The sequence below is a fragment of the Nostoc sp. S13 genome, from assembly GCF_029379315.1.
Classification (GTDB): domain Bacteria; phylum Cyanobacteriota; class Cyanobacteriia; order Cyanobacteriales; family Nostocaceae; genus Nostoc.
In genome coordinates this window covers 1-57,671 of record NZ_JAQYWQ010000011.1, presented here as the reverse complement: position 1 = coordinate 57,671, position 57,671 = coordinate 1, and the positions used below count along the sequence as shown (strand labels likewise).

Annotated in this window: 39 protein-coding genes and 3 pseudogenes (1 of these 42 running past the window's edge); 28 read left to right on the top strand and 14 right to left on the bottom strand. The window is 42.0% G+C overall.

The features are described from left to right. Together PUQ00_RS06130 and PUQ00_RS06125 are read left to right on the top strand one after the other, a co-directional pair. Window positions 1-740 carry the 3' portion of a TrkA family potassium uptake protein gene (locus PUQ00_RS06130; RefSeq protein WP_300414201.1) on the top strand. It extends 277 nt beyond the left edge of the window, so 740 of the gene's 1,017 nt are visible here — the last part of the coding sequence; its start codon lies off the left edge, out of view; the stop codon is at window positions 738-740. A gap of 89 nt (window positions 741-829) precedes the next feature. Beyond that, a complete protein-coding gene (locus PUQ00_RS06125; protein WP_300414198.1) occupies window positions 830-1,861 on the top strand; it encodes a leucine-rich repeat domain-containing protein in 1,032 nt (343 codons plus the stop codon). Window positions 1,862-2,007: 146 nt separating this feature from the next. Here PUQ00_RS06125 and PUQ00_RS06120 read toward each other — a convergent pair whose 3' ends face one another. The 5 genes from PUQ00_RS06120 to rsmH all read right to left on the bottom strand — a co-directional run bounded on the left by PUQ00_RS06120 (window position 2,008) and on the right by rsmH (window position 6,405). After that, window positions 2,008-2,565, bottom strand: a complete 558-nt coding sequence (locus PUQ00_RS06120; protein WP_300414195.1) for a methylmalonic aciduria and homocystinuria type D protein — start codon at window positions 2,563-2,565, stop codon at window positions 2,008-2,010. 635 nt (window positions 2,566-3,200) lie between these two features. After that, a complete protein-coding gene (locus tag PUQ00_RS06115; RefSeq protein WP_229498956.1) occupies window positions 3,201-3,407 on the bottom strand; it encodes a glycogen debranching protein in 207 nt (68 codons plus the stop codon). A gap of 405 nt (window positions 3,408-3,812) precedes the next feature. Next, window positions 3,813-4,217, bottom strand: coding sequence for a hypothetical protein (locus tag PUQ00_RS06105; protein ID WP_300414193.1), 405 nt, complete (start codon window positions 4,215-4,217; stop codon window positions 3,813-3,815). Window positions 4,218-4,429: 212 nt separating this feature from the next. Then, complete coding sequence (locus PUQ00_RS06100; RefSeq protein ID WP_300414192.1) at window positions 4,430-5,149, bottom strand: hypothetical protein; 720 nt, start codon at window positions 5,147-5,149, stop codon at window positions 4,430-4,432. 341 nt (window positions 5,150-5,490) lie between these two features. Further along, complete coding sequence (gene rsmH / locus PUQ00_RS06095; protein WP_300414190.1) at window positions 5,491-6,405, bottom strand: 16S rRNA (cytosine(1402)-N(4))-methyltransferase RsmH; 915 nt, start codon at window positions 6,403-6,405, stop codon at window positions 5,491-5,493. Window positions 6,406-6,746: 341 nt separating this feature from the next. On the opposite strand from rsmH, the gene PUQ00_RS06090 reads away from it, so the two are divergent. From PUQ00_RS06090 to PUQ00_RS06035, 12 genes and pseudogenes are all read left to right on the top strand, one after another. Beyond that, window positions 6,747-7,931: an NAD(P)H-quinone oxidoreductase subunit H gene (locus tag PUQ00_RS06090; protein WP_300414188.1), complete on the top strand. Its 1,185-nt coding sequence runs from the start codon at window positions 6,747-6,749 to the stop codon at window positions 7,929-7,931. A 188-nt stretch (window positions 7,932-8,119) separates the two neighbouring features. Further along, on the top strand, window positions 8,120-11,554 hold the full coding sequence (locus PUQ00_RS06085; RefSeq protein WP_300414185.1) for a helicase-related protein: 3,435 nt from the start codon (window positions 8,120-8,122) through the stop codon (window positions 11,552-11,554). A 148-nt stretch (window positions 11,555-11,702) separates the two neighbouring features. Continuing rightward, a pseudogene (locus PUQ00_RS06080) lies at window positions 11,703-11,927 on the top strand (Uma2 family endonuclease); the annotation flags it as partial. A gap of 681 nt (window positions 11,928-12,608) precedes the next feature. Then, complete coding sequence (locus PUQ00_RS06075; RefSeq protein WP_300414180.1) at window positions 12,609-13,094, top strand: hypothetical protein; 486 nt, start codon at window positions 12,609-12,611, stop codon at window positions 13,092-13,094. Continuing rightward, window positions 13,054-16,077: a DNA methyltransferase gene (locus tag PUQ00_RS06070; protein ID WP_300414178.1), complete on the top strand. Its 3,024-nt coding sequence runs from the start codon at window positions 13,054-13,056 to the stop codon at window positions 16,075-16,077. The genes PUQ00_RS06075 and PUQ00_RS06070 overlap by 41 nt, the downstream gene beginning before the upstream one ends. Before the next feature lie 216 nt (window positions 16,078-16,293). Next, a pseudogene (locus PUQ00_RS06065) lies at window positions 16,294-16,829 on the top strand (GAF domain-containing protein). A 153-nt stretch (window positions 16,830-16,982) separates the two neighbouring features. Continuing rightward, entirely contained in the window at window positions 16,983-17,372 is a 390-nt protein-coding gene (locus tag PUQ00_RS06060; protein ID WP_300414176.1) for a VOC family protein, read from the top strand. Window positions 17,373-18,540: 1,168 nt separating this feature from the next. Continuing rightward, window positions 18,541-19,107, top strand: a complete 567-nt coding sequence (locus tag PUQ00_RS06055) for a ferric reductase-like transmembrane domain-containing protein (RefSeq protein WP_300414174.1) — start codon at window positions 18,541-18,543, stop codon at window positions 19,105-19,107. 77 nt (window positions 19,108-19,184) lie between these two features. Next, on the top strand, window positions 19,185-20,210 hold the full coding sequence (locus tag PUQ00_RS06050) for a WD40 repeat domain-containing protein (protein ID WP_300414172.1): 1,026 nt from the start codon (window positions 19,185-19,187) through the stop codon (window positions 20,208-20,210). A 232-nt stretch (window positions 20,211-20,442) separates the two neighbouring features. Next, complete coding sequence (locus PUQ00_RS06045) at window positions 20,443-22,218, top strand: peroxidase family protein (RefSeq protein ID WP_300414171.1); 1,776 nt, start codon at window positions 20,443-20,445, stop codon at window positions 22,216-22,218. 386 nt (window positions 22,219-22,604) lie between these two features. After that, complete coding sequence (locus PUQ00_RS06040; protein WP_300414169.1) at window positions 22,605-23,816, top strand: class I SAM-dependent methyltransferase; 1,212 nt, start codon at window positions 22,605-22,607, stop codon at window positions 23,814-23,816. 504 nt (window positions 23,817-24,320) lie between these two features. Then, the gene (locus PUQ00_RS06035; RefSeq protein WP_300414167.1) at window positions 24,321-25,199 is read left to right on the top strand and encodes an NAD(P)-dependent oxidoreductase; all 879 of its coding nucleotides are present in this window, start codon (window positions 24,321-24,323) and stop codon (window positions 25,197-25,199) included. 295 nt (window positions 25,200-25,494) lie between these two features. Here the strand turns inward: PUQ00_RS06035 and PUQ00_RS06030 are convergent, their stop codons facing one another. Next, window positions 25,495-27,579, bottom strand: a complete 2,085-nt coding sequence (locus tag PUQ00_RS06030; RefSeq protein ID WP_300414165.1) for a chromosome segregation ATPase — start codon at window positions 27,577-27,579, stop codon at window positions 25,495-25,497. 152 nt (window positions 27,580-27,731) lie between these two features. Then, the gene (hslO, locus tag PUQ00_RS06025; protein WP_300414163.1) at window positions 27,732-28,637 is read right to left on the bottom strand and encodes an Hsp33 family molecular chaperone HslO; all 906 of its coding nucleotides are present in this window, start codon (window positions 28,635-28,637) and stop codon (window positions 27,732-27,734) included. 139 nt (window positions 28,638-28,776) lie between these two features. Between hslO and PUQ00_RS06020 the strand changes: the two genes are divergently transcribed. The 4 genes from PUQ00_RS06020 to PUQ00_RS06005 all read left to right on the top strand — a co-directional run bounded on the left by PUQ00_RS06020 (window position 28,777) and on the right by PUQ00_RS06005 (window position 33,049). Next, window positions 28,777-29,163, top strand: coding sequence for a hypothetical protein (locus PUQ00_RS06020; RefSeq protein ID WP_300414161.1), 387 nt, complete (start codon window positions 28,777-28,779; stop codon window positions 29,161-29,163). A 1,355-nt stretch (window positions 29,164-30,518) separates the two neighbouring features. Continuing rightward, window positions 30,519-30,794 carry a hypothetical protein gene (locus tag PUQ00_RS06015; RefSeq protein WP_300414159.1) on the top strand — a complete coding sequence of 92 codons (276 nt, stop codon included), beginning with the start codon at window positions 30,519-30,521 and terminating at the stop codon, window positions 30,792-30,794. Window positions 30,795-31,639: 845 nt separating this feature from the next. Further along, entirely contained in the window at window positions 31,640-31,945 is a 306-nt protein-coding gene (locus PUQ00_RS06010; protein WP_300414157.1) for a hypothetical protein, read from the top strand. Window positions 31,946-32,794: 849 nt separating this feature from the next. Next, a complete protein-coding gene (locus PUQ00_RS06005) occupies window positions 32,795-33,049 on the top strand; it encodes a hypothetical protein (RefSeq protein ID WP_300414154.1) in 255 nt (84 codons plus the stop codon). Window positions 33,050-34,113: 1,064 nt separating this feature from the next. Here PUQ00_RS06005 and PUQ00_RS06000 read toward each other — a convergent pair. Continuing rightward, on the bottom strand, window positions 34,114-34,539 hold the full coding sequence (locus PUQ00_RS06000; protein WP_300414148.1) for a universal stress protein: 426 nt from the start codon (window positions 34,537-34,539) through the stop codon (window positions 34,114-34,116). 606 nt (window positions 34,540-35,145) lie between these two features. Next, entirely contained in the window at window positions 35,146-36,447 is a 1,302-nt protein-coding gene (hisD, locus tag PUQ00_RS05995; protein ID WP_300414146.1) for a histidinol dehydrogenase, read from the bottom strand. A gap of 974 nt (window positions 36,448-37,421) precedes the next feature. Here hisD and rpsT point away from each other — a divergent pair. The 6 genes from rpsT to PUQ00_RS05965 all read left to right on the top strand — a co-directional run bounded on the left by rpsT (window position 37,422) and on the right by PUQ00_RS05965 (window position 50,757). Next, the gene (gene rpsT, locus PUQ00_RS05990; protein WP_300414144.1) at window positions 37,422-37,724 is read left to right on the top strand and encodes a 30S ribosomal protein S20; all 303 of its coding nucleotides are present in this window, start codon (window positions 37,422-37,424) and stop codon (window positions 37,722-37,724) included. A 394-nt stretch (window positions 37,725-38,118) separates the two neighbouring features. Beyond that, window positions 38,119-38,916, top strand: a complete 798-nt coding sequence (locus PUQ00_RS05985) for a TatD family hydrolase (RefSeq protein WP_300414257.1) — start codon at window positions 38,119-38,121, stop codon at window positions 38,914-38,916. A 744-nt stretch (window positions 38,917-39,660) separates the two neighbouring features. Further along, window positions 39,661-42,960, top strand: coding sequence for a DNA-directed RNA polymerase subunit beta (gene rpoB, locus PUQ00_RS05980; protein ID WP_300414142.1), 3,300 nt, complete (start codon window positions 39,661-39,663; stop codon window positions 42,958-42,960). A 186-nt stretch (window positions 42,961-43,146) separates the two neighbouring features. Next, on the top strand, window positions 43,147-45,024 hold the full coding sequence (locus tag PUQ00_RS05975; RefSeq protein ID WP_300414140.1) for a DNA-directed RNA polymerase subunit gamma: 1,878 nt from the start codon (window positions 43,147-43,149) through the stop codon (window positions 45,022-45,024). Window positions 45,025-45,163: 139 nt separating this feature from the next. Beyond that, window positions 45,164-49,213 (top strand): DNA-directed RNA polymerase subunit beta'', encoded by a 4,050-nt coding sequence (locus PUQ00_RS05970; RefSeq protein ID WP_300414138.1) that lies wholly within the window; start codon window positions 45,164-45,166, stop codon window positions 49,211-49,213. A gap of 212 nt (window positions 49,214-49,425) precedes the next feature. Then, complete coding sequence (locus PUQ00_RS05965; RefSeq protein WP_300414136.1) at window positions 49,426-50,757, top strand: hypothetical protein; 1,332 nt, start codon at window positions 49,426-49,428, stop codon at window positions 50,755-50,757. 336 nt (window positions 50,758-51,093) lie between these two features. Here the strand turns inward: PUQ00_RS05965 and PUQ00_RS05960 are convergent, their stop codons facing one another. Beyond that, window positions 51,094-51,531 (bottom strand): response regulator, encoded by a 438-nt coding sequence (locus tag PUQ00_RS05960; RefSeq protein ID WP_300414134.1) that lies wholly within the window; start codon window positions 51,529-51,531, stop codon window positions 51,094-51,096. Between the two features lie 102 nt (window positions 51,532-51,633). Beyond that, window positions 51,634-52,068, bottom strand: coding sequence for a response regulator (locus PUQ00_RS05955; RefSeq protein ID WP_300414132.1), 435 nt, complete (start codon window positions 52,066-52,068; stop codon window positions 51,634-51,636). Window positions 52,069-52,612: 544 nt separating this feature from the next. Between PUQ00_RS05955 and PUQ00_RS05950 the strand changes: the two genes are divergently transcribed. Further along, window positions 52,613-53,140, top strand: a complete 528-nt coding sequence (locus tag PUQ00_RS05950) for a hypothetical protein (protein ID WP_300414130.1) — start codon at window positions 52,613-52,615, stop codon at window positions 53,138-53,140. Between the two features lie 96 nt (window positions 53,141-53,236). Here the strand turns inward: PUQ00_RS05950 and PUQ00_RS05945 are convergent, their stop codons facing one another. Together PUQ00_RS05945 and PUQ00_RS05940 are read right to left on the bottom strand one after the other, a co-directional pair. Next, complete coding sequence (locus tag PUQ00_RS05945; protein WP_300414128.1) at window positions 53,237-54,604, bottom strand: DUF3370 domain-containing protein; 1,368 nt, start codon at window positions 54,602-54,604, stop codon at window positions 53,237-53,239. A gap of 46 nt (window positions 54,605-54,650) precedes the next feature. After that, window positions 54,651-55,164, bottom strand: a pseudogene (locus PUQ00_RS05940) (peptidase C15). Window positions 55,165-55,222: 58 nt separating this feature from the next. On the opposite strand from PUQ00_RS05940, the gene hisH reads away from it, so the two are divergent. Both hisH and rsmD read left to right on the top strand, forming a co-directional pair. Next, window positions 55,223-55,858, top strand: a complete 636-nt coding sequence (gene hisH, locus PUQ00_RS05935) for an imidazole glycerol phosphate synthase subunit HisH (RefSeq protein WP_300414126.1) — start codon at window positions 55,223-55,225, stop codon at window positions 55,856-55,858. Between the two features lie 73 nt (window positions 55,859-55,931). Then, window positions 55,932-56,522, top strand: coding sequence for a 16S rRNA (guanine(966)-N(2))-methyltransferase RsmD (rsmD, locus tag PUQ00_RS05930; RefSeq protein WP_300414124.1), 591 nt, complete (start codon window positions 55,932-55,934; stop codon window positions 56,520-56,522). A gap of 135 nt (window positions 56,523-56,657) precedes the next feature. Here rsmD and petG read toward each other — a convergent pair whose 3' ends face one another. Continuing rightward, entirely contained in the window at window positions 56,658-56,771 is a 114-nt protein-coding gene (petG, locus tag PUQ00_RS05925) for a cytochrome b6-f complex subunit V (protein ID WP_300414119.1), read from the bottom strand. Window positions 56,772-56,981: 210 nt separating this feature from the next. On the opposite strand from petG, the gene PUQ00_RS05920 reads away from it, so the two are divergent. Further along, entirely contained in the window at window positions 56,982-57,356 is a 375-nt protein-coding gene (locus tag PUQ00_RS05920) for a cytochrome c (RefSeq protein ID WP_300414117.1), read from the top strand. The last annotated feature ends 315 nt before the right edge of the window (window positions 57,357-57,671 follow it).

Sequence of the window (57,671 nt, the reverse complement as noted above, 5' to 3'; positions counted from 1 at the left end):
GGCGCTTAATGGAATCCCTATCAGAACATTACATCATCTGTGGATTTAGTCGAACTGGTCGTCAAATTGCCAAGGAATTTCAGGCAGAAGATGTACTTTTTGTGGTAATTGATTCGGAGGTAGAATCTGTACAAAGGGCACAGATGGAAGGTTACACGGCATACCAAGGTGACGCTACCCTAGATGATACACTCCTAAAAGTTGGTATTGAAAGAGCAACTTGTATCGTTGCAGCACTTCCTTCAGATGCCGAAAATTTATATATTGTTTTATCAGCAAAAACACTGAATACCGGAATTCGGGCGATCGCACGGGCAAGTACAGAAGAAGCTTTGCAGAAGTTACGACGCGGTGGTGCAGATGAAGTGATATCCCCCTATATTACTGGTGGGAAACGCATGGCTGCTGCGGCTCTCAGACCGCAAGTATTGGACTTTGTAGACGGGATTTTGACAGGTGCAGACCGTCAGTTATATATGGAAGAATTTTTACTCGACCCAGTTTCTTGTCCCTTTGTGGGTCAGAGTTTGCAAAAAGCGAGATTGCGATCGCAAACTGGGGCATTAGTTTTGGCAATTCGTCGCCTTGATGGGACTTTAATTGGTGGCCCCACTGGCGATACGGTGTTAATGCCGGGAGATCGGCTAATTGGAATGGGTACAGCTGAACAGTTGCGTGACCTTAATCAAATTCTCGGCCCAATTGGTTCTCAGAAATTGCGTAAACCTAAGAATAACTGATTTTATTTTTCCTTAATTACTTTTTTATACTAATTTTAGGTAATTATTGCATAGTGTAATTGCATAAGTGGATAGTATAAGATTATGCAATGAGACTTACTTTAGCGATCGCCACAATATTTACTTTTACTTTGGGATTTTATACCACACAGACCATTGCTGCTCCTCTGGCAACTCCCAAAAGCTTTACAGATTGGTGTCAGCAGAAATCAACTTTACCTCCACAGACAAAACATACTGTTGAGGTACTGTTAAAAATTGCCCAGACTCAAAATTGCAAGCAGGCTAATCAAAAGCTGACTAATTTGACTAAACTCTCCCTCAACTCAAATGAAATCAGCGATATCAAGCCTTTGTCTACTCTGACTAATTTGACTTCTCTCGACCTCGGCTCAAATGAAATCAGCGATATCAAGCATTTGTCTTCTCTGACTAATTTGACTTCTCTGGACCTCGGCTCAAATGAAATCAGCGATATCAAGCCTTTCTCTGCTCTGACAAAATTGACTTTTCTCTCGCTCCACTCAAATAAAATCAGTGATATCAAGCATTTGTCTGCTCTGACAAAATTGACTTCTATCGACCTCGGCATAAATGAAATCAGCGATATCAAGCCTTTGTCTGCTCTGACTAATTTGACTTCTATCGACCTCGGCACAAATGAAGTTAGCAATATTAAGCCTTTGTCCGCTCTGACTAATTTGACTTCTATCGACCTCCGCTCCAATAAAATTAGCGATATCAAGCCTTTGTCCACTCTGACTAATTTAACTTCTCTCTCTCTGCGCTCAAATGAAGTCAGCAATATTAAACCTTTGTCTACTCTGACTAATTTGACTTATCTCTACCTCAACTCAAATGAAATCATTGATATCAAGCCTTTGTCTAATCTGACTAATTTGACTATTCTCTCCCTTGAATCAAATGAAATTAGCGATGTCAAGCCTTTGTCCGCTCTGACTAATTTGACTAAACTCTCCCTTAACTCAAATAAAATCAGTGATATCAAGCCTTTATCCGCTCTGACAAAATTGACTTTTCTGAATATTAAGAATAACGCGATCGCACCCCAAATATGTCCTGTAAAACCAGAGTCTATTTGTCAATTTGATGAGCTTTAAATGAGACTAATAACTCACTTTCTCCATCCATGTATAGGTGCTATGCCTTTAGTCACCTGATTTTATTAATTATTCTCTTTTGGTAGATTACGCTTAAATCAGCCACTGTAAAATATTGGCTTTGCAAACCAATGCCCAATACCCAATTAATCATCAATTTCTTTCCACCCATGCATGGCTGCTATGCTTTTTGTAACCAATTCGATCGCAATTGGGGGAGCTTCTGATATCAAAATGCTAGGGTAAACTGCTGCACCCCAGTCGGGATGAATTAATACACGGCATTGATTTTTAATCACTGGATAGTTGAGCAAAGCTTTGACAACTGCTGTGTCATCGTGGGGAATTGCTCCGGGATGGGACAATAAAGGATAGCCTGTACGAGGGTCGATCAGGTCTGTTAAATAGCCGCGATCGCGCAGATTAAATGCCAAATCACAGCCAAATATCATAAACTTTTCTCGCAAGCATTCTTTCTCTGTCTCTACTTCTGTCGTCTTTTCGACTAGTTGATTACGCGATTGCTGTAAGACAATCACTACTCGTAAAAATGGCTGCCGTTTCCAATCTGGTAATATCCGTTCGCAGTTGGCACAGATATATGGAGTGGGAGCATGAATTGAAATTTGAACCGCTTGTCCCGTTTCGGCAACTAAGTTAATGGGACAGGCTTGCTCCGAAGTGTAAACTCTAGAATAGTTCACTAAATTGATGCGGTTTTTGCAAGTTTTTTAATTTAATCTCCGGTATAGATGATAGCTCTTAAAAGTTGCAAAGAATCATCCCTTTTCTCTAATATGTTACTTTTTTTGGCAGCAATTGTTAATAATTTGATAATTTTAATCCGATTTTTATCCTTTATTAACCTTTTTTAATGGGATTTGCGGCGATCGCTGCGTGTGGTAGACAAGCGATGCCTATGGCGGGCTACGCCTATACTCCTGAAATTTGGTCGATCAAAATCTCAAAAAACGGCCTTCATTTCAGGCGATTTGCAGTCAAAACCAAAATGGTATAACTGTCAGCAAAGCAGGATTAAACAGGCATCTGGTGAGGCAAAGTGCGTCAGAGTTTCGCCCGGAGCAATGCTCCAAAGTTAGATCGGTTTTTAATTCTCAGTTAGATAGCTATATTCTCAATAAAAACAGCCATTTCGCTGCGATGCCTGCGGCGGGCTGCGCCTACGCACTATTAAATAGGTGATTTATATCCCTAATTTTTAACACCTCACTTTGGAGCGTTGCTCCCGTTTCGTGCAAAGACAAGTTGAAAATTCAAAGGTAATCTTGTCTGCTAGGAAATGTGCTAACCGATGCAGCATAGTTTCGATAGCACCCAATTAATTAAGTTTTAAAGAATTCACTGGCACTTCATCCCAAGAATCGACTGTCCGCAATTGCGCGACCCAACCTGCTGCCTTTTGTGTCTCAGTCAAATTATTCTCAAAGGAATCATGACAATCTTTGGCTTGAGATTCATTACAAGTGGCAATACAGGCATGAATCATTCCAGACGGATCAATTTGCTCATTTACCCAAATAGTCATAGAGTATTCCCTTAAAAACTTTAGCGAAAAAAGCTATTCGTCATTTTAGAACACTATTAGAGTCGAAAATTAGAGAGCAAAATCGGTAACAACTAGTGACCAATTACCGATTACTAATTTACAATTACCTAGTTCCGCCTCGTCTGGTAGTCTAAAGCACCAACTATATTATCAATGCGATAAAGCTGTGGCATCTTTCGCACCTGCTTGTTTTGCCGATTATTTATCCTTACCTAAAAGCTGATACATATGTTCGATAATCAGCGCTATCCTTAACAAGGATAACTCTAGCAAAAGCCACATGACCACGCCACCTGCTGTAAACAGATTACTAATTTCCATCTAGTATTCTTTTAATTACTGTGATTCATAATTAAAAATTTTTAGTCCAAATCAAAGAAATAATTATTTTAAGGATGAAGTGGATTGTTGACAATTACAGGTACTTGGCTTTTTCGCAATAAGATAAGCAGACATACCTGTTAAAATAAGAAAACAGATAATACTTGTCCACAAAAATAAAGTTCGTTTACTCAGCAGACTCGGTTTTATATTTGGTCTATTAAAACTGTTTACGTAATCAATAGCAAGAGGTAAAGACACTTCATCGAGTTCAACCCATTCTGTCAACACATCTCCATTTTTAAGATTAGCGTATAGGTATCCAGGCTTGATTTTATGCTCTCTAATAGTGAAAGTATAATTATTATTTAGTTTTACTACTAGGTCTGATCTACCTCCTATTCTTCGCTCCTTAGGTTTTAGCTGTCGTGACTCTAACAAACTAATAACTTTTTCTTGTAATAACATATTTACTTCTTAATAAATCCTAGAAAACTTTTTAATAATTCGTATTGGTAATTTCTATATTCGCCCTCTGCTTCTGCCAGATTTGATTGTGGGGTTACTTTCCATATCTGCTCGATAATTTCGTCATCTGATTTTCCTTCTAATCTCAATGTTTTCACTAGGTTTCTTTCTTGTTCTACTTTATCGGATTTTTTAATATTTTCAGCAGCATTTTATAGTAAATTTTTGGGATTTTCTAACAGTTTTTCAACTTCCGGTGCGATTACTACAAAAGTCTCAGGAGTGTAAACGTTGTTGCCTGTTTGTCTCCTTCTGTCATTTTCTTTGCCAGAGTTGACATTGTTTGGAACCTCTCCGGTAGTTCCTCTGTAAAGGTGAGACATTTTTAAACTTGTTTTATAACTAATAACTGTTACCATCCAATCAACACTTAGTTTGTAATACATCTTCAACCATGTTCTGAGAGCAATTTCTTTCTTAGCTTCCTCTCCAAAAATTCTTCGAGTTTTATCTAAGTCTTTCTCCCACACTGGTACTCTACTTACTAAACGGCCAATATGAGCTAAACGTTTTTCCATCAGCTCACGAAGAATATCTACCCACCATTTGCCAAAGCGATCATAAACAGTAGGTTTTCCATAGTCTCCAAGTTCATCACAGCAGATGTAAAATTCTTCCATTTGATCTACTGTAGCTAAGTGCAAGCCGTCAAAATCAGTTGGCTTTATACTCGCTAGTTCAATCTTTTCTTTTGTAATGGCGATCGCATCATTGGTATCGGCTGGTTTTCTTGGTTGCGCTAACAGTATTAATACAACATCCTCTAAGACTATTTTGCTATTCCCACCTTTCTCATCAGAATATACCCGCACGTCGTGCTGAATACCTGCATACCTGTTGTAGAAGGGAAAAGATTGGATTATTATGCTCATTTTTTAATTTTATCTGTGTTATGCAATATATGTTTGACAAACATAGTACATTAGTACGTCCACAAATTTACGCCTAATGTCTAAACATATATCACAAAAAACTTGGCAAAAAGCACATAAGTAGACTTACTGAGATATTGCATTAGTCCCAACAACCGCTTCAAAATGAATTTGTGGATTGCATAGCTAAAGCGTTCTAAAGAGTACTGAGCAAGGGTTTGAGTCCACTTGAGTGGACTTTGGCTATCAGCCTCGGCATTTTGAAAAAAGGTATGAGAGTAATTCGTACTGCAATTAAGCAATGCCAAAAGTCTTTCTCATAAAACTATCGCAGGTTAATATCACTCCTGCTTTCTCTCTGCTATCCTCAGTTTGGCCGATCGCGATCGCGGATTATTAGCAATTTCCTCTTCTTGAGCAATAATCGGCTTTTTTGTCAAGACCTTTAATAAAGGTAAATTTCTCAAACCATGCTTCACCGGCCGGTCTTCCAAACTGTGAAAACTGATAATCGCAATTCTGCCACCAGGGACAAGGGCATTTGGTGCTTTATCCAAAAAGGTTTCTAGGGATTTTAACTCATCGTTGACGACAATTCGTAGAGCTTGAAAAACACGGGTAGCGGGGTGAATTCTACCATAACGGTATTTCGGGGGAACTGAAGAAGCGATCGCTTCAGCTAATTCAACAGTTGTGTGCAACGGACGCCGTTCAACAATGCGTCTGGCAATGCGCCGCGATAATCTCTCCTCACCGTACTTAAAAAAAATATCTGCTAAATCCGCTTCATCCCAATTATTAATCACATCAGCAGCAGTTAGCGATCGCCCTCGATCCATTCGCATATCCAAATTTGCAGCTTGGCGAAAGCTGAAACCCCGTTCTGCCTGATCTAAATGGTAAGAACTCACCCCCAAATCGGCGAGAATACCGTCGAAAGTGTTAGGGGTAAACTCGTAGGCAGCAAAATTGCTATGAATAAATTGTATGCGAGCCTCTGAAGGAGGATCTCCGCTAACGCCATATTCAGCTAAATTCTTCTGCGCTGCTGCTAAAGCATCTTCATCTTGGTCAATCGCCGTTACCCGTACATCTGCCGCAGCTTCTAAAATCAGGCGACTGTGACCACCACCGCCTACCGTCACATCTAAATAATGCCCGCCCGGACGCACCGCCAAACCCTCAATTACTTCCCGACCCAAAACGGGAATATGGGAAAAATTCTGCGCTTCAAGTCCCTGATATCCAGCTTCCATATAATAATTGAAGAAGTGCAACAAAATGAAACATCAAGTAAAATCCCTCCTCTGTCACCCCCTCTCCAACATACCCCTGTATGGGCAATACATGTAGACGCTCTCAAGGTAGCTTTCCCTAAAAGTATTGCTGCTAATAATCTGTCCAGTTGAAATTGACTGGTTAGGGCTGACGCTTCCCTGTCACCGCGTCTGGCCATCGATACCTCTTGAGAGATTACTACAGTCCTTAATTTGGCTTGACAAACAAGATAAATTGGGTCTGGTTGGCATCTGGGCGGTTCAATTCAAAATTATGCCTTTGGCACGCTACACGAACACAACAGGAGAACACAAAATCTATGACCAGACTAGAAACCCGCACTGAACCAATGCTGCTAAACATGGGGCCACAACACCCCTCAATGCACGGGGTTCTGCGGCTAATTGTTACCCTGGATGGCGAGGATGTGGTTGATTGTGAACCGGTTATCGGCTACCTGCACCGGGGAATGGAAAAAATCGCCGAGAACCGCACTAATGTTATGTACGTCCCCTACGTCAGTCGCTGGGACTACGCGGCGGGAATGTTCAACGAAGCCGTCACTGTCAACGCCCCAGAAAAGCTTGCAGGTGTCGCTGTCCCCAAACGCGCTAGCTACATCCGCGTCATCATGCTGGAGTTGAACCGCATCGCTAACCACTTGCTGTGGTTTGGCCCCTTCCTCGCTGACGTGGGCGCTCAAACTCCCTTCTTCTACCAGTTCCGGGAACGGGAGATGATTTATGATTTGTGGGAAGCCGCCACAGGTTATCGGATGGTGAACAACAATTACTTCCGCGTTGGTGGGGTAGCAGCCGATTTACCTTACGGTTGGGTAGATAAGTGTGTGGAATTCTGCGATTACTTAATACCCAAAGTTGATGAGTACGAACGCTTAGTAACCGATAACCCCATCTTCCGGCGACGTATTGAGGGTATTGGTACTATCACCCGTGAAGAAGCAATCAACTGGGGACTTTCTGGCCCAATGTTACGCGCATCTGGCGTGCAATGGGATTTGCGGAAAGTTGACCATTACGAATGCTATGACGATTTCGACTGGGACGTGCAGTGGGAAACCGCCGGTGATTGCTTTGCCCGTTACGTGGTGCGGATGCGGGAAATGCGCGAATCTGTGAAGATTATTCGCCAAGCAATTAAAGGACTTCCTGGCGGCCCTTACGAAAATCTGGAAGCTAAACGTTTAGCCGCAGGGAAAAAATCAGAATGGGACGCATTTGATTATCAATTCATCGGCAAAAAAGTTTCCCCTACTTTCAAGATTCCCAAGGGCGAAATCTACTCTCGTGTAGAAAGTGGTAAAGGTGAATTGGGAATTTATTTGGTTGGCGATGATAATGTCTTCCCCTTACGTTGGAAGATTCGCGCAGCCGACTTCAACAACCTCCAAATTCTCCCACATTTACTGCGCGGAATGAAGGTTGCAGATGTTGTGGTCATCCTCGGCAGTATTGACATAATCATGGGGTCTGTAGATAGGTAGATAATATCTATCTAAGTACTTTTGAGAGCAGTTGTATTACAGTGCAACTGCTCTATTTTTTTCTAGCATTGCGTAAATCTTAGAGAAGTCGGGGATCTGAGTCTTGTGATTTGAACGAAATCAAATAGGATTGCTATAACATAGGTACGAAATATTTATAAATGCTCTCTTTTTAAGAGTTTTAAATAATGCCCCGGATTTTTGACAACATTAACTTACAACTGCTACCGATTTTGCGAGAAACTCTCAAAGTCTCTTATCGGGCAGATTTTTGTGTTGGCTACTTCAACCTTAGAGGTTGGCGAAGAATTGATGATTTAATCGAACAGTATGTTGGTAGTGAAAAGGCTTGTTGCCGTTTGCTAATCGTGATGCAAAGCTTGCCGAGTGATGAAGTTCATGCAGCATTTACCCTTAGTAGTGGTGATAGAGGGATTGATAATAGTAGCATTGTGCGGTTTAAAAAACGCATGGCCTCGGAATTTCGCAAGCAGTTGACTATCGGTGCGCCGACTAATCAGGATGAAGCGGGCTTGCGGCGGTTAAGTCATCAGCTAAAAACTCACAAACTAATTATTAAACTGTTTCTGGGCCACGCCCTTCACGCCAAGTTATATCTTGTGCATCGTCATGACGCCAACACTCCAACTGTGGGATTCTTGGGTAGTAGTAATTTAACTCTTCCCGGACTGGCGAAACAAGGGGAGTTAAATGTTGATATTTTAGATCACGATGCTTGCAATAAACTACAAAAGTGGTTTAGCGATCGCTGGCAAGATTACGGTTGTGTAGATATATCTCAAGACTTGGCAGAGATTATTGACCAGAGTTGGGCTAGGGAGGAGTTAATCTCACCTTACTACATCTACCTCAAGATAGCTTACCACTTATCCCATGAAGCGATCGCTGGACTTTCAGAATTTCGTATCCCTCGTGAATTTAACAATTTATTTGATTTCCAAAAAGCCGCAGTGCAGCTAGCAGCACGTCATGTAACTAGGCGTGGTGGGGTGTTAGTGGGCGATGTCGTTGGTTTGGGTAAAACTTTAGTTGGAACCGCGCTAGCTAAGATATTACAAGAAGATTGTTATTTAGAAACATTGATTCTTTGCCCGAAAAACTTAGTACCAATGTGGCAAGAATATGTAAATAATTATCGGCTACTTGCCGAAGTTATGTCAATAAGTCAAGTACAAAATAAGCTACCACAACTCCGCCGTTACCGAGTTGTGTTAATTGATGAAAGTCACAACTTACGTAACCGCGAAGGCAAACGTTATCGAGCCATTACAGAATATATTGCTGCTAACGAAAGCAAATGTATTTTATTATCTGCTACTCCCTACAATAAAAGTTATCTTGACCTTTCAGCCCAACTCCGGCTATTTGTGCCAGAAGACGAAGATTTGGGATTAAGACCAGAAGCTTTAATTAATCAACTTGGTGGCAGTTCTATCGGAGAATTAGAGTTTATTAGAAAGCATCAATGTTCTGTGCGTTCTTTAGCTGCCTTTGAGAAAAGTGAACACCCTGATGACTGGCGAGAATTGATGAAGCGCTATATGGTGCGACGGACTCGCTCTTTTATTAAAGATAATTATGCCCACACAGATGAAACAGGGCGTAAATATTTAGAATTTTCTGATGGTAGACATTCTTATTTTCCCCACCGCATACCTCGAAGTTTGAAGTTTCCTCTAGAAGGTTCTAACACTGACTCTTATTCTCATCTTTACTCGGAGTTAGTAGTGGAAGTCATTAATCAACTTAATTTACCTCGTTATGGGCTAGGGAACTATGTTATTGCTAAACACAATCAACCGCCTACAGACATCGAGCAACGTTTGATTAATAGCTTGTTTCGTGGTGGTAGGAGGTTAATGGGTTTTTCTCGCACTAATTTGTTTAAACGTTTAGAAAGTAGTGGTATTATTTTTATCCAATCAATTGAACGCCACATTTTACGGAACTTCATTTATTTATATGCTTTAGACAAAGGGCTTGATATTCCCATTGGAACTCAGGATGCTGAGTTATTAGATACAAGTAATAATGATGAAGATGCTGATTCTGTGGCAGCAGCTTTGTTTGATACAGAAACGGAAGATGATGATTCTACTACTTTGCTGCAAGTAGAGAGAGACGAAGGAGAAGAAACTGCTTTTTTTAACGAGGATGAGAAGGCATCTAAAACCGAAAAAGTTTTTCGTCAAAGAGCAGAGTCAATTTACCAAGAATATACAACCCGATATCAACGGCGATTTAAGTGGCTGCCTTCTACACTTTTTGACATTAAAAAACTGAAACGGGATTTGCTAGAGGATGTCAAAGCACTGAAAAATGTGCTGCAATACTGTGGCGGGTGGAATCCTCAAAAAGATGAAAAACTTGCTGCTTTAATCAAACTGCTAACAAAAACTCATCCCAAGGATAAAGTACTAATTTTCACACAGTTTGCCGATACAGTCCGCTACCTTACAGAAAATTTGCAGTCGAGTCATATTACTAATGTAGCAGGAGTCACAGGTCAATCTAAAGACCCGACAGTAATGACGGGAAGATTTAGCCCTGTGAGTAATGGAAAACGGCAGCAAATTTCATCATCAGATGAGTTGCGGGTTTTAATTGCCACTGATGTTTTGAGTGAAGGTCATAATTTGCAAGACTGTGCAATTATCGTCAATTGGGATTTACCTTGGGCGATTATTCGTTTAATTCAACGCGCCGGAAGGGTAGACCGCATTGGCCAAAATGCTGACCAAATTCTTTGTTATTCTTTTTTGCCAGCCGAGGGAGTAGAACGGATTATTAATTTGCGGGGACGACTCCGTAAACGACTGCAAGAGAATGCTGAAGTGGTGGGAACTGATGAAGCTTTTTTTGAAGATGATGATGCACGAGTAATTCTCGACCTCTACAACGAGAAATCTGGAGTTTTAGATGGTGAAGAAGATACAGAAGTTGATTTGACATCTGAAGCATTTCAAATCTGGAAAAAAGCTACTGATGGTAATCCAGGCTTGAAAAAAACGATTGAGGAAATGGAAAATGTAGTTTATTCTACTCGCGCCCATACTCCTCAACCTGTGCAGCCAGAGGGGGTACTACTTTATATGAAAACCACTGAAGGGAATGATTCTTTGATTTATGTTGACCGCGATGGAAATAGCGTTACTCAATCACAATTAGCGGTTCTTCGGGTGGCGGCGTGTGAAGAATCTACCCCAGCGATACCCAAAGACAAACAGCATCACGAGTTAGTGAAAAAGGGTGCTGAACTAATTGCTGAAGAAGAGAAAAATGCCGGTGGTCAATTGGGGCGACCATCAGGTGCAAGGTTTCGCAGCTATGAACGACTTAAGGGTTATGTTCAAGATATGAAGGGAACACTATTTGTCAGCGAAGAACTTTTAAAGGGAATTGATGAGATTTACCGTTATCCTTTGCGACAGTCAGCTATTGATACTCTCAACCGCCAACTGAGAAGCGGTATTAATAATCAGCAATTGGCTGATTTAGTGGTGTCACTACGGATAGATGACCGTTTGTGTATTGTGACTGAAGAAATGGAGAAGCGAGAACCTGAGATTATTTGTTCTTTGGGATTATTCGAGGGTTCGTAAATTAAAAGAAACGAACCACAGAGGCGCAGAGAACACAGAGAAGAGAAATAGAGAGGATTTTTGTGTTAGTTTTGGGATATTTTTTTATTTGGAAGTCCCTAGCTGAACCGTATTGAAATATAATCGAATTATTTTAGGAGTAATTTTTATGGTTATATTATCATCTAATCTTTCTTTGACAGAGTTTCTCCAATTACCAGAAACTAAACCAGCTAGTGAATATATTGATGAAAAAATATACCAAAAACCAATGCCGCAGGGAAAACATAGCAGAATCCAAACTCGTTTATCAACGGAGATTAATCAGGTAAGTGAATCTGAGCAAAAAGCTTTAGCATTAACTGAATTACGCTGCACATTTGGAGGACGTTCCTGACTGGCAGCACCGCAATGAGGTTTTAAAGGGGTTTTAGCTTAAATCTTGTAGTTTGATTTATTCTCGCCGACTTATTTACTGAGAATGAGTAAGTCGAATGCCATTTTGCTTGCGGAATACACCAAAATGAGTAAGTCAAATGCCATTTTGCTTGCGGAATACACCGAAAAGAGAAAGCATTCAAGCATTTTGAGTAAGTCAAATACCTTTTTGCTTGCTAAATACACCGAAATGAGAAAGCATTCAAGCATTTTGAGTAAGTCAAATGCCTTTTTGCTTGCTAAATACACCGAAATGAGAAAGTATTCAAGCATTTTGTTTAAGTCAAATGCCATTTAGTGAAAGCATTTAAGTATTTTTAGAAAGTAATTAGGTATTTTGATAAAGCAATTAGGCGTTTTGATAAAGTAATCAGCAAATATACGTGACGATTAAAAAATTGTGGCTACACAAAGTAGTCGGCGCTCAAATAAATAACTTTCGGTGATATTGCTCAAGCGTAATCAAAGATAAAGGATTTATAAAGGTATCAAGAGCATGGTTAAAAATTTAACTCGTATAAATAAATAGGGTTTCTTAAAGTCTGCGCTCGCCGACTTTATTTTTAGAGCCACAGATTTCTTTTCTGAGTGGTTAGTTTACCATGCTTGGTTTTTTCCAAGCTATTTTAAGTAAATTATGTCACTTAATTTTCAACAAACACGCAATTTACTTTATAATTTCCAATTTACTGATTTGTTTATACAGGAATTAGGTTGGTCTAAACCTTCCAGACAAAAACCTGTCATTTTAAAGATTGAGAATAAGTCATATCAATACCAGAAAATTGCTGAACTTTCAGGGGTTGCAATCTTTGAAGTCACCGGAAAGGATGGGAAAATACCAGAGGCTAAAACTAGAGTTGCTATTCATCAAGAAATTACTAAACTCATAGCTGAAAATCTTCTAATTTTTATTACCGAAGAACGCACGCGTAGTCTTTGGTATTGGGTGAAACGAGAAGGAAGTAAAAGCTACGTTCGTGACCATTTATATGTGAAGGATCAACCAGGAGACTTATTTTTAAGTAAGCTTGGTTCTTTAGTTATTGATATTACTGAATTAGAGCATGGGGAACCGACTGTTGTCGAAATTGCTTATAAACTACATACAACGTGGTTTTGATGTTGAGCCAGTAACTAAGAAATTTTACAAGGAATTTCAAGAGCAACATCAGAAGTTTTTGCAGTTTGTTAAAGGAATTGATAATGAAACAGATAGACGTTGGTATACATCGGTAATTCTCAATCGCTTGATGTTTGTTTATTTTCTCCAACGTAAGGGTTTTATTGATAATGAAGATTTAAATTATCTTCAAAATAAGCTGGAACTAAGTAAGCAAAAAGCTGAAAATCATTTTTATGATGAATTTCTCAAGGCTTTGTTTTTTGAAAGCTTTGCAAAACCTGAGTTTGAACGCGATTTATCTGTAAAAGAATTGGTAGGAAAGGTTAAATACCTGAATGGTGGACTATTTCTCAAACATCATATTGAAGAGAAATATAATATTTCTATAGTTGATGAGGCGTTTGAGCAAGTTCTGAATTTATTTGGGCGTTATTCTTGGAATCTGGATGATACGCCGGAAGGTAAAGATAATCAAATAAATCCTGATGTCTTAGGATTTATTTTTGAAAAGTACATTAATCAAAAGGCTTTTGGTGCGTATTATACTAGACCGCAGATTACAGAATATCTCTGTGATAGAACTATCCATAAATTAATTGTAGACCGCGTAAATGATGCGCTATCTGATAAGGATAAGCCATTTGAGGATATCAATGAACTTCTGATCAAGCTGGATACAAATGTTTCTCGTCTACTAATAGAAAAAATTCTTCCTAATTTATCAATCCTTGACCCAGCTTGCGGTTCTGGGGCTTTTCTCGTAGCAGCAATGAAGACGTTAATTTTTATATATGCTGCTATTATTGGGACAATCGAATTACAGGGGGATAAAAAATTAAAGGACTGGTTAAAAAGTCAAAAAACCGAGCATCTTTCCATAGAATATTTTATCAAAAAGCGCATTATTAGGGATAATCTCTATGGTATAGATATCATGGAGGAAGCAACGGAAATTGCTAAACTACGTCTTTTTTTAGCCTTAGTTTCTTCTGCTAAGAATGTCGATGAATTGGAACCGTTGCCGAATATTGATTTTAATATAATGGCAGGTAATTCGCTGATTGGGTTAATCAAAGTTGATGAAACAGCATTTGATAGAGTCGGAAATTCGCTACAAGGTAATCTTTTACAGTCTTTAGCAGCCGATAATTACAAAAAAATATTAGAAGAGAAGAATAAATCAATTAAAATTTACAAGGAATATGCCTTTTTACCTCAAAATTTACCTCACACAGATACACCTAAAGATACTTGCTTCAGACATCTACGCAAAAATATTGAACAACTTAACAACAAATCGCAAGAAAAGTTAAATGTTTTGCTATTGGATGAGTTTAGTAAGCGTTTGGGTATCAAGTATGAAGAGGTTCAGTTAACTGGAAAATCACAGAAGCGGGTTTTGAAGGTTGAGGATATTGCAGCTTTGAAGCCGTTTCACTGGGGTTATCATTTTAACGAGGTTTTAGAACGCGGTGGTTTTGATGCGATTATTACTAATCCACCTTGGGAAATATTTAAGCCACAGGCGAAAGAGTTCTTTGCACAGCATAATGAACTGGTGACGAAGAACAAAATGGATATTAAGGATTTTGAGAAAGAACAGAATAAACTATTACAAAATCCCATAATTGCTAGTACTTGGTTAGAATATCAAAGTCAATATCCTTATGTCAGCGCTTATTATCGTTCATCTGAACAGTATAAAAATCAGATTTCTGTAGTAAATGGTAAAAAAGCAGGTACGGATATTAATCTTTATAAGCTGTTTACAGAACAATGTTTTAATCTTTTGCGTTCAGGCGGTGAGTGCGGTATTGTAATTCCTAGCGGGATTTACACTGATTTGGGGACTAAGCAATTGCGGGAGATGTTGTTTAGTCAAACTAAAGTTACTGGTTTATTCTGTCTTGAGAATCGTAAGGAAGTCTTTGAAGGTGTTCATCGCAGTTTTAAAATAGTTGTCCTTACTTTTGTTAAAGGTAGTACAACAACAGATTTTCCATCTGCGTTTATGCGTCATGATGTACAGGAACTTCAAAGTTTTCCTAGTGATGATAGTTTGCAGATTAATATTAACATGGTGCGTCAACTCTCACCTGATTCGCTATCTGTGATGGAGTTTAAGAATGAGGTAGATATTTGCATTTCTGAGAAAATGGCTAAGTTTCCGGCATTAAGTGAAAATTTAGAATCTTGGAACTTATCTTTTGCTCGTGAATTTGACATGACTAATGCAAGTCATTTGTTCATTAACCAAAGCGATGATGATTTATTTGCTTTAATACAAGGCAATATGTTTCATCAATTTAAATATAATTTTGCACTTCATAAATATTGGATAGATGCTAATGAAGGGCGAACAAAAATTTTGGGGCGAGCAAAAGATGAAGGTCAAAAACTTGCTTATCAAGACTACCGTATAGTTCATAGAAGAATAGCACGTAATACAGATGAACGCAGTTTAATTGCTTGTGTGCTTCCACCAAATAGATTTTGTGCAGATACAGCTCAAAGCCTTAAAAATTTACTGCCATACGATATCACTTTATTTATCACAGCAATATTCAATTCATTTGTGCTTGACTCAGAAATTCGCCGAAGAATTACAGCACATTGTGATATGCATTTTATGTATGCTCTTAGAGTTCCACGTTTAACAAAAAACGATCGCTACTTCAACGATATTGTACAACGCGCTGCCAAACTCATCTGCACCACACCAGAATTTGACGAACTCGCGCAAGAAGTCGGTCTAGTTTCCCATCAACAAGGCGTTACCGACGAAACAGAACGCGCTAAGTTACGCGCCGAACTCGATGGGATGATAGCACACCTTTACGGCTTAACTGAAGATGAATTTAGCTACATCCTCACTACATTTCCGATTGTGAATGCAAGCGTTAAAGGAGCAGCATTGTCAGCTTACCGGAACTTTGCCCCCATATTTGGAGACTCAAAAATATTAGCATCTATCCAATAGCGGAAGAAAACCTCACACTGGTTATGCTAAACAAAACCTCTTCCTTCTCTTACTAAGGAGAGGGATGTTTGTTAGGACGGGGTGAGGTTTTAATACTATCTTCTTACGTTCGGTTAAAATGGAATTGCTGGTATGAATGCAAGAATATATTTAAATAAGGTGTAATAAATTAGTATATAAATTCAGCAGTATTTAGTTAGTCGTAATTTCAGAACCGTGCAAATTCATTCTCACTCAGAATTCAATCAAAGCGACGATCGCCGTGAACAGGGTTTGCAACAATTGCTCGATCGCCTTGTTAGAAAAATGCAGCGCGATGAGTTAGTCCGGCAAACAACGAATCAACTTAGAGAATCGCTTCAGGTTGATCGGGTGCTGTTGTATTATTTTTATAGCCGGTGGCAAGGACAGGTGACTTTTGAATCTTTGAGTTCTAAAGATTTCTCAATACTTGGTTCCACTGGCCCAGATGATTGTTTTAACAACGAGTATGCTGCTTTATACTTAGCAAGACGGGTAAGAGCGATCGCTGATATTGAATTAGAGCCAATCCAGCCTTGTCACCGAGATTTTCTCAGCAATATGCAGGTTCGCGCCAATCTAGTTGTACCAATTTTGATTCCTAGAGGATTATGGGGATTGTTAGCGGCACATCACTGCCAAACTCCTCATCATTGGTCGCCATCAGATATAGAAATGATGCAAACAGGGCACAAACTCTTGCAACAGCCCCTTATATATTAGAAAGTTAAAATAATTCGTAATTCGTAATGACGCTCTCTATGAGACGCTGCGCGAACAACTCTTGGAAAATAGGCACAGCGCTGGCTGGTCTACACGAGGCTTTACCCACCTGCGTGGGTTGAAAACCCTCAATTTGATTTTTTTAATAAGGAGAAAGAGTTATGAAATTTGGTTACACGGTCATCTGGGTAAAAGATGTAGTTAAGACGGTTGAGTTTTATGAAAAAGCTTTTGGTCTAGTTCGTCGAACTCTCGAAGATAAGGGGCAGTTTATCTGGGCGGAAATCGAAACCGGAAATACCACACTAGCTTTCTCCTCTAGTAACGAAGCACAGAAGTTATTTCCTGGCGGCTTCCATGCTAACGATGCTACACAACTACCAGCATTAATTCAGATATCATTCATCACTCCTGATGTTGGCAGCGCTTATATGAGAGCAATCGGAGCTGGCGCAAAAGCATTAGATGCCCCTAAAACCCATCCTGGGGGACAAACAACTGCTCGCGTCCGCGATCGCAATGGTGTGCTGGTGTCGTTGGTGAGTGGTTAAGTAGCAAGTTATCTTACTTATACTTAAAAACGTGAATTAAATCGTGAATTAAATAAAATGCAAAACTTCATTCTGTATCTAGCTTCCCTCTCCAATATATCGGAGAGGGATTGAGGGTGAGGTAAGCTAGGGACATAAATTGTATATTATTTAATTCTTATTCCTTAGTAGTTGCTGAAAGAACCTTTTAAACTTTAATTTTGCTTTGGACGCAATTAATTGCCGAAGCGATCGCGATCGCTTCGGCAAAAATCAATACCTAAGAAACCATTTCTTAGGAGGCAGAAGTAACCCACATTTAAAAGCATGGGACTTAGGCTGTGGACGAGCGTAGACGCAAAGTAGCTCATCGCTCGTCAAATCGTCGAAGAAACCCACTGCGGAAAACTGAGTTTTAGCTCTGTTATGGGTGAGGATACAGAATTCTTCATTGAAATTCCCGTGTAAATTTTTGCCCTTAGAAAGGGTTTCACACTAGATATTCTTCTCAATAAATTAATTTTAAGCATTTGCTGACGCAAACGCTCACGTCCCCTTACCAAGGGGAGGTGTGTTAGGGACTTTTGCAAGAGGTCTAATGAATTCTCAATTCCCCAATGACTGCGAACTCCATTAGCAAACTGTTGAGCATTGTCTTTTAGACTGCTAATAAAATAACGAGTTTCAACCGTTGTTTTATCATCTAATTTTCAGACTGATTCTATCAGACCAACACTTTTCAATTTTGACCAGGCTGAATCTGGATCAAACCGCTACTGAATCTCAGATAACATTAGATAATTGCGAATTTCATGGCGACCATGCCCTACTTCTTGTGTTTCTTAAATATTTAGATGCGTTCGCCGTGGATGCTCCCCCAACAATGTCGTTCTGTTTTGTATCGTTTTTGTACCCCCTGAACGGTTACGTTTAGGATGAGTTTTTATATGAACTTTATCTGAAAAAAGTATTAGTTATATAGATTTTTTATACATAAAATTCAAACTATTATGGTTTATATATCAGAAATGAGTCAGTAAATCTCAGGCTTTAACTCAGTTAGCAATGGAGTTAGATAAATATACCAGTCTGACGCTGGCAAGCTTTGACCTTCCTCGCTGATGTGGGTGTAGGAAATATTTAACTAATAAAAAAGTGGCTTTTATTGAAAAATGAAGGAGGATTAGTCGTGGTAGCAATCGATATAGCACCGTTAGAAAACAGCCTGGGATTTCTAGCTTTAGGAGCTTATATTCTCACCTTAATGCCCACGAATCTCAGAATCATTTTTCCTCAAACTAAACAAGCCAACCTTCCCAAATGGCTGTTAAAATATCGACGACTTATCGGTATTCTGGCTTTCTGCTTGGCTTTGCTTCACGGTTTCCTCTTAATGAAAAAGAGAGACCTTGATTTTTCAGATCCCAATACCTATTGGATTTATAGCCAAGGTGTATCTACCTTCATAATTTTTAGCCTATTGGCAATTACTTCTAATGACTGGAGTGTCAAAAGACTGAAAAAAAATTGGAAGCGATTACATACCCTGACTTACTTAGCTATGTTCCTGCTCACTTGGCACGTTTGGGACAAAATGTTAGAGCATTGGAGCTATTTAACCCCGATTGGGCTAGTAGGGATTGTCACGACAACCCTTTTATTTCTGATGCGACGCTGGATTGAACATCGGAATAAACAACAAAAAGCGAAAGGAAAAGCGTTCTCATCTCAAATTCCAGAAAAAATTACTCTATAGTACCGCTAGTCTCCGACACCGTTAGGCAGTGGGTGCAAGTCAGATTATTCTCCCACTCGCACAAGGAATGTCCTGTTATGAGATCGAAAAAAATTACCTGGAAATCTTCAGCAGCATTGGCAATCAGCACCCTAATGATCTTGGTTGGTAGTAGCAGTTGTGCTAGCCTATTGTCTTCCTTCCGAAACGCTAGTATTGCTACTATCTCTGTTGCAACCATTCAACCTTTACGTTCTGTCCAAGGAAATTCAACTTGGGTTTACGCGATCGCAATCAGCCCTGATGGACGCTTTCTCGCCAGTGGCAGTTACGATAAAAAAATTAAAATTTGGGATCTGTCTAGTAACACCTTACTCCATACTTTAGAAGGACACGGCAATGCAGTGGTAAGCCTTGCCATCAGTCCAGATAGCAAGCTGCTTGCTAGTGGCAGTTGGGATAACCGTATTAAACTCTGGAATTTAGAGACGGGGCAACTGCTTCGTACTCTAAATGGCCATACAGATGATGTAGAAGCCGTTGCCATCAGCCCCAACGGAAAGTGGTTAGCCAGTGGAAGTGCTGACACAACCATCCGCATCTGGAACGTGCAGACTGGCGTACAAGTTCATCAGTTATCGGATGGAAAGTGGGTAAGAACTGTTGCTTTTAGTCCGGATGGGCAGACCTTAGCTAGTGGCAATGAGGGTGGTACACTCAAAATTTGGCGGCTCATGGATGGTGCTGTTCTAAAAACCCTGAATGCTCATTCACAAGCCGTCCGCTCAGTGACTTTTAGCCCTGATGGACGGACTTTAGCGAGTGGCAGTGCTGATCGGACAGTCAAACTCTGGCAAATGCCCACTGGTAAATTGTTGCACTCCCTAATTGGACATGATGGAGTTGTGTGGTCAGTGGCTTTCAGTCCTGATGGCAAGAGATTAGCTAGTGGTAGCAATGATAGCACTATCAAGTTATGGGGGTTGCCTGAAGGTAAACTTTTGGAGAATTTGATCGGGCATGAGCGAGGCGTGCGGTCAGTAGTTTTCAGACCGCATGGAAACATGATAGCCAGCAGCAGTGCCGACAAAACCATCAAACTCTGGTCTCTTCCTAAAGAGTGACAATAAGCTTTCAGAAAGTAAACAAATCTATAAGGAGTAAATCTGATGATAGACAGGGATACATCCTAGCCGACATTAATTTGACAACTAGGCTATGCCATCTCTGCTTACAAAAGTGTCAAAGCTGTCAAAATCACTTTCTTTTGATAAGTTTATCGAAATCTAAAGTGCAGATTGCTTTAACGCAATAGTCATTCAATCAATTAACTTTACCTTAATTAAGGAGCATCATATGAGTGGATTTGGTCACGGTTCCGTCGGCACACGAGAACAAGCATTTACACATTTACTGCCTTTAAGAGAAAAAAGCTACCCGACCCATGAACTATTAGAACTTGCCAACAGCATGAAGTCAGAGCCTGATAGCGTGAAAGATGGTCCTGATCCTGAAGAAAATTTGCTGTTACCAGCAGGTTATACATACTTTGGTCAGTTCATCGATCACGATCTCACCTTTGATAACACATCATCTTTAAACCCAGTAGATATTGGTTCTCAAGATCGTTTGCCAAGTAATTTACGAACTCCACGCTTTGATTTGGATTCCTTATATGGTGATGGTCCTGATGCTCAACCTTTTATGTACGCTGAGGATGGGGCTACTCTTTTATATAAAAATGGTACTGAAAATCAGGTTAAACCTAGTGCCAGTAATACAAAGCTAGTTGAAGACTTTAAACATCAGGCAGATCAAGACCTACTGCGTAGCCCCAATGGTCGCGCGATTGTTGGTGACAAACGTAATGATGAAAACTCGATCATTAGTCAAATTCAATTGTCTTTTGTCAAGTATCATAATGCAGTAGTAGCAAAGCTCAAACAAAACAATCACAGACTGCAAGACGATCAGAAACTGACGGGTACTGCTTTGTTTGAAGCAGCACAAAACGAAGTACGCTGGGCTTATCAAAAGATAGTCATAGAAGACTTTTTGCCGCGCATTGTTAGTGCGGATGTTCTAGAAGGTCTAAAAGGTAAAACTCGTGACCAACGCGCCCAAAACTATGCTCTTTATACAGAAGACAAACGCGAGAATTTACCCCGCGAATTTGTAGTAGCAGCTTACCGCTTTGGACATTCTGGAGTACGCTTTGGTTATCGCCTCAACAAAGATAAAAAGTTTAGCATTTTCCCGGATAGTAAAAGTTCCAACCGAGACGATGACAGTTTGTTAGGATTCGAGCCACTGCCGAGTCATCATGTCATTGAAAATTGGGCGCGCTTTTTCCCGTTTACAGGCCCAGGAGTGTTGCCTAATGAGCTTCGTGACAAGCCTGCTGGTGATACCAATCCAGAAGTACGCTTACAACTAGCTTACAAAATTGATTCCAACTTGGTTGACCCACTTGGCGTTTTACCGTCCCCTGTATTGCCAACAAGCCAGAATGTTGGAGGGGTGATTAAAGAAGTTGAGGATACAATCAGCCCTGACACCTTGCCAGACACAAAAGTAGTACCACCACGTCCATCACTGGCACTGCTTAATTTATTGCGGGGCAACAACTACAGAATACAAGGCGGGCAACAGATTGTCAAAGCTTTACAAGAAAAAGGTTTTACTCAAGCTACCGCTCTCACATCAGATCAACTTAGCGTGCGACGACCTCATGTAGTGAACGACAAAATAGTAGACGGTGAATTCGTGTTTGAGCCAGTTACTAAGAGTTTTCAAAAGGATACCCCACTCTGGTTTTACATCTTAGCTGAGGCTCAAGCTCCTTTAGTAGATCACTTTGGTGTGGGAAAAAGTTTTTCCGAAAATGAGTTACTCAATGGTGTTGGCGCTAAAACTCAACTAGGTTGGGTAGGTGGTCGGATTGTAGCCGAGGTATTTTATGGACTTTTAGATTCTGATCACGAATCTTATATTAATAAAGCACCTGAAGGTTGGAAGCCAATTTTAGCTGGTGATCCAGTTATCTTTGCTAACCTACTCAAATTTGCTGGCCAAAATATTGAACCACCTCCAACCAGCACAAGCACTTACGAAAACTCAGATTATTGCTGATGGTAAAAATGATAATTATGCAATCTGTTTTTGCTTGCTTGTGACTAGTTCGGTATTAGTCAATTTTAGGGCTTGCTCACAAATTCTGAGAACTTGCATATACCTAAATATAGCAATGGTCGGGCTATACCGACCCTCGAACTATTTCTGCTTTGAAAGATGTATTGACAAAATAAAGATTTCAGGTAGATAGGTGCTGAACCATTTTGTGGTGATCGCATGGAAGTGCAAACTTCTCAAGTTTTTTCTGTCAATCAATGCCAGCGCCATAGCACAGTGATCGATATTATAGGGTTTGTAGACCGTTAGGGAAATTATGAATTATGAATTTTGTTTTGGATCATTCATAATTCATTTATTTTCTCTACTCCCCAATCTCAAATTTTATGGATTCAAATCCAGCATTGTGTGCAGCGATCGCAAATCAGATTACCACCACTCCTCAACAACGAATTACTTTTGCACAATTCATGGACATGGTACTATACCACCCTGACCATGGCTACTATTCCAGCGATGCAGTCAAAATTGGCTTTCAGGGTGGTGATTTTTTTACCTCTCCAAATCTCTGTGCTGACTTTGGCGAGTTGCTAGCAGAACAATTTTTGCAAATGTGGGAGATTTTAGGAAAACCTGTACCCTTTTCTTTGGTAGAAATGGGAGCAGGGCAAGGATTGCTGGCATTGCATATCCTTAAATATCATCAGCTACGCTACCCAGATTTTTTTACGGCACTGGAGTACGTCATTGTTGAAAAGTCCCCAACTTTAAGACAAGAACAACAGCAGCGCTTGCAAGATTTACCCGTGCGTTGGTGCAATCTAGAGGATATACCACCTAATGCGATCACAGGCTGCTTTTTTTCTAATGAGTTAGTAGATGCGTTTCCCGTGCATCAATTCATTCTAGAAACGGAAGAACTGCGAGAAATATATGTAACCACAGATAAGAATGAGAAAGAAAGCAATGCCCCATGCCCATCATTTGTAGAAGTCACAGGGGAACCTTCAACGCCCCAACTGGCTGAATATTTGGATTTACTGGGAATCAACTTTGCCCAAAGTGCATATCCAGATGGTTATCGCAGTGAAATTAATTTGGCTGCTTCAGACTGGTTGAGTATAGTAGCAGACCGCTTACAGCGCGGCTATGTGTTAACAATTGATTATGGCTACCCCGCAAGTCGTTACTATAATCCCAGGCGATCGCAAGGAACGCTACAGTGTTATTATCACCACCGTTTCCATGACAACCCTTATATCAATATTGGGCGACAAGATATCACTGCCCATGTTGATTTTACGGCTTTGGAACGTTGGGGCCACAAGTACAATTTAAAGAATGTTGGTTTTATTCAGCAGGGATTATTTTTGATGGCGTTGGGTTTAGGCGAACGGCTAAGCCGCGTCTTCGACGAACGTATTGCTGCACTTTCTTTTCAACAGCAACCCCTCTCCCAGTTACTAAAGCGGCGGGATGCACTACACCAGCTTATAGATCCCACCGGACTGGGCGGCTTTGGAGTCCTAGTTCAGAGCAAAGGTCTCGACAAGACAGAAATTTATCAACCACTAAAAGGATTGACTCTGCCAGAGTAAACGTAAAGAAAGAAAAGTTAAAACTCTATTTAAGAATGCAGTATCAGTCTTATTTAGACTAGCATAACAGTGATTACTCTAAAGCTAAACACACTACCAAAGTAATAATTATGTCCACTCATGACCTACTAATGCTAGTAACCTTACTTACTCCAGGTATTTTACTTTCAGTGATAATTATGGCGACTTTTGCTGCTGGTGGTTGATTGCCAGAGTTAGGAAGTAGAAAGTGGGATTTGCCATCGGATCTTAAATCTTAAATAACTACTTCCCTATTAATTTGAATCAAACATTGCGATCGCGATGTTCACGATGGTCTGTTCGCGCAGCACCTTCAAGAGTTAACCCCGAATTTATACTCGCTTTGCGAGAATCAAGCTACGTGGAATAAATCTAAAATCTAAAATTAAATGACAAAGCTAGTGGCTTGATTGCTCTTTTCAATCTAAAATCCAAAATCCAAAATCCAAAATTGTTTGACGCTGTACCAAAGGAACATGAAAAATGAAGGTCGCATTTCTGGGAACTGGACTGATGGGACTACCAATGGCTCAAAGGTTATTAGCCGCAGATATACAGCTAGTTGCCTATAATCGTACCCCAGAAAAATTAGCACCACTACAAGCAGCTGGGGCTGAAATTGTCACACATCCCCGCCACGCTATTCGTGCTGCTGAGTGCGTAATCCTCATGCTTACTAATGCCTCGGCCATTTATAATGTGTTGCTTTCAGATACTGCTTGGCAAACTCTAGAAGGGCGCACGATCATCCAAATGGGAACAATTACTCCCACAGAAAGCCAGGAAATTAGAGATGCAGTTGTTGCAGGTGGTGGTGAGTATTTAGAAGCGCCCGTATTAGGGAGTATCCCGGAAGCAAAAGCTGGCAAGTTGAGTGTTATGGTAGGTGCCCAACCAGAACAATATGAACGCCACTTAAAGTTACTCCAACATTTTGGGACAGAACCTTTACTTATAGGGCCAGTGGGATCTGCGGCGGCGCTCAAATTGGCACTAAATCAACTAATAGCTTCCCTAACAACTAGCTTTGCTCTGAGTCTAGCTTTTGTCCAGCGTCAGGGTGTCGATGTGGATGTGTTTATGCAAATATTGCGCGACAGTTCACTTTACGCACCTACTTTTGACAAAAAACTAGAACGGATGTTGGATGGCAATTATGCTAATCCCAATTTCCCCACAAAACACTTGCTTAAAGATACAGAATTGTTTATCTCTGAAGCGAAATCTCTGAGTTTGGATCTCAGCAGTATTAAAGGTGTGCGGCAAATCTTGCAAACAGCTGTAAAAATGTCATTTGCTGATGATGATTACTCATCACTATTTTCTGTAATTAAGGAATGGGGAGAAGCGATCGGGGAATAAATAGACCATGCGGTTCTGTCAACTTAAGCCTTGGTGAATGGAATAGTCTTCTCCCTACAGCCCTTTTCAAGACAGGAGACGCTGTTCGCGTTCGAGCGTCGCGAGCGTCACCTGTTGGCGTAGCGTCTCCGACAGGAGAAGGGGGGTTCCAAGAGTTGTTCGTGCAGCGTCTCCCCTTGCGAGAGGCGACAGGCGTGCAGTTTCTAACCACCCTTTTAACGTTAAGTTGACACGCATGAGTATTGCTGTGCCCTTACAACATATATGGTTCAATTAAATGAAATAGTGCTGTATGTTACTGCCCATTAATAGTAGTTGATGTTGGAGTAGTTGATGGTGACAATTGTGGAGACTCAAGCTGAGGCTGAGGTTGCGGTTGAGGATTGAGAAATTCTTGCCAAGCCTTAATTTGCTCTCGCGCCGCACTGTAAGCAGCACTACCGCGTGGAATCGATTTGGCAATGTCAATCCCTCTAGCAATATCAGACTGACCTTGAGAACGTGCTATTTCTAACAATTGCTGACTCCACTGGTCAATAGCCTGATTCGCATCCATACGTAAGATGCTATTGTTTGAAACCCCATCTGCCAGCCGTATTGCCTCAACTAAGGCTTCTGGCGTACCAGCCGCCCCCACTTCCTGGGCTTTTTTCCAGTTTTCTCTAGTGCGGATTTGACCTTCCCAGTCATTTATCGCAGCTTGTGCTTCCCCAGAAAGCGCCCTTCCCGACGAGGCAATTTGTTGAGCTGCGCCAATGGCGGCGGTGAGATTTCCACTCTGAGCCAGTTCTTGTGCCTGATCCAAGTACGGCTGGTCTTGAATTCGCTGAATCTTTCCTATCCAAGTGCGAATTTTTTTGCGTGCTTCTGGATATAATGCACGACCCTTACGGATTTCGTTGGCCTGACCGATCGCAGCTTGCAAGGAGTTAATATCCTCAAATACCGCTATCTGTTCGGCGCGTTCTAAGTAAGGTTGGTCTTCAATTGTCTCCACTTGGGCACGCCAGCGATCGATCTCTTGCCTAGCTTCTGTGCCCCTGGGATTATTAGCAGGGATGAGTTCCACTTGGGCGATCGCTGCTGTTAAATTATTCACTGTTCCCTGACTAGCCAATATTCTCGCTTTTTCTAGATTGGCAACATCTTCAATTTCCAACTGCCAACGAGCAATCAGTTGCTGTGCTTCGTTATACACTGGTCTTGAGGGATCAATTTGTTGTGCTTGGGCGATCGCAGCCTCTAAACCAGAAACATTACCTATCCAAGCACTCCTTTTAGCGTCAGCTATGGCGATAAAGTCATCTGTTTCGGCTTGTAGTTTTGCACTTTCCGGTATTTGTCTGGCAATATTCAGCGCTTCATCCGCATCCCGCTTGTCTAGTTTTGCCTGTGCCAATTCCAGCATTTTGCGTCCAAATGCGGGAATCGCTTCCTGAGCTTTTTCGTAAAGGTAACTTTCCTGCTGTATAGACTCGGCTAGCTTGATCGCTTCTAATAAATTATCGACTACTTTACTACTTGCTAAGTTTTCAGCTTTTCCTAACTTATCGCCATCTTCCCGCGCACTGGCAATTAAACGATTCAATTGGTCGTATTTAGTACTCGCCCAGTATTGATTGTCTACGCGCAGCATTTTAGCCGATAACATGAATGCCGATTGCCAGTGCCGTTCTCGCACTTCAGCGATCGCACCGTTGTATGTAGCTTCTGCCTTTGACCAAATCAACTGCCATTTGCCAATTTGCTCATCGACTAATTTATAAGCCGCCACGTCTTGGGGTATTTTCTGAGCAGTAGCGATCGCTTCATCTAAATTCCCAGTTTGGAAACTTTGATCAGCTAACTTCAAAATATCCCGCGACCATTCTTCCATGAAACGATCAATTTCTCCATGCAACGGGTGATTTTGTGGTAGTTGCTTCACCAGAGCGATCGCTTGCAATAAGTCGTTCACTGTCTCTTTAGAAGCCGCCAACTGAGCGCAGTGTAGCCGCACAGAAGCACTAGCTAGGGGCCAGAAAATCGAGGGACAGTTAGGGGCAGCTGGCAACTTCAGCAGTATTGCCATTGCCAGCAATCCTACACTGCCGGGAATTAACATTAGCAATACTGACCACAATACCCAGCTTTTCATCCAGCGTGGCCATTTCCCAGAACTTTTACTGAGTTGGGCAGTTTCTTCTGAATGACTATTTATAAGTAATCCTTCCGTATTGTTTTTTTTTCGCCGCTTCACAGACTTGGAGGTAGAACCAGTAGCTGGAACACCAAATGGTTGAGTTTCACCCAATTCTTCGGTTCGGGATAATCTTGCGTTTTGATCTGGCTCTCTTCCACTGGCTGAAGACCAACTGTCTGGAATATCCCGCTCTGTCATCTCTCACACCAAAATAATTGAATAGCGCTCTGTTTTAGATCGATAATTCCATTCTTGACATAGTAACTTTCTCGTGATTAAAAAGCTACTTTTTGATTATCTCTCTCCACAGAATACCATTATCAATCTCAAAATTAGTGCTGTTTTATACTTTATCCTGAAACAGGAGATTCAGCTTGCAAATCGGCAATGAGTTGAGCTAAGTGATCGCTATTTGCCTGGTAAACACTGCCGCAAAAGTCGCAAGTTGCTTCAGCGCCATCATCTTTAATAATCATATCTTGCAGTTCGGCTTCTCCCAAAATCTTCAGTGCCCTCAAAACACGATCAAAAGAACAACCACAGTGGAAGCGCAGCATTTGACGTTCAGGAAAGATTGCCAACCCCATGTCTCCCAACAGGTCGCTAAAGATTTCAGTCAAAGTCTTCCCAGCTTGCAACAATGGCGTAAATCCTGCTAGACCAGCTACCCGTGATTCCAACCTTTCTACTAAAGCTTCGTCTCTGGCAGCTTTCGGTAACACTTGTACCAGTAATCCTCCAGCCGCAGTTACTCCACCTGCTCCCACGAACACACCTAAAACTAAAGCTGAAGGTGTTTGTTCAGAATTCACCAGATAATGAGCCACATCATCGCCAATTTCACCAGAAACTAGTTCAACAGTACTAGAGTAGGGATAACCATAACCGATATCCCGTACAACGTAGAGGTAGCCGTCACCCACCGCACCACCAACATCTAGCTTACCTTTGGCATTGGGAGGCAATTCTACAGATGGATTCCCGACATATCCGCGTACTGTGCCATCTAAGCCTGCATCTACCAATATGCCGCCCAAAGGCCCATCGCCCTTCACCCGAACGTTAACCCTTGACCCAGTTCGCTTCATGCTAGAAGCCATTAACAGTCCTGCCGCCATAGTCCGACCTAGTGCTGCCGTTGCCACATAGGAAAGCTTGTGGCGTCCCCGTGCTTCTTCTGTTAAACGTGTGGTGATCACACCTACGGCACGAATTCCACCTTCGGCTGCTGTTGCACGAATTAACTGATCCGCCATGAATAACCTTACATTTCTTAACAAGTTGACTTTTTCTATTCTAAGTTCTCTGCCGATAGAAAAGTGACGCTGTAATAATCAGTGATTGTATTTGCAATATTAGAAATAGTGATGTCTTACCTTTAGGTAATCGTATAAAATGCTGGGTAATTTTCAACAAAGCCAACTGCGAATCGAAATCGAAGCATCAACAGAAGCAATTCGTGACAGTCTGCTGCATCCGGTGCAACTAGAAAAATGGCTCTTAGGGCAACGCTTTGCGCCAGGAATGCCAGAAGAACTGCTTCCAGGATTCCAGTTTACTACCTGGACTGGGCCAGTCTCGATTCATCATCAAGTAGACGTTGTAAAATCCAACTGTCTCCGCTTGGTACTCAGCGGAGCCATTGACGGGTTCCATGAATGGTACTGGGGAGAAGGTTGGGTACAATCCCGCTTGGAAGGAGTTTCAATTTTGCCCTTGAATTTGGGTCAAACGCTGAGTTTGTTAAGCTTGCGTCAGTTTCTGAGAACTCAAGAGCGTTGAATCGACTGAATGTAGAGACAAGGGCGATTTTCCTTGTCTCTATGTATCTTCTCAATCAGCCGACAAATCCGTTAACAGCCTTGCTTTTCTCAAAATAAATGTCAGAACAGTCTTTTCTTTATAAATAATCTCGGCTTTAACTGATTCTGCCGGATATTGCCGAATAAGTAAGTCGGCGTTAAAAAATCAACCTAAGTCACGAAATATCAAATCAGCAAACAGGTTAGAATTAACTGATTACAGAGTTTTTATAAAACTAAACATACATCGGTTTTATTGTACCGACCTACTTATTTGGCTTTTTTACTTTGCAATTGGGAATTGTCGATGAGTGCGATCGCATCTCCCTTTTTACAACCTGATTGGCAGAAGATATTCGTCACTTTCGACTAGGCAAAGAAAGTCTGGTTAAGGATCAATGAGCATGAAGGCTAAAAAACATTTTAGTTGTATAAATAATCTCGCAAAAAATCTACCTAGCGTTAGCGTGACGACCAAGATTTGGAGATATCCAAAAAATAAAAGCTCTCTTCCGTTTCAATGATATTTTTGGCAAAACTCCCCTAATTTTGGCGTTTTCGCCTTGGAGGGGGAAAACGAAAGCTTTTGCTTTGATTACTAAATAAGTGCCTTGCCTGTATGTTGTTAGTATGTTAATATCCAGCTAAAGCTAAATAACAATTAGCGCGTTTTAGTACAAACATCAAATCTTTATAATTTTCCTTTAAAATTTTATCCTTTCTTCATTTATTTGCAAAAAATTTGTATAATGAATAAAGTTTTTTTCCATTAATCAATAATTAACCAAAATCAAACACTTTTGTATTAAAATAATTTATATCTTATCAAGTAAATATTGTATAAAATAATTACAGAAAAACCTTATTAGATAATAATACTTATTCAAAAATACAGAATGCAAATTTTAAATTAGATCACTTTATTTAAGTACAACTCGTATAAAAATGTTGTTTAATTTGTTTTATATATCTTTAATTCTGTGAACCTGCGTTACTTTACCAGTATTAATACGTGATAGATTTTATTTATATATTTTTAGACAAAACTAAGCTTTTAGAGTGCTATATTTATATCAAAATATATTGATGTCTGCAATTTTTTGATAAATAAAAACTTATTTTTAATTTAATTTGTATAAATAATAACTATGTAGTATTTTTTGTGCATAGTTGTATTACATGTTTCTTAAACACTTTGTTGCTTGATATTTTTAGCAAGAGCCGTATAATATTTTTAAAGACACAGAAAAGTTACTAAATATACACTTTAAGTTTATATTTATTACTTTGGAGTGACTTTACTTTAATCCCAACAATGAAGCGAGAAATAAAATCATGGAAAACACATTGTTTACTGCATTAAGCGCCAACGAAGAAGCCAATCTCTCTGGCGGTATTTCTTATACGTACAAGTATAATACGTCTAAAAAAATTACGTTGACTGGTGGTAGTGGCGGCAAGGGCGGCGATGGCGGCAAGGGCGGCCCTGGCATCGATAATACCGGTAAGGGCAGTGTTACTGTTAAAGATAAAGGCACTGTTACCGGTGGAGTTGGTGGAAGGGGTGGATATGGTGGAGATGGTGCACCAGCCGTTGCTCTTGATTATTAATATATAGGGTATATAGGGCAACAGGCAAACATATGAGGTTTAGTATCAGGGAAACAATAAACCTCAATATCCCATTAACCGCGCTTTTAGAGAAATAAAGCCTCACGTTTAAAAGTAATTTACTCTGTTGGCGCAGGTTAACTTGCTTTTAAACGTGTCTCAATTGCGAATCGATTTAATCCGATCCAGCTATTAGCTGTTTCTTTATCGCAGTAATCCTAGCATAGGTTTATTGTTACCGATCTACTTTTCTTAAACAAACTTAACATTGACATTACCCGCTAGCAACACGTCAATAAGTTTGAGTAGCGCTTTTTACTAAACATACTGTTCACTTTTGAGTAGTCCAGTGGCAAACAAGCATTGTTACTTGAGAAATAAGTTAAACATACCGGAATTCCCAATATTTTCTCTGTTGAGATATGGAATATAACCATTTTGGTAGGCGTTTGCTTTCGTTATTTTAAGTGAAAACACCTTTGTCAAAATTTTACTGAAGAGTGTTAATACACATTTCTTAACCATTTACTTGCTTGACCTTTTGAGTAAGAGCCGTATAATACTTCTAAGTTAGTTCAACAAACTTAACATTGACGTTGCCCGCTAGCAACACGTCGATAATCTTGAGTAGCGCTTTTTCCTAAACATACTGTTCACCTTTGAGTAGTCCAGTGGGGAAACAAGCATTGTTACTTGAGAAATTAGTTAAACATATCGGAATTCCCAATATTTTCTCTGTTGAGATATGGAATATAACCATTTTGGTAAGCGTTTGCTCTCGTTATGTTAAGTGAAAATAGCTTTGTCAAAAGTTCAAAATTGATAATTTGTAACCGAGGTTAAGTATGGAAAGCACTCAAACATCCCTAATGTTTATCTCACTAAATGAAACCGAAGAAGCAAACTTGTCTGGTGGTGTGGTTAACATTACTACTACAGTTATAAAGAACGGAGCACCCGGAAAAAACGGAGCACCTGGAAAAAACGGAGCACCTGGAGGAACTGGAGGAAACGGAGCACCTGGAGGAAACGGAGCACCTGGAGGAAACGGAGCACCTGCAATAAGAATAAAGGGAGCATCCGGGCGAAAACGTCTAAATCTACTTAAATCGATTTTGGCAAGTCTATTCTCTGAACTAGAAAGTCTATGAGAATGATAATACAACTAAACTATTAGTCAAATTTTTAACCATGCAGGGATAAAACCCTGCTATTTTTTTGGGTTTTGTGACGATGACCCACCCCAACTGTTGACATCCGCTATATCTCTAGAAAAGAGTTAATGGAGGGTTGGTCAGATAAACTCCCATAGCGCATTTTAATAGAAATACCAAATTTTTATAATTTTCCTCTAAACTTTTACTCTTTCTTCATTTATTTGCAAAAAATTTGTATAATCAACCTAATAAAGCTTTTTTCAAATTAATAAACAATTAAGCAAAATTAAACCTTTTATATTAAAATAAATTATACATGCTTAAGCTAGTGTTGTATAAAATAATTGGAATATAACATTTTTTACACAAAAATACTTATTCACAAATGGAAAATCCCCGTTTTGAGTTTGAGAAATCTATTTAAGTACAACTCGTATAAAAATGTTGTTTGTTTTGATTGACTATATCTTTGATTCTCGGGATTTTCATTACTTTTTCAGTATTAATACGTAACAGGCTTCATTTAGACATTTTTTGATAAACAAAATTAAGCTTTTATAGCTTATATCAATATATAGATTGACACCTGCGATTTTTTGATAAATAAAAAGTTCTTTTTAATTAACTTTGTATAAATAATAACTATGTAATATTTTTCCTGGGCAGGAAGAGGCTTAATATATTTTTCTTCGTCCGTAAAATAATTACTTGACCTATTTAGCAAGAGCCTTATAATACTTCTAACGGCACAAACAAGTGACTAAATATACTCTTTCACATTTATATTTAGTCACTTGGGAGTGACGTGACTTTGACAACCACAATCAAGCCAGAACTAATATTATGGAAAGCACATTGTTCACTACACTAACCGCCAACGAAGAAGTCACTTTCTCTGGGGGGAAGAATAACTCCAATAAAGGATATTATATTAAAATCTCTCTAATTAAGTCTTTTATTCAGTTAATACTTAAACTTACTAGCGGTGCTGGCGGTGCTGGCATCATAAATAGCGGCTCTGGGACTGTTATTGTTAGTGGAGGGACTATTAATGGTGGATCTGGTGGATCTACTTCAGCTAGTGTGCCAGCCACTTAACGATCATATTAGAGCAATAGGCAAACTTATGAGGTTTAGTAGAAGGGAAAGAATAAACGTAAAGACACGATTAACCGCATCTTCACTGGGTTAAAGGCTCTTAAATAAACTACCCTGTTCGAGCAGGCTAAGTTACTTTTGCGCCTGTCTTAATTTCTAATCTACTTAATCTTGGCAAGCTATTAGCTATTTGTTTGATAGCAGTGATTTTAGCATACGTTTATTGTTCCCCACATACTTTTGTTCAATAAACTTAACAAAGTCTATCAACAGTTGCCTACTAGCAACTGTTGATGAACTTAAGTAGTACTTTTCGCTAAAGATACTGCTAATCTTGAGTAGGAAAGTAAGCATTACTATTAGACTTATCCACAAATAAACCTCAAAATAGCTGAAACCCTTACATAGCTGGCTTTTTAGCTTATATAAAACAGGAACCTCTAAAACCCTCTCCAGAGCTAGGTTTCAGCCAAATAAAGTTCTCATTTCCGGATAAGTCTATTTGATAAATCAACCAGATTGATCACAATTTAGTAATTTGTGAACGATAACGAAACTCTTTTTACAGAACTTACTCTAAACGAATAAGTAAGTCTGTCTATTCGTTTAGAGTAAGTAACGAGGTGTGCAACTTTCTCTTAAACCTAACAAGAACAGCCCCTTCCCTATGTTCGCGTAGCGGTACGAAGTGCGGGAAGGGGAGCAAGACTTAAAGCCTCTCTGTGCTTGCCTAACGGCAGGCTGAGGCCAACGGGGAGAGCAATGGAAGCGGGGTTTGAAGAATAAGTCGCACATCGCGCTAAGTAAGGTGAACATACCAAAATTCCCGATATTTTCTCTGTTGAGATATGGAATAGGAGGATTTTGGTAGGCGTTTGCTCTGCTTATCTTAAGTGAAAACAGCTTTGTAAAAGGTCAAATTTTTAACCACGGAGGGATAAAACCCTCAGATTTTTTTGGGTTTTGTCAAATTCATAGTGGGTATCAGTGCCATCATCATATTTCAGGTATTCCTCAAAAGTTAGTTTGGGGTGGCTATAGTCATTGCTTCCCCTTGGAAATTTTTACCTTGGTTTGACGACTAACACCGAACAATTAGCCTCTTCTACAACTTGACTGCTAACAGAACCCTGGACAATTCGCTTCATCCCAATCAACCCCCGACTGCCAATTATAATCAAGTCAGTTTTATAAATATTGGCAAGGCGAATAATCTCTTCGGCAGGATCACCAGTTACCAGTTCTAACTCACTTGTGACTGATAACTTTTCCTGATATGATTGCAACTGTTTTTCAATATTAAAATAAGAAAATGTTGGGGACTCTGGCTGAGGACGATCAGCGGGTAGTTCCATCTCTGACTCTGGCGTGGGAAACACATGACAGAGAATAACCTTGGCATCTTTTGACAATACCAAATTATCTAAAGTCTGAATTACTCGTTCGGAAATTGCAGAACCGTCCAGAGCTACCAAAATATTCTTTAGCACCGCTCTCGTCTCCTAAAGAGTAGACCCCTTACATAAGTATGTAGCAAAATTTGTTGGCAGGTACACTAAATTAATTTTCCATCTGCTTACTTAGTTTATATAGCAGTCCGCTTTGATTTTTAAAATTATTTGCGTAGACAATGAGTAGTGAGTGGGGAGTGGGGAAGAAGCCTTTTCGGAGTGTACTGATTTTTGAAATACACGTAGGGGAGTCAGTGCGTTGCGAACTTTTCCAAAGTTGTAACAACTGGCGTTGTGTTAGCAGGAAGTACGACACCATTCCAAGCTTTTGGTGCCGTACTCTCGTCTAACATACCCTACAAGACTACTTAAATTTTTTCAAAAACAATTTACGATTCCTATATTCGAGAGCGTGCCATAGGTCGGTTTCACCCCACTTTGACGCTAGTGCATTCTACCAACTGGCATCACAGACCTTTTATCAGTTCTTTGGGGAGGTAAATCCTCCCTCAACTGCTTGCTGGCTTACCATGCAAGTAACCCCTCCGTTGAGATAGCACGGTCTTTTCCCAACCTGTGCCTAGCGTTTTCGTAGACAAGGAGAGCAAGAAGAGTGATCCGCCAAGAGCTGTCTTCTCTTCGAGATCACTCTTCTTGCTGAATTCGGCGTCGGACTGAATCAGCATGGGAAGGTAAGCCTTCTGCTGTTGCTAGCACATCAATTGCACTAGCCACATTTTGCAGTGCGGTTTGGGAGTATTGAATAATACTGGAGTGTTTGAGGAAAGTTTCAACCCCTAATGCCGAAGCATAGCGGGCAGCACCGGAAGTTGGCAAGATATGGTTAGGACCTGCCAAATAGTCTCCTATAGCTTCTGGTGTTGAGTAACCCAAAAAGATTGCCCCAGCGTGGCGAATCTGTGGTAATAATGCCCAAGGGTCTTTGATTTCTAATTCCAGATGTTCGGGGGCAAATTCATTTGAGAGTTCTGCTGCTGCTTGGAGCGATTCTACAACCACAATCAAGCCGTAGTGAGCGATCGCTTTTTCTGTGTCTATTCGCCGTGGGTGATCCACTAGCTGTCTTTCTAAGGCTAGTTGCACGTTCTTCGCCAAAGCAGCATCTGTCGTCAGCAAAATTGCTGCCGCCATTGGATCGTGTTCGGCTTGGGCCAGCAAGTCAGCAGCTACATGCACCGGATTTGCGGTTTCATCGGCAATCACCAACACTTCGCTGGGGCCTGCCAAAGAATCAATGCCGACGGTGCCATAGACAAGTTTTTTCGCTAGGGTGACATAAATGTTACCAGGCCCAGTAATCACATTCACTTTTGGAATCGTTTCTGTGCCATAGGCTAAAGCGGCGATCGCTTGTGCACCCCCAATGCGATAAATTTCTTCCACCCCTGCTTCTTGGGCAGCTACCAAGACTGCTGGATTAATTGCACCACCAGATCCAGGGGGTGTGACCATCACCACATGGGGTACAGCAGCTACCTTTGCCGGAATTGCATTCATCAGCACTGTACTGGGATAGGCGGCGCGACCACCAGGCACATACAACCCCGCTCGGTCTACGGGGGTATAGCGTTTGCCCAGCACTATTTCATCGTCGCCAAAGTGTACCCAGCTTTTCGGTACTCGCTGACGATGAAACGCTTCAATTTGGCGGCAAGCTATCCGAATTGCGCCCATCAACTCCTTTGACACCTGCTGATAGGCTGCATCTAGTTCCGAACCTGTGACTCGGAGTTCTTCTGCTTTCAGGGTTTGTTTGTCAAATTCGGCTGTGTAATGCAATACAGCTTTGTCGCCTTGGCGCTTCACTGCTTGCAAAACCTCGCGCACCGTTGCTTCTTTGTGAAGCACCTGTTCATCATGGGTGCGATCGCAGATCCGTTGTAGTTCTGCTCTGACGTCTGCCTGCTGAGTAATGATTCGCAGCATGGAGTAAGGACAATGCCAAAATTATAATATTCACACCTGAGATTTAGTATTGCTTTTGACCAACTGGGGTGTGGAAGCTGACTCTAATATCTCTTCTCTAGCTTAACCTGGATTTTTTTGATACTCTCAAGGCTGCCACTACATGGTTTGCTTGAGAAAGCAACTTAATTGCTCAGTCCGACAAGCCTCGGCAGGCTAGCGGCAGGAAGTGGGCGTGCCATTTACCACTACCTTTATGCTCTTACCCTCACTCCTTGCTCTGCATGTATTTGTACATCCAGTCCCCCGGATTTACAGGGGGGTAGGGTCTGAGCCTAATTTTTACTTATTTTCCTAGCTTTTAGTAGTTAACATGTGTACAGAGACGATATAATGTTGCTTCTATACTTTGAAACCTCTGAAATTTAGCTGTTTACAGTTACTTGCCTTTGACAATACATCCGTTTTAAGGACAGATTATATTAGACTTATCCGGAAATGAGAACTTTATTTGGCTGAAACCTAGCTCTGGAGAGGGTTTTAGAGGTTCCTGTTTTATATAAGCTAAAAAGCCAGCTATGTAAGGGTTTCAGCTATTTTGAGGTTTATTTGTGGATAGGTCTATTGGCAATCACCAAAACCTCAGTGCCGTGGAGAGCAACTACATTCACATATCGGGTAAAGAAAGGAAAAGGCGAATCTATTATCCATTTCCCGCAAGGACGATGGATAAGCAGAGGAGGTGATGAGTTAGGGTCACTATTCTATGTTGTTGATGTAGTTCATATTAACGCATTTCCGAAATTGACGACACACCAAATTCAGGACTGGGGATCAGGGAGCGGGACTAGGGACTAAATTATTCCCTAATCACCAGTACCTAATCCCCAATGAGCGAATTTATTTTTTAGGAAATTATAACATTGGCAATTTAGATGCTATATTAGTAAGTCTAGTAGTGTGTGTACATATTAATAGTATTTTTGGAATTGACTGTGGCGAATACAAAGTCTGCTCTCAAGCGTGCCGAAATCGCAGAACGTAACCGACTGCGTAATAAAGCTTACAAATCAGCAGTCAAGACGCTGATGAAGAAATACTTTAATGCTGTAGCTGTCTATGCAGCTAATCCTACCCCAGAATTAAATCAACAAGTACAGGCTCAGTTATCCGAGGCTTACGGCAAAATCGATAAAGCGATCAAACGGGGTGTGCTTCACCCTAACAATGGGGCAAGGAAAAAGTCGAGATTGGCTCATAAACTCAAACCCCTAACTCAAGCAGCATCTGCTGAATAGTCATTGGTGAGGCAGTGCGCTCTTGTGACTCAGGGAGCCAGTGCGTTACGAACTTTGCCAAAGTTAGTTGTAGCAAATGGAAAGGCTTTAGCGCATAAAGCAGTGTTAGCGAATCGGCGAATGTCCGATAAGCCAGTGCAGGCTAGAGGGTTTCCACACCACTTGTTCTATGCCTGTTAAGCCGTCTACCGCAGTGGCTCCCAATGAGCGACTGGTCTAGGTTCTGCTGAATTAAAGCAAGTGGCGGGCGTGGTTTCCCTCTTGAGCAGTTGGTGATTGTGAAGCGTATGGGTTCACATAGCTTCTCCGATGGGAGAAAAATTCAGCCAGAGGGTCATTTGTTCTTAGTCGTGATCAGAGCTAAGAACAAATGACCAATGACAAAGGACAAAGAATGCAACTGATAGATACGCACGTTCATCTCAACTTTGATAGTTTCCAGCCGGATTTAGCAACAGTGCGATCGCGGTGGCAAGAAGCAGGTGTAGTGCGTTTAGTACATTCCTGTGTTCACCCTGAGGAGTTTTCCAGTATTCAATCCCTAGCCCAAAAGTTTCCCGAAATCAGCTTTGCTGTAGGATTACATCCTTTAGATGCTGAGAAATGGAATAGCGAGACAGCCGAGAAAATCAAAACTTTAGCGAGTTCTGACTCGAATGTGGTAGCAATTGGGGAAATGGGGCTGGATTTTTATAAAGCTGATAACTATGAGCAACAGTACATGGTGTTCGAGTCACAGTTAGCGATCGCATCTGAACTCAATTTACCAGTGATTATTCACTGCCGCGATGCTGCTGTGGCAACCAGAGAAGTGTTGCAAAAATGGCGGGAACTCAAAGGAGAAAGAGTGCGGGGTGTCATGCATTGCTGGGGAGGAACGCCAGAAGAAACTCAATGGTTTCTCGATTTAGGCTTCTACATCAGCTTTAGTGGAACGGTAACGTTCAAAAACGCCAAAGCAATCCAATCTTCAGCGGCGATGGTGAGTAGCGATCGCCTACTAATTGAAACAGACTGTCCTTTCCTAGCTCCGGTTCCTAAACGGGGCGAGAAGCGCAACGAGCCTGCCTACGTACTTTATGTCGCCGAGCAAGTAGCTAAACTGCGTCAGGAAACGGTAGAGGCGATCGCCCATCAAACCACCCAAAATGCCTGTGAATTATTTGGTCTGTCCATATCAAGTCTGCCCTAGTGTGTTTTGTTAAGTTGTGCTAAAAAAAATAAAACTCTAGGGGGATAAAAATATGCTAATATTATTCCCTCAAAAACATTTTGCTTGCGCCATAATGATAAAGGAAGGAACCTAAAACTTCTCATCTGAATTTTCCGTGCTGTTATGGCTTGGCCATCCTCCAAATCTCTACAAGCGGATGCTCTCCACAGATGACTAACCGTGCCAACCAAAATTGAGCTAGACTTTTGCAAAACATCGGCTTGGTGTGTATTGAACCTATTCAAAATCGTTAAACAAAATTGCCTTGTGAGTACAATTCAGCAAAATGAAGTGATTCTGATTCAAAACCGACAAGGTACGGATCATTCCCTCAGTCTTAGGATATCTAGGATATCACTGAGAGTATAACCAACGGGGTGGATTTTAGACACACCGTTTTGAGCTGCGTCAGCAAATTAACGCGCTTTTTGGAGGGGAAGTGAGGAAAGTAGATCAAACTCAGGAATATATCAACTGTATATTCTTCTTGAATCAAGACTATAGTTGGTTTTTGGCTTCTGAGTCACCGATGAAGGGCGATTACCCCCTTGTCAAAATTGCTCATTCCAGGCAGCTTTAATTGCTGTGTTTGCCCACACCTGTAAACAGCAAGTGTGTAAGAAAAAGTTCCCAAACAGCTAAGGACACTGGCTAGCAGTGGGAAGCGTCAAACAGCAGTGTCCAAGGGAAAGAAAATTTAACCAGGTTGACAAAGGTAGAGGCATGACTAAAGAAACATATATGGAACCCGCCTTTCTGTTGCCCGACTTGATTGAAATCCAGAGGTCAAGCTTTCGCTGGTTTTTGGAAGAAGGGCTGATAGAAGAACTTAACTCCTTTAGTCCGATCACAGATTATACGGGCAAACTAGAACTGCACTTTTTGGGTCATAACTACAAACTCAAGGAGCCAAAGTACAGCGTCGAAGAAGCCAAACGGCGGGATAGTACCTATGCCGTCCAAATGTATGTTCCCACACGCCTGATTAACAAAGAAACAGGGGAAATCAAAGAGCAAGAGGTATTTATTGGGGATTTGCCTTTGATGACTGATCGCGGCACGTTTATTATTAACGGAGCCGAGCGGGTAATTGTCAACCAAATAGTGCGATCGCCAGGGGTTTATTACAAATCAGAAATAGACAAAAACGGGCGACGTACTTATTCAGCTAGCTTAATTCCCAACCGGGGAGCATGGCTGAAATTTGAAACAGACCGTAACGATTTGGTGTGGGTACGCATCGACAAAACCCGCAAACTCTCAGCGCAGGTACTCCTAAAAGCTTTAGGGTTATCAGATAACGAAATCTTTGACGCCTTACGTCATCCAGAATATTTCCAAAAAACCATCGAAAAAGAAGGGCAATTCTCTGAAGAAGAAGCCCTAATGGAGTTATATCGGAAACTGCGTCCTGGTGAACCACCTACGGTATTAGGTGGGCAACAACTCCTAGACTCCCGTTTCTTTGACCCGAAACGTTATGACCTTGGTCGCGTCGGACGCTACAAGCTCAACAAGAAATTGCGCCTTTCTGTCCCCGACACAATGCGCGTGTTGACTTCTGGCGATATATTAGCAGCTGTAGATTACCTGATCAACCTAGAATATGATATTGGTAATATCGATGACATTGACCACTTAGGTAATCGGCGCGTGAGAAGCGTCGGTGAATTGCTGCAAAACCAAGTAAGGGTAGGCTTAAATCGCCTAGAGAGAATTATTCGGGAACGGATGACCGTATCTGATGCCGAAGTACTGACCCCTGCTTCCTTGGTGAACCCCAAACCACTGGTAGCAGCAATTAAAGAATTCTTTGGTTCCAGCCAGTTGAGTCAGTTCATGGATCAAACAAATCCCCTAGCAGAACTGACCCACAAACGCCGCCTGAGTGCCCTTGGACCTGGTGGTTTAACCCGCGAACGCGCTGGGTTTGCTGTGCGGGATATTCATCCTAGTCACTATGGACGTATTTGCCCCATTGAGACACCAGAAGGCCCTAACGCCGGACTCATTGGCTCCTTAGCAACCCATGCACGGGTGAACCTGTATGGCTTCTTAGAAACGCCATTTAGACCTGTGGAAAATGGGCGAGTCAGATTTGACCTGCCTCCAGCCTACATGACAGCCGATGAAGAAGACGACCTGCGAGTTGCTCCAGGAGATATTCCTGTAGATGAAACCGGGCATATTATTGGGCCGCAAGTGCCAGTACGCTATCGGCAGGAATTCTCCACCACAACCCCAGAACAGGTGGACTACGTAGCAGTATCTCCCGTACAGATTGTGTCAGTAGCTACCAGCATGATTCCCTTTTTGGAGCATGATGACGCTAACCGAGCGCTGATGGGGTCGAACATGCAACGGCAAGCAGTACCCCTGCTCAAGCCAGAACGTCCTCTGGTGGGTACAGGTTTGGAAGCGCAAGGAGCAAGAGACTCTGGGATGGTGGTTGTATCGCGCACCGATGGCGATGTCACCTATGTGGATGCCACAGAAATTCGCGTCCGTCCTAAACCTAGCACTCCAGAAATTAAGTACACCCTTTCCAAGTACCAACGCTCAAACCAAGATACCTGTTTAAATCAGAAGCCTCTCGTCCGCATTGGTGAACGTGTTGTTGCTGGTCAGGTGCTGGCTGATGGCTCCTCCACCGAAGGTGGTGAGTTGGCGCTAGGACAAAATATTGTAGTTGCTTATATGCCTTGGGAAGGCTACAACTACGAAGACGCAATTTTAATTTCTGAAAGACTGGTGCAGGATGATGTCTACACCTCAATTCACATTGAAAAATATGAAATTGAAGCTAGACAGACAAAACTGGGGCCAGAAGAAATCACCAGAGAAATTCCCAACGTCGGGGAAGATGCCTTGCGTCAGTTGGATGAACAGGGAATCATTCGCATTGGGGCATGGGTAGAAGCTGGTGACATCTTGGTAGGAAAAGTCACGCCCAAAGGTGAATCTGACCAACCGCCAGAAGAAAAACTGTTGCGTGCCATTTTCGGTGAAAAAGCCCGAGATGTGCGGGACAATTCTCTGCGAGTACCAAACGGTGAAAAAGGTCGCGTAGTTGATGTGCGCTTGTTTACTCGTGAACAAGGCGATGAACTGCCACCAGGAGCCAATATGGTAGTCCGGGTGTATGTTGCTCAAAAACGCAAAATCCAAGTTGGTGACAAGATGGCAGGACGCCACGGTAATAAAGGGATTATTTCTCGGATATTGCCGGCGGAAGATATGCCTTATTTGCCTGATGGTTCACCAGTGGACATTGTACTTAACCCCTTGGGTGTACCCAGTCGGATGAATGTCGGACAAGTATTTGAGTGCCTCTTGGGTTGGGCTGGTCAGACCTTGGGAGTACGATTTAAGATTACTCCCTTTGACGAAATGTACGGTGAAGAGTCATCCCGCCGAATCGTGCATGGCAAATTGCAAGAAGCACGAGACGAAACAGGCAAAGACTGGGTATATAACCCAGATAATCCAGGCAAAATCATGGTGTATGACGGTCGTACAGGCGAACCCTTTGACCGAGCAATCACTATCGGTGTGGCTTACATGCTGAAGCTGGTGCATTTGGTGGATGATAAGATCCACGCTCGTTCCACAGGCCCTTACTCCCTGGTGACTCAGCAACCGTTGGGTGGTAAAGCACAACAAGGTGGTCAACGGTTTGGAGAAATGGAAGTGTGGGCATTGGAAGCCTTTGGTGCAGCTTACACCTTACAGGAATTGCTCACAGTTAAATCTGACGACATGCAAGGACGGAATGAAGCGTTAAATGCGATCGTTAAAGGCAAAGCAATTCCTCGACCTGGAACCCCAGAGTCCTTTAAGGTGCTAATGCGCGAGTTGCAATCATTGGGGTTAGACATTGCCGTACATAAGGTAGAAACCCAAGCAGACGGCAGTTCCCTAGATGTGGAAGTCGATTTGATGGCAGACCAATCAGCCCGTCGCACACCTCCTAGACCCACCTATGAATCTCTTTCCCGCGAATCGCTGGAAGAAGACGAATAAGGAGTGCTGAGTGCTGGCATCCGGCTCTGCCGAATTGTTTGCTCTTAGCGTTCCCCCAGGGTAGCATCTGGCGTTACTGAGTCTTAAAAAACTCAGTAACTGTTATTTAGCACTTGGATCTCTGTTAATTCAAACCTTAAAACTAAATATACTCAAAACTCATAACTCGGAACTTAGTACTTAAGTATGAGACCTGCCCAAACTAATCAGTTTGACTACGTAAAAATCGGCTTGGCATCACCAGAACGCATTCGGCAGTGGGGCGAGAGAACATTGCCCAATGGTCAGGTAGTCGGTGAAGTTACCAAGCCAGAAACGATTAATTACCGAACTCTCAAGCCAGAGATGGATGGCTTATTTTGTGAGCGCATCTTTGGCCCCGCGAAAGATTGGGAATGCCATTGTGGCAAGTATAAAAGAGTTCGTCACAGAGGTATTGTCTGCGAGCGCTGTGGGGTAGAAGTCACGGAGTCACGGGTGCGTCGCCACCGCATGGGCTATATTAAACTCGCCGCACCAGTAGCTCACGTCTGGTATCTCAAAGGCATTCCTAGCTATATTTCCATCCTGTTGGATATGCCCTTGCGGGATGTCGAGCAGATTGTCTACTTCAACTCTTATGTTGTCCTGAGTCCAGGTAATGCCGAAACTTTAACTTATAAACAGCTACTGAGTGAAGACCAGTGGTTGGAAATTGAAGACCAAATTTATAGCGAAGATTCTCTGCTACAGGGCGTAGAGGTAGGTATTGGTGCTGAAGCACTGTTACGCTTGCTTGCCGATATCAATTTAGAGCAAGAAGCGGAGAGCCTACGTGAAGAGATTGGCAACGCCAAGGGACAAAAGAGAGCCAAGCTAATTAAGCGACTGCGGGTGATTGACAACTTCATCGCCACTGGTTCCAAACCAGAGTGGATGGTAATGGCAGTGATTCCCGTGATTCCTCCCGACTTGCGCCCAATGGTGCAGCTAGATGGCGGACGGTTTGCCACCAGCGATTTAAATGATTTATATCGACGGGTAATTAACCGCAACAATCGTTTGGCACGCTTGCAAGAAATTTTGGCCCCAGAGATTATTGTGCGGAACGAAAAGCGGATGCTGCAAGAAGCAGTGGATGCTTTGATAGACAATGGTCGTCGAGGACGCACTGTGGTAGGGGCAAATAATCGACCCCTCAAATCTTTATCCGACATTATTGAGGGTAAGCAAGGACGTTTCCGACAAAACTTATTAGGTAAACGGGTTGATTACTCTGGACGTTCTGTAATTGTGGTCGGGCCAAAGCTGAAAATTCACCAGTGTGGTTTGCCTAGAGAAATGGCAATTGAGCTATTTCAACCATTTGTGATTAACCGCCTGATTCGTAGCGGCATGGTGAATAACATCAAAGCTGCGAAAAAGCTGATATCGCGTAATGACCCCAGTGTCTGGGATGTCTTGGAAGAGGTGATTGAAGGACACCCTGTGATGCTAAATCGGGCACCAACGTTGCACCGCTTGGGTATTCAATCTTTTGAACCGATCTTAGTAGAAGGTAGAGCGATTCAACTCCATCCTCTGGTGTGTCCAGCGTTTAACGCCGACTTTGATGGCGACCAAATGGCGGTACACGTCCCGTTGTCGTTAGAGAGTCAGGCTGAGGCGCGGTTGTTGATGTTGGCTTCTAACAACATTTTGTCACCAGCCACGGGTAAACCCATTATCACGCCCAGCCAAGACATGGTGTTGGGAGCCTATTACTTAACAGCAGAAAATCCCGGTGCGGCAAAAGGCGCAGGAAAGTACTTTTATTCCCTAGATGACGTAATTATGGCTTTCCAGCAAGAGCAAATTGACTTGCACGCCTATATTTACGTGCGGTTTGACGGTGAAATAGAATCAGACCAGCCGGATAGCGAACCCCTGAAAGTGACAGAAAACGAAGATGGTAGCCGGACATTACTCTATAAGTTCCGGCGAGTCAGACAAGACGCTAAGGGCAATGTGATTTCTCAGTATATATACACAACTCCTGGTCGGGTTATTTACAACAATGCCATTCAGGAAGCACTAGCAAGCTAAAAGTGAGGAGTGATGAGTTAGGAGTGATGAGTTAGGAGTTAGGAGTTATGAGTTAGGAGATTTTATTCCTAAGTCCTCACTTTTAACTCCTCACTTTTAACTTCTAACTCCTAACTATTAATTTGAGGACTAATGACTAATGACTAACGAAAAAATGATTTTTCGCAATCGCGTGGTTGACAAAGGTCAACTGAGAAATTTAATTTCTTGGGCCTTTACGAATTATGGTACAGCGCGAACCGCAGTGATGGCGGACAAACTGAAAGATTTGGGATTTCGCTACGCTACCAAAGCAGGGGTTTCCATCAGTGTAGATGACTTGATGGTGCCACCAACTAAACGATTGCTCTTAGAAGCAGCCGAAGAAGAAATTCGCGCCACTGAAATCCGTTACCAACGGGGAGAAATCACCGAAGTAGAACGCTTCCAAAAGGTAATCGATACCTGGAACGGTACCAGTGAAGCTTTGAAAGATGAAGTTGTCCTTCACTTCAAGAAGACTGATCCCCTAAACTCCGTATATATGATGGCATTCTCCGGGGCACGGGGTAACATCTCCCAAGTCCGGCAATTGGTGGGGATGCGGGGACTGATGGCAGATCCTCAAGGGGAAATTATCGATTTGCCCATCAAAACCAACTTCCGTGAAGGACTAACTGTGACGGAATACATTATTTCGTCTTACGGTGCTAGAAAAGGATTGGTGGATACTGCCTTGCGGACGGCTGACTCTGGTTATCTCACCCGCCGGTTGGTGGATGTATCGCAGGATGTAATTATTCGGGAATTTGACTGCGGCACCACCAGAGGTCTTGCGGTGCGACCAATGACAGAAGGTGCCAAAACCTTGATACCTCTAGCAACCCGCTTGATGGGACGGGTAATTGGCGAAGATGTGGTGCATCCGGTGACAAAAGAAGTGATTGCACCACGCAATTCCCCAATTTCTGAAGACTTGGCGAAGAAAATTGAAAAATCTGGGGTGGGGGAAGTTGTGGTGCGGAGTCCCCTAACTTGTGAAGCTGCACGTTCAGTCTGTCAACACTGCTACGGCTGGAGTTTGGCACACGCCAAGATGGTGGACTTGGGCGAAGCTGTGGGGATTATTGCTGCCCAAAGTATCGGCGAACCTGGCACCCAGTTAACCATGCGGACATTCCACACAGGTGGTGTGTTTACTGGAGAAGTGGCGCAACAAGTTCGTTCTAAAATCGATGGGACTGTTAAGCTTCCCCGCAAACTGAAGACCAGAACATATCGTACTCGCCACGGGGAAGATGCCCTGTATGTTGAGGCTAATGGCATCCTGCTTTTGGAACCAACAAAAGTAGGTGATGTTACCCCAGATAACCAAGAGGTTCATCTGACTCAAGGTTCAACACTATATGTATTTGATGGAAATAAGGTAAAACAAGGTCAGTTGTTGGCAGAGGTTGCCCTCGGTGGACGCACAACTCGGACTAATACAGAAAAAGCAGTTAAAGATGTCGCCTCTGACTTGGCAGGGGAAGTACAATTTGCCGAAGTAGTTCCAGAACAAAAAACCGACCGTCAAGGTAATACCACAACCACAGCCGCACGCGGTGGTTTGATTTGGGTTTTATCTGGGGAAGTTTACAACTTGCCGCCTGGTGCAGAATTGATTGTCAAAAATGGTGATGCGATCGCCTCGAATGGAGTTTTAGCAGAAACCAAGTTAAGCACTTTGCACGGCGGTGTGGTGCGCTTGCCCGAAGCTACCCCTGGTAAGAGTACCAGGGAAATTGAGATTATCACCGCTTCTGTAGTCTTAGACCAGGCAACGGTAACAGTCCAAAGTTCCCAAGGTCGCAATAATTACTTAGTCTCCACTGGCAACAACCAGGAATTTAACCTCCGGGCTACACCAGGCACAAAAGTGCAAAATGGTCAAGTAGTAGCTGAGTTGATTGATGACCGCTATCGCACAACTACTGGTGGATTCCTAAAATTCGCGGGTGTAGAAGTCCAGAAAAAAGGCAAAGCCAAGCTGGGTTATGAAGTCGTGCAGGGCGGTACCCTCTTGTGGATTCCCGAAGAAAGCCACGAAGTTAATAAAGATATCTCCTTGCTGTTGGTAGAAGACGGTCAGTTTGTGGAAGCTGGCACCGAAGTAGTAAAAGATATCTTCTGCCAAAACAGCGGTGTGGTAGAAGTGACCCAGAAAAACGACATCCTGCGGGAAGTGGTGGTTAAGCCAGGTGAACTGCTAATGGTGGACGATCCAGAATCAGTTATTGGGCGAGATAACACTTTCATCCAACCAGGTGAGGAATTCCAAGGTAGTGTCGCTACAGAATTGCGCTATATCCAGTATGTGGAGACACCAGAAGGGCCCGCCCTGTTAAGCCGTCGAGTAGTTGAGTTTGCCGTACCGGATAATCCTGATGTGCCATCAACTACATCAATAAGTCAGCAAACCGGGCGATCGATTCAGTTGCGGGCTGTGCAGCGACTGCCTTACAAAGATTCGGAACGCGTCAAGTCTGTTGAAGGTGTGGAACTCCTGCGAACCCAGCTAGTGCTGGAAATTGAGCAAGAAGGAGAACAAGACCACAATGCTTCGCCTCTAGCAGCAGATATTGAATTGGTACAGGATGCCGAAGATCCAGAAGTTCAACGCTTGCAACTGGTGATTTTGGAGTCCTTGGTAATTCGTCGAGACATTACCGCCGATGCCACTCAAGGTAGCACCCAGACAACACTTGAGGTAGAAGATGGGCTAACCATCGCTCCTGGATCTGTGGTGGCACGTACCCAAATCTTGTGTAAAGAAGGTGGGATAGTGCGGGGCGTTCAAAAAGGAACCGAAAACGTGCGTCGCTGCTTAGTGTTGCGCCCCACTGACATGCTGACCACCAATACTAGTACTCAGCCTAAGGTAAAAGTGGGTGACTTGCTAGTAGAAGGTACAGAAGTTGCTCCTGGAGTTTTTGCCCCAGAATCAGGGCAAGTAGTGGATATCAAAAGTGCCGCTGCTGCATCTGGTGGGGAATCGGCTCTGAGTACTAAAAACTACGTTATTACTACCCGCATCGGTCGTCCTTATCGAGTCAGCCCTGGTGCTGTGTTGCAGATAGAAGACAGCGATTTGGTACAACGGGGTGATAACTTGGTGTTGTTGGTGTTTGAACGTGCCAAAACCGGAGATATTATTCAAGGTTTGCCCCGGATTGAGGAACTGCTCGAAGCTCGTAAACCGAAAGAAGCTTGCATATTATGTCGCCGGGCGGGTGAAGTTAAGGTAGTTTACGGCGAGGGTGGTGATGAAGCGATCGCCATTAAGGTCGTAGAATCAAATGGCGTAGTCACAGATTATCCTCTAGGCCCAGGACAAAATTTGATTGTGCCAGATGGATCGACTGTATTAGCTGGACAACCGTTGAGCGATGGGCCATCTAACCCCCACGAAATTTTAGAAATCTTCTTTAGCCTGGGTTCCGAAGACGGAGTTTATGCTTGTGCTAGCCATGCTTTGCAGAAGGTACAGACATTCTTAGTGAATGAAGTACAAATGGTGTATCAATCTCAGGGGATTGATATTTCCGATAAGCACATTGAAGTAATTGTTCGCCAGATGACTAACAAAGTCCGGATTGATGATGGTGGTGACACTACCATGCTTCCCGGTGAATTGGTAGAACTGCGCCAAGTTGAGCAGGTGAACGAAGCTATGGCAATTACAGGCGGTGCGCGGGCACAGTATACCCCAGTATTGTTGGGGATCACCAAAGCATCCTTGAACACTGACAGCTTTATTTCCGCCGCATCATTCCAAGAGACAACACGGGTACTTACCGAAGCAGCTATCGAAGGCAAATCCGACTGGCTACGCGGCTTAAAGGAAAACGTGATTATCGGGCGATTGATTCCGGCTGGTACTGGGTACAATACCTATGATGAACCCGGTGCGATCGATGATTATGCTGCTGAGATTAGCAATAGTGTCTTGGATGAAGTTGATGACCCCCTGGATATGGTCTTAGATGACCGCACAGCTCGCACCTATAATTTAGATTCTCCTACCCTTGGGGAATCTGGCTTTGGTAGCAGACGTGCAGAAAGGTCAATTCTAGAGGACGAAGATGAATTAATCGCCGATGAAGTAGCAGAAGACGACGATTTCGAGGAAGAAGAGGAAGACGAGGAAGATGATTTCGACGAAGAGTAGAGACTTGAAATTTCGCGTCTCTATTAAAAGGTAAAAATTAAAACGGCAAAAGAAAATCTTCTTTTGCCTTTTTCTTTTGCCTTGTATCTAGTTTAAGAGCAGCTTGACGGCTAAATCCGCTAAGTACACGTCACCCTAAATCTAGCAATAGCTAGATGCTGCAATTCTCTGACAAGCTATAATCTACATCTGTTGCACCGAGAGATTAACTTGTGGATGTCATATTAGAACGATCGCACGAATTAAAACAAGCCTTAGTTGATTTTGTCCTTGATGCTGAAGGCGAACTGGCACAAGCACTGGAAACTTATGCAGCAGAACAGTTGCGCCGTGGAAGTGGTGATAGTACACAGCAGGACTTAATCATCGATAGCTTTCTGACAGCAGGGAAAGTCGGTGAGAAGTCACCATTAGAGTTGTTTCTCGAAAGCTATCCAGATTTAGACCAGAGCGATCGCAATCTGATCAACAGTTGGCATCATAGTTTTATTGGCTTATTTGCCATAACTAATATTCTACCTGATGGCTTTGAATTGACGAACTGGTTGACAGATAAACCCTACATCGTCAAGCCAAACAATACTCAAACATTACAGGCAATATCTCGGTTGAAAGCAGGAGAAATCTTGCTAACTCGCATTTCCCCTGTTACCGATAGCTACTGGATGTTTTCTGGCCCTTACACACTAATGGGTAAATTGGGTAAACCAAAACTTGCTGTAGCAATTGGTAATTTTAAAGAAAACTATAAAAGTAATCTTTACAGCGATGCTCCAGACTTGCTAGAGGAAGCTTGGCAGTCAGTAGTACAATATCATCAGCAATTTGTGGACTTTTTTGGCACTGATGAAATCACATTACCTGGATATCAGCTTAATAAAAAAATAGCGGAGTTTCAAGAAGTAATTACTGAAAAAACCTTTGCAGCAGCAGGAATTGATACTTCCAAATCCTTGGCTGAAGTCGCAGAAGCAGCTGGCATTGGAGATGATGAAATAAAAGCAGCAGCACAAGAATTTGGTGCTGATTCAAATGTACTATCTCAGATGTTTAACAGCAAAAGCGGCAATAGCAAAATGGTGATGCCAAAGGTTGATTTACCTGCTGAACTCAAGAAAGCAGAACAGGTAACGGCTTTTTCTCATCCCCGTTGGGGACAAATATTTTTACCAACATATAGTAAGGTACAAGCAATCTTATCGGCAGAGGACTGGCAAAGTGTTCAAGGGGCTGAAAAACTAGTTCGCTACTACTTGGAAGATAAAAGTATTAATACCTTTATTTGGCATCGATTAGCGCAACAGTATCCAACTCAATTAGAAAATGTGTTGCAGAAATTTCTCCAACGTCCAGAGTTTCGTCTTGAAAGTGACTTGGATGCACTTTTGCAAGAATTCCACAAACCTATTGAGCCAGAGTTGCCAGAAATTGCTAGTGTACCCATACATTTGCATAACTTATTTCAGGAAGCTTTAGGAGAAGTTAACAAATCTAAGCCCAAGGGTAAAGGGCAACAAAAACCAACAAAGGGTTTTCAACTTTAAGTGCATTCTCTTTCTTTTTCATGCAATCAAGTTCATTTTTAGATGGAACAGTTTTGGAGCATACAACCTGCTGCATCTCCTGGGTATTATCATTTACGAACACAGTTTACAGGGTCAAATAAGTGTTTAGATATCATCAATGATGGAGTAAACAACAAACGGGTCATGGCTAAGTGTGGTAACTTCTCAGGACAATTGTGGAATTTATCGATAGGTCTTTGAGAGTCTGCTAGTTTAAGCTGAGTCGTTTGTAGGAGCGTACAGCTAGCTGTACGCTCCTACCTGATATTAGGTGAAATCAATGTCAAAAACGATATGAATACCGAGTATTTATATTTAAAGATCGGTAGATAGCAGGTGAACAATCTCATCTACGATTTCTTCTGAATTCTCAAGCTTAACTATAAATCGATTAAAACCAGCATTCAAAGCCTTCTGACTTGATACCTCCCGTGTATAAGAAGTGATCGCGATCGCAGGCAACTCTCTTATCGATGGGCAAGAATGCACTCGAATTTGCTCAATTAACCAATTTCCATCATGATGGGGCAATTTCATATTGCACACCAGAATATCGGGCTGAAGCGATTCTACCAAAGCAAGGGCTGCTTCTGCATCGGTTAAAGCCATCACCTCTGCACCTGCTGCTTCCAAAATGAAGATGAGCAAATCTGCCATATCTGGCTCATCCTCTACCAGTAAGATCAGGGTTCCAACAAGCTGCTGAAGCGAATTTAACTCAGTTTCTTGATTGATTTTTTGATCGGTTGCCATGCCGTCCTTTTATTGTCTGCGATAGTCTGCTATTTCTATTCCAACGCATGGAGCGGAATAAGTATTCACCCTAAATACACAAAGTTGGGGTAAAAAGCTTTATCAATATGAAGAAGTTAATTCACCGATCAACATTGAGCGCCCTGTTAGATAAGCGATCGCCCCGACCAACTCATCTATATCTACAGGCTTTAATAACCATTGGTCAAACCTTGCTTCTGACTCTGGAAATCTCGCTTCTAACTCTCCGAGTGCCGTGACTGCTATAACGGGAGTGGATTTGTCAAGCCTATCTTCGATTTGCCGGATCTGACGTAGCAGCGAATAACCATCTTCAACGGGCATGGCAATATCACTAAGTACTAAATCTGGACGAAATTCGACAAACGCTGTTAAGGCTTGATGTACCGTGAAAGTTGAATGAACTTCAATCCCATAAAACTCAAGCAGACAAGTAATCCAGACACAGGAATCGAGGTCATCATCGACCACTAGTACTCGCAATCCGTCCAGTGTAGAAGTGTTAGGAATGGGCATACCAGGAGCCTCACTCTAAGTGAATGTCACAGTATCTAATGAAAATTTAAGAATTAGTGCATTTTTCATAGAAAAATAATAATTGCATAATATTACTTAACATTGTGCGACACAATTCTCAGAGTTTAGCTGCTCGAACAGACGGCGTAGGATTCAGAGGAATATCCGATATGGTTTCCATAAGCAAAGTGCTGCTTTCCATAATAGTCGAAATCCAGGGCTTTGCAATCGTTATTATCAAATGACAAAAAACTTAAAATAACTTTGAGATATTTAAATTTTTTAATCCTTGTCTAATATTTTAGGTTTTGGCGATCGTGACTCCTAAATCAGATAGTTGCGATGACAAAAGTTTTAGTGTAATTTCTGAAAGTGTGAGTTTCAGAGGTTACAAATTTTCAGAGTTTTTATACTCTCGAAATTAAATTTACAGTAACAGCAACGGTGAGAGGCTTTCCAAAATTTTTCGATTTGATACCCAATCTCCAATCCTTAATCCCTAGTAAAGAGTCCCCTTTATCAATTCTAAATTTTGGAGGAAATAATGAAAAAATTGTTGTTAATAGTACTAGGCTGCTTCATATTTATTGTATGTACTGTACTGAACATACAACTCTCCAAAGCGGCTCCAGCAACTACAGGGTGGTCAGATTACACAACAGCAGCAGCTTATTGCCTAGCGAAGCACCCTTATCAGACGAATTACTCAGGTACATTTACACCAGATGGTTATGAGATTGCTGTTTCTCCTGGTCTTGTCGGTGCGGTACGCCGTAATTTTGTCTTTGACAGAACCTTAAATACAGATCAAGGAAACGGTCAAACCTGCTCTCAAGCCTGTGGGGAATTTGGAAAATTTTACTCTCCTTCTTACAAAGGGAAATCACTTAGCCAAAAGGTTGGTCAAACAACATTTGCAAGTGGTTTAGGAGACATTGCTTCATTGGCGGTCAAAGACAATGATTTTTATTTAAATACCCAAGTGGTTGCTGGGATATGGGCCAGATCGAGTACCTATCAAGAATCTGATGTTGCCCAAGCAGATTTTTGTTGTTGTCAAGTCGCTAACTGAGAAAGTTTATCGTACTAAGGGAATTCCAAAAAATAAAATATCCCGTTATAGATAATGAAAATCACTATGATGGGGGAGTCGTTTACCCATGACTGATTATCGAGGTTCAGCTTGGGTTGAAACTGTTAATACTTGTGGTGGTGTGGCATCTGGGGGATAGAGAAAGTCTACTTCTACTAAGGAGCGATCGCCTGCCTTCATATTTAATAAAACTAGCGGTTCCCCTGGTTGACCTCTCCTTTGTACTAAATGCACAAACTGAGTTTGCGGCTGACCTTGGTCATCTTTGTAACGTACCCGCACTGTTCCTCGGAAGAATACTTGAGGGGCTGGCGTACTCAAAAAGCGTAACCCCGGTTTTCCCAACTGATCCTCTTTGAGTGGCGTTTGCATGGACACACTAACAGTTTGAGGATTTTGAGTATTGTTGTATAGCGGTAACTTGAGACTATATTGAATTCCATAGTTGCCATGAGCGCGATATGCGGTGTCAGGATAGCGTACCAGCATGGGCGCACTTTGAATTTGACCAGTTCCTAATGTACCGCCATGCAAGGTACTCAGAGCGTAGGAAAACACTTGACCAGGCTGGGGAATAGTCAGATACCTCGCTTTAGGATTATCTACTAATAAGGCTCTCCATCGTGAACCACCAGCCACTCCCGCAACACGCCCATAAATTATAGGTTTGCCAGTTTGCTCTAGGGGAGTGGGAGTTTTATCCCGTGGCCCAGCCAAATCACTATTATCTAATAAATTTTGCCACTCTTCTAAGGTAGGCGATCGCTCACTACCATCGGGATTTACACGTGCAAACATGGCTAGGCTAGCTGCATAAACAGTGCCATTACTCCACAGTCGGATCAACGTAGACCGACCATTTAAGGGTGGTGTTAATCCCTGCACCGGAATTGGCAAATTTAATAACATCCGACTTTGCCCTGGTGGAATCTCAATTTGGGCAGGGAAAATCTCTTGTCGCACTCCCCGAAGCACATCAGACATGACGCGATCGCCTGGCCCAGCAAAAACTTTACCTAAAAGGTTTTGACTCAAGGATGGTAACTGAATAAATGGTGCATCCGGTTGACTCAAATAACTCGCCGCTTGCCAAATATTTACCTTCACGGCTTCAGAACCAGGGTTATGCAAAATTATCCCCAGATAGAGCGATTGCAAATTTTCTGGTGGTTCTGCCTTAGCAATGTGGTGAGCAAAAATATCAAATCGCCCTCGAAAGGGAAAATTCAAATGTGCCGTTGGCACTTTTTTACCATCTGGTGGAAAAGTCGAAAGTAAAATCCCTTCTTTCAATACCAACTCTGGACTATTACTGTTAAACGTTGGCACTGTATCCAGTTGTCCTGGTAAAGGACGCACTTGTTGTGGTTGCACCACTTCTTCAGGTGGTAATGTGGCAGGAGTTGTTTGGCCAAGCAGAAAATTTAGTAACAATGGCAACATAAATTTAAATATTTTCTCCACCATATAGATATAGATGCCGACAAATTTATGAAAGTGCCAGTTTATTAATAATTAATACGAAATCTGCCAGTATCCCGCTCAAATTTTCTTGATTAAGAACCGGAACGTGAGTTGGTTTTGGCTTAAGTAGTCTAACACTGAATAGTAAAGACCCTTTGGTGTGTCCGCTACGCGCGAACGCAAACAAATTTTCCGCAGTCCTAGCTAATCTCAATTGCTGCCGCTCCCGCCACTAATTCCTCTAAATCAACCTCTGTCTGCAAAACAATTTCTCCACAGCTAGCACGTGCTTGCACACTTAATTGTGTACGGCTTGCAGCCTGGCCAGAACAAATGATGTAATCAGGTTAGATTGCATTGATTTGTTCAATTACCTAAGCACTGGCTAGTTGCACATCTACGTGTAACTGGCGTAAAAAAGTTAAGTCATCTGGGTTCAGCTCAAGTTTGGTAACTTCAAGTAATAAATCATCAGAAGAATTCGACTGTTGATTCTTTAGCTAAATATCAAAAGAAGTTAATAGAATTCTTTTCTTCATAACAAATATTATTTAGAATAGAAAAACCCTCCATAATAAATTTACAAGGAGCAGGTAAATGCCAGTTATTGCGGTCGTAGACTACGAGATGGGAAATTTGCACTCAGTCTGTAAGGGCTTGGAAAAAGCTGGGGCAACTCCTAATGTTACTTATTCTCCAAAGGAATTAGAGCAAGCAGATGCAATAGTCCTACCGGGAGTAGGATCATTTGATCCAGCAGTGCAACATCTGCGAGCGCGTGGTTTGGAACAACCAATTAAAGAAGCGATCGCATCTGGTAAACCTTTTTTGGGAATTTGTTTAGGATTGCAAATTCTCTTTGAATCAAGTGCAGAAGGTATCCAACCAGGACTGGGAATTATCAAAGGAAAAGTGCGGCGGTTTCGTCCAGAAATTGACATCACTATTCCTCACATGGGTTGGAATCAGCTGGAAGTGACTCAGCCAAAAAGTATTTTATGGGAGCATTTACCGTCCGATCCTTGGGTGTATTTTGTCCATTCCTACTATGTTGACCCAATAGACCCCCTAATCCGTGCAGCAACCGTCACCCACGGTACTCAAACCGTCACAGCTGCGATCGCCCATAAAAACCTTATGGCAGTTCAATTTCATCCCGAAAAATCCTCTAATATCGGATTGCAAATCCTGTCTAATTTTGTTGCTCAAGTCCGCGAAAAAACTCCTGCCTAATATTCTTTTTGTCATTTGTCCTTTGTTAATACATGAAAATGGCTATCGACCAATGCCCAATCCCCAATGACCAATGAGTCTGAGAATTTACGGTAATCGCCAGCTAAAAACTTTACCAGGGAAAGAAACTAGACCCACCAGTGCGCGAGTCAGGGAGGCAGTCTTTAATATTTGGCAGGGAAAAATTACAGGTTGCTACTGGCTGGATTTGTGTGCCGGTACTGGTTCAATGGGCGCAGAGGCTTTGTGTAGAGGAGCCAATTTAGTAGTGGGAATTGAACAATCGAGCCAAGCCTGTGCCACCATCCAACAAAATTGGCAGCAGGTAGCTGATGCTAACCAAGAATTTCGGGTATTACGGGGAGATATTACCCAGCAGTTAAAGACTTTATCAGGCAAGCAATTTGACAGAATCTACTTTGATCCACCTTATATCAGTGGATTGTACCAGACAGTATTAGAAGCGATCGCTTACCATCAACTTTTAGATCCTAGCGGGGAAATCGCAGTTGAACACGCCTCACAAGGTTGGACACCTCCAGAGATTCCCGCTTGGGAAATTTGCCGCCAGAAAGTTTACGGCAACACATCACTTACTTTCTACAGAATTTGGAGTGAGGGAGCAGGGGGAGATAAGGGAGATGAGGAACAATATAACTCCTAACTCCTAACTCCTAACTCCTAACTCCTAACTCACCAACGGCAGGTTCTTCAAGTCGGGAAACCCGACACCAGTCGCTCATGGGAGAAAGCCCCAAGACCGCGCTGGCTCGCCAAGGCACTGGCTCCTCAGCAATTCTTACCCCCCCAACTCATTGAAGCGCTTGTATTGCTTATAGGCAGCGTAAAACAGTCCGGCGAGGGTGACGAAAACTAGACCAAGGACAATACCTGATAGCAGGGGTTCAACCACTGTAGATCTCCTCTTTGTAATTATTAAATATTCGTTGCCTGTTTTTTATTTTACCAAATTTGGTATGAATCCTGCGCCCTACAGCCGATTTAGAGGGAGGCTGCCCACAATAAAATAGTCTTCTGTGCTTGCAGACACAATCAAGAACTTTTAAGCTATGTGTAGGAAATGAAAACTTTTTAGCACACCTAGACTTTCACAGCAAACCTTTTGGATAACCAGATTACCAAACCTGAAATTTTGATTCAGCGAATCGTTTTATTGACGCTGGCCACACTGCTAGCAGTCCCTTTGGGCTTTTTTGGTGTTCAGCTGGTTCAAGCTTCCGATCCATACGTCAAGAGTGTTTTATCCCTAACAGGAAACCCAGTTCAAGGACATGCGATCTTTCAAATTAACTGTGCTGGTTGTCATGGTTTGGAAGCAGATGGGCGAGTGGGACCCAGTTTGCAAGCTGTTTCAAAGCACAAGTCTCGGTATGGGCTGATTCACCAAGTGATCAGTGGCGAAACACCGCCAATGCCAAAATTCCAACCTAGTCCTCAAGAAATGGCGGATCTTTTGAACTATTTAGAGTCATTGTAGACGTTAGAATTTTTGGTTGCGGGATAGATAGATCGCTTATAGAAAAAGGCAGCATTGGATGTGCTACCTTTTTCCATCTTTGCTAACTCTTAATAGACGACGAGAATTTGTAAATGTTCAAAGTAAGCGCGGCTTCTCACTAGCAGTCCATGTGCGGTACCCACCTTCAGAATGAAACAAAGCTAGAGTTAGAGTGAGTATTTCTAGTTAACTAAAAACACCTTTGTTAGGAGAGGGTTATCTCAAAACACCCTAGCTCACAGGGTTAGCGCGTCTCAAAACCTATTGACAAGAGGACTTACCTGATCAGAAATC

Coding starts and splice junctions, on each gene's coding strand:
- PUQ00_RS06125 (WP_300414198.1), top strand. CDS start 830: ATGAGACTTACTTTAGCGATCGCCACAATATTTACTTTTACTTTGGGA.
- PUQ00_RS06115 (WP_229498956.1), bottom strand. CDS start 3,407: ATGACTATTTGGGTAAATGAGCAAATTGATCCGTCTGGAATGATTCAT.
- PUQ00_RS06105 (WP_300414193.1), bottom strand. CDS start 4,217: ATGTTATTACAAGAAAAAGTTATTAGTTTGTTAGAGTCACGACAGCTA.
- PUQ00_RS06100 (WP_300414192.1), bottom strand. CDS start 5,149: ATGAGCATAATAATCCAATCTTTTCCCTTCTACAACAGGTATGCAGGT.
- rsmH (WP_300414190.1), bottom strand. CDS start 6,405: ATGGAAGCTGGATATCAGGGACTTGAAGCGCAGAATTTTTCCCATATT.
- PUQ00_RS06090 (WP_300414188.1), top strand. CDS start 6,747: ATGACCAGACTAGAAACCCGCACTGAACCAATGCTGCTAAACATGGGG.
- PUQ00_RS06085 (WP_300414185.1), top strand. CDS start 8,120: ATGCCCCGGATTTTTGACAACATTAACTTACAACTGCTACCGATTTTG.
- PUQ00_RS06075 (WP_300414180.1), top strand. CDS start 12,609: ATGTCACTTAATTTTCAACAAACACGCAATTTACTTTATAATTTCCAA.
- PUQ00_RS06060 (WP_300414176.1), top strand. CDS start 16,983: ATGAAATTTGGTTACACGGTCATCTGGGTAAAAGATGTAGTTAAGACG.
- PUQ00_RS06050 (WP_300414172.1), top strand. CDS start 19,185: ATGAGATCGAAAAAAATTACCTGGAAATCTTCAGCAGCATTGGCAATC.
- PUQ00_RS06045 (WP_300414171.1), top strand. CDS start 20,443: ATGAGTGGATTTGGTCACGGTTCCGTCGGCACACGAGAACAAGCATTT.
- PUQ00_RS06040 (WP_300414169.1), top strand. CDS start 22,605: ATGGATTCAAATCCAGCATTGTGTGCAGCGATCGCAAATCAGATTACC.
- PUQ00_RS06035 (WP_300414167.1), top strand. CDS start 24,321: ATGAAGGTCGCATTTCTGGGAACTGGACTGATGGGACTACCAATGGCT.
- PUQ00_RS06030 (WP_300414165.1), bottom strand. CDS start 27,579: ATGACAGAGCGGGATATTCCAGACAGTTGGTCTTCAGCCAGTGGAAGA.
- hslO (WP_300414163.1), bottom strand. CDS start 28,637: ATGGCGGATCAGTTAATTCGTGCAACAGCAGCCGAAGGTGGAATTCGT.
- PUQ00_RS06020 (WP_300414161.1), top strand. CDS start 28,777: ATGCTGGGTAATTTTCAACAAAGCCAACTGCGAATCGAAATCGAAGCA.
- PUQ00_RS06015 (WP_300414159.1), top strand. CDS start 30,519: ATGGAAAACACATTGTTTACTGCATTAAGCGCCAACGAAGAAGCCAAT.
- PUQ00_RS06010 (WP_300414157.1), top strand. CDS start 31,640: ATGGAAAGCACTCAAACATCCCTAATGTTTATCTCACTAAATGAAACC.
- PUQ00_RS06005 (WP_300414154.1), top strand. CDS start 32,795: ATGGAAAGCACATTGTTCACTACACTAACCGCCAACGAAGAAGTCACT.
- hisD (WP_300414146.1), bottom strand. CDS start 36,447: ATGCTGCGAATCATTACTCAGCAGGCAGACGTCAGAGCAGAACTACAA.
- PUQ00_RS05985 (WP_300414257.1), top strand. CDS start 38,119: ATGCAACTGATAGATACGCACGTTCATCTCAACTTTGATAGTTTCCAG.
- rpoB (WP_300414142.1), top strand. CDS start 39,661: ATGACTAAAGAAACATATATGGAACCCGCCTTTCTGTTGCCCGACTTG.
- PUQ00_RS05975 (WP_300414140.1), top strand. CDS start 43,147: ATGAGACCTGCCCAAACTAATCAGTTTGACTACGTAAAAATCGGCTTG.
- PUQ00_RS05970 (WP_300414138.1), top strand. CDS start 45,164: ATGACTAACGAAAAAATGATTTTTCGCAATCGCGTGGTTGACAAAGGT.
- PUQ00_RS05960 (WP_300414134.1), bottom strand. CDS start 51,531: ATGGCAACCGATCAAAAAATCAATCAAGAAACTGAGTTAAATTCGCTT.
- PUQ00_RS05955 (WP_300414132.1), bottom strand. CDS start 52,068: ATGCCCATTCCTAACACTTCTACACTGGACGGATTGCGAGTACTAGTG.
- PUQ00_RS05950 (WP_300414130.1), top strand. CDS start 52,613: ATGAAAAAATTGTTGTTAATAGTACTAGGCTGCTTCATATTTATTGTA.
- PUQ00_RS05945 (WP_300414128.1), bottom strand. CDS start 54,604: ATGTTGCCATTGTTACTAAATTTTCTGCTTGGCCAAACAACTCCTGCC.
- hisH (WP_300414126.1), top strand. CDS start 55,223: ATGCCAGTTATTGCGGTCGTAGACTACGAGATGGGAAATTTGCACTCA.
- rsmD (WP_300414124.1), top strand. CDS start 55,932: ATGAGTCTGAGAATTTACGGTAATCGCCAGCTAAAAACTTTACCAGGG.